Genomic DNA, 57,671 nt, shown 5'->3' with positions numbered 1-57,671 from the left:
CCTCGTCCGGCCCATGCCGCCAGCACGATGCTCAGGCCGGCAAAAACGGGAATCCACCAGCCCCGCTGCAATGAGGAAATACTGACTGTTTCGAGCATCTGGACAAACACCAGCGCGGGAAACGTCAATTGCACCACCAGCACACTCATGGCCTTGGTCAAGGTGGGCGACAAATGCTGACGGCGCGCACTCCACCAGCCCACCACCATCACCAGAAACATGACCGTGATTTTAAGGAAAACTATTTTACTTTGAAGCATGGAAGCTGATAATCCTCATTACCCATCCATTGCCTGGATTACCCGCTCCGCAATTGCAGCGGCGGTCAGTCCGTATTTTTCCAGCAAAATGGCGGGAGCGCCATGCGGAACAAACTCCTGCGGCCACCCGTTCCGGATAATCCGGCCCTGATAACCCAGATTGCCCAGGGTTTCAGCCACCGCAGTTCCAAACCCACCCGCCGCCACTCCGTTTTCAATGGTCACAAAAGCCCGGGCCCTCTTGCTCTGCTCCGCAATCAAGACCTCATCCAGGGGCACCACAAACCGGGCGTTGACCACCCCCACGGAAAACCCTTTGGTTGCCAGATGGTCCGCAGCGGCCATGGCGACGGGAATCATATCGCCCAATGCCCATATCTGGATTTCCCAGCCTTCCCGGAGAATGTGGGCTTTCCCGGGGATCACTTCCTCGAACGTTTCCGGCGGCACATAACCGGAGCACACCCCGCGCGGGTAACGGATGACCACGGGACGCTTCCACTTAATGGCGGAATAGAGCATATGCGCCAGCTCAGTCCCGTCCGCAGGCTGCATGATCGTCAACCCGGGAAATGTCCGCATCAAGGCCAGATCATAGACCCCGTGATGGGTAGGACCATCGTCCCCGACGATTCCGGCACGATCCAGACAAATCACCACCGGCAGGTTCTGGAGACATACATCATGAAGAATATAATCCACGACCCGCTGGGAGAAGGTTGAGTACAGGGGGAGCACCGGAGTCATCCCCTGTGAGGCCAGGCCGGCGGAGAAAATCACCGCATGCTCCTCACAAATCCCCACATCAAAGAACCGGTCAGGATAACGGGTCGCGAAGGTTGACAATCCGGTCCCGGTTCGCATCGCCGCCGTAATGGCCACAATCGCCGGATCGTTGGAAGCCAGCCGTTCAAGGGTATTCCCGAAAACCTGGGAGTACGACGGCGCCGAAGAACAGGTAACCGGTAGTCCCGATTCCACGTCGAAATTTCCGATTCCATGCCAATTCTCTGGACATTTTTCAGCGAACGAATAGCCGCGTCCCTTCTGTGTCACCACATGCAGCAGGATCGGCCGGATGTCATCCCGGGCGATTTCAAGGGCGGAAACCAAACGCGTCAAATCATGGCCGTCAATCGGCCCAATGTAGCGCAACCCGAACTCTTCAAACAGCACACTGTGAAGGAACAAGCTTTTGACCGATTCCTCCACCCGGTAATACAGGCGCCTCAAGGCATTCGACTGCCCCGACATCCGCTTAACCACGCCCTCGATCGAGTGTTTCCATTTGTTGTAGCTGGGATTGGTCAACATCTCACCGAGGTATCGGGATACGGCACCGACATTCGCCGAGATGGACATCTCGTTGTCGTTTAGCACCACAATCAGCCGTCCGGTGGTTCCTTGGATATTATTCAGCGCCTCAAACGAGGAGCCTCCTCCGAGCGCGGCATCCCCCACCACGGCCACCACATGATGGGATTTCTTCTGGCGGTCCCGTGCCACCGCCATGCCCAGGGCGGCCGATAAGGCGGTGCCGGCATGCCCGGCCCCGAAGGCATCACAGGGACTCTCTTTACGATTCATAAAACCGGAGAGCCCGCCATATTGGCGAAGCGTTGAGAACTGATGTTTCCGGCCGGTCAGGATTTTATAAGCGTAGGCCTGATGGCTGACATCCATCAGGATTTTATCATCCGGGGGCTGGAATACCTTCAGCAGGGCCAACGTCAATTCCACCATTCCGAGATTGGAGGCCAGATGGCCACCGGTTTTACTGATGGTTTGAATCATGAGCGTCCGGATTTCAGCGGCCAGCACCGTCATTTCTTCAGGAGTCAATCCCTTCACGTCCGACGGCCCGTCCATTTTATCAAGCACACTACTCATTGTGCACCTAACACGGATAAGGCCGTATTCACCCGCCCCAATGGCGCGGAGACCTGGAATCCGGCCACGGCATTCCCGATCTTTTCGCGGATTTCGCGGGCGATCTCAATTCCCTCTTTAATCGCATCTTCCTTGTCCGTCCGGAGGCTCATCCGGTTCAGGATGGACTCCGGCACCGATACACCGGGCACATGATTATTCATGAACTCGGCATTCTTGAACGACAGGAGCGGATAAATGCCGACAATGATCGGAATGGGCGTGGCATGCGCATTGGCACGCTCCAGAAAGCGCAGCAACGCGTCCACATCGAACACCGGCTGGGTAATGGCATACTCTGCACCCGCATCGATTTTTCCGTAGAACCGTAAAATTTCCCGATCCATCTCCACGGACAGGGGATTGGCCCCCACCCCGATCACCATGGCCGTGGGCTTGCCAATCGATTGCCCGCCGGCATCGAACCCGCGATTCAAGTTGCTGGCCAACTGGGTCAACCCGATGGCGTCCAGATCAAACACGCCGGTGGCATCCGGATAATTGCCCAGCTTGGGCGGATCGCCCGTGATAAAAAGAAAGGTCTTCAGGCCCAGCGCGCAGCCTCCCAGCAAATCCGATTGCATGGCGATCAGATTGCGGTCACGACAGCAATAATGGGGAATCGGCTCAATCTTGACCGACTGCATCATCGAAAACGCCGTCGCCATCACGGACATTCGGGCGCTGGCACGGGGGCCGTCCGGCAGGTTAATGGCATCAATCCCGGCCTCTTCGCAAAGCCGGCATTTTTCAATAAACCCTTTCAGCCCGGCCCCGCTCTGAGGCGGCAGTAACTCGATGGACGTCACTTTTTTCCCAGCGGCCAGTTTTGCCGCAAAGGGGGATTTTTCGGCAAACGGCACGACCACCACGGGCGCAACAGGTTCTTTGCCCAGCGGTGCGACCACAGGGGCGGAGGAAATGTGGATGAACTGCTTGACGCCACTCATGGTACGGATGGCCCGGGCCGCCATACGGATGTGGGCGGGAGTGGTCCCGCAACACCCGCCCACGCCACGCACCCCGAGCTCCACATAGCGTTTGCTGTATTCGGTAAAATATTCAGGACTGTTGAGGTAGAGCATACGCCCCCCCACCTCACGAGGCCCCCCGGCATTGGGCATCACCACCACCGGCTTGGTGGTGGCTCCGACTACCGCTCTGACCGCCGCCAGCAAATCAGCCGGACCGCGACCGCAGTTGAGTCCCACAATGTCCACATTCGGATCAGCCTGCAACTGGCGGGCAAACGCCCCGGCGGCCGCCTCGGTGGCGTCCGTGATCAGGGGATCAATCACATAGGAGGCCAGCACGGTCAGATGATGTTTGCGGGCCAGACGCGCCGCCACCTGCAATTGAGCCAGGTCTGAAAATGTTTCCAGCACCACCAGGTCAATTCCCTCTTCCGCGAGGATGGCAAGCTGTTCATCGAACGCCCCCTCCATGTCGACCAGTTGCTGAGGGGTTGGTTTCTGCTCGGGAGAAAAACAGGGACCCACCGAGGCGGCCACATACACGCTGTCGCCCGCGGCCTCACGGGCCAACCGGACCGCCGCCCGGTTCATGTCCCCGACCCGCTCGGCCAGCCCGTAGGCGGCAAGCTTAATGCGGTTGGCACCGAAGGTGTTGGTCTCAATGACATCTGCCCCGGCTTCGATGTATTCCTTGTGGATGCCCAGAATCAACTGGGGCTGGGTCAGACTCAAGTCGTCATAACACACATTCACAAATACGCCGCGCTGGTAGATCATCGTCCCCATCGCGCCATCGAAAATCAGGACGTTTTCACGGATCCTGTCGAGTAAATTCTGTTTAGGTTTCACGGCGTGTAACTATAGAGAGCCGACCGCCTGACGTCGAGTCTAGGTTGTAAGTTATTGGTTAATGGTTACGTGTTATTGGAAAGTTCCAAATAACCAATCACTCATACCGGATCACCAGGTCGCCGCAGGCGTCCTAATCCAGCGGGTCGAAATTGTCTCTGGTTACGTAACAGATGGGGCAAACCCATTCTTCCGGGAGATCCTCGAAGGCGACTCCGGGGAGAATCTCATTCATCGGGTCGCCTTTGGCCGGATCATAGATATAACCGCAGTGGGTGCAAATATAACGTTGCGTGGGGATGGTCATAATGGCTCCTAGACGGCAAAATATTTTGCCTGGGGATGATGGGCAATGAGCGCAGAAGTGCTGAACTCGGGCGTCATTTGCATATTCTCAGTAAGGCCCAACCCAAGTGCCTCGGGATGCAGCAAGGCGAACACCGGCTTATGCGCCTCCATATCCGGGCAGGCGGGATAGCCGAAGCCGTAGCGGGAGCCCTGATACTCCTGGGTGACAAACCCTGAGGTATCCGTCGGTTCCCGGCCCGCAATCCCGAGTTCACGCCGCATCACCGTATGCCAGTATTCCGCCAGGGCATCCGTCAACTCCACCCCAAAGGCATGAATCATGAGGTAATCGTGATATTGATTGGACTCATAGAGTAGGCGTGTCTTCTCGGCGATCGCGCCCCCCATGGTGACCACAAAAAAGCCGACCAGATCGCCCCCCTCGGCTTCCGTCTTGAAATAATCGGCAATACAGAGGTTGGGCGCCTCGCCCTGCCGGGGAAAGCCAAATAAGAACTCCCGGTTCTCGTCGCGGACAATCAGCTCATTTCCTCGACTGAAGCAGTGGAAATAGCCATAGGCCGCCTGCGGCTTAAGCCATCCCTCCGTCGCACTTTCCCGAACCAGCCGCTCATACAGGGGCTGCACCTTGTCGGCAATCAGCTTGTCATACTCCGCCGCCGAAAGCTTCGCCCGGCGATACCCCCAGCGTCCGCGGAACAGCGCCTGGGTATTGACGTAGGGATATAGCGCCGACAACGGAATATCAGACACATGCTTGAACCCGAAAAAAGGCGGGGTGGGCACCACATTGGACCGGTCCAGGTCCACTGTCTTGACTCCGGGCTTTAACGCGGCAGGCGCCGTGGTATCAAAGGTGGTCCCCTTGAGTTTACCGGCCTCGTGATCGCGCACCGCCTGAAGCCCGGCAAAGGCATCGGCACAGTAAACCACGGGAGCGTCATACGACGGGCCGCATTCTGTGGCAACGAATTTCTTGGTCAACGCCGCACCACCCAGCAGGATCGGAATGCCCAGCCCGGCCTCGCGATACTGCTGCATGCTTTCTTTCATCACCAGCGCGGATTTCACCAACAGTCCACTCAGGCCAATGACTTGAACCTTCTTCTCAATCGCCTGCTGGATAATAGTCTCGGCCGGCACCTTGATACCCAGGTTGAAGACCTGATAGCCGTTATTCGTCAGAATAATATCCACCAGATTTTTACCGATATCATGGACATCCCCCTGCACCGTGGCCAGCAGGATCCGCGTGGCGTGGCCTTCCTGTACCAACGGCATATGGGGTTCCAGAATCGACACCGACCGCTTCATGGCCTCGGCACTTTGCAACACAAACGGCAACAGCAGCTCGCCCCGTCCGAACAATTCGCCCACATGACGCATCGCAGGAATCAGGATGCGGTTAATGATCTCCACGGCGGGCATCCGCAGCAGCAGGATGGCCAGAAGATCCTCCAACCCCTCCTTGGAGCCTTCCACAATGCGCGCTGTCAAGGCCTGGTCGGCGGGACGATGCTCATCCTCAGCCTTTTTATCAGACTTCACTTCACTCCCGGACAGACGTTGGAAGTGATCAATGAAAAGCATCAGCGGGGTGCGCAGCGGATCCTTCTGACGGTTGTAGAGCAGATCCAGGCAGAGCTCACGCTCAATGGCGCCAATCCGGGCCAGTGGCAAAATGTTGCCGGGGTCCACAATCGCCGCATCCAGTCCGGCCAGGACCGCCTCGTGCAAGAAAACCGAGTTAAGGACTTTCCGGCTGGCCGGCGCGAGCCCGAACGAGATGTTGCTCAAGCCCAGCACACAGCCCACCCCCGGCAGCGCGGCCTTGATGCCCCGGATCCCGTCCAGCGTCTGGATGGCCGCATCCCGCAGCGTTTCATCCCCTGCCCCGATGGTGAAGGTCAGCGCATCAAACAATAAATCCTGGGGCCGCAACCCGAATTCACCCACGGCCACATCATGAATCTGCCGCGCGATGATGACCTTGTCGGCAGCCGTCATGGCCATCCCCTTCGGGCCAATCGTAAGGGCCACGGTGGAAGCCCCGTATTTCTTGAGCAGGGCGCACACCTTGCGGATGGCTTTGCCGCCGTCCTCAAGGTTGATGGAATTAACCATGCACCGTCCGGGATAAATGCGCAATGCGGCTTCAATGACATCCGGTGTGGTGGAGTCAATCAGTAACGGCAGTTTAACCGTCCCCCTGAGCCGCCCCACCATTTCGAGCATATCGGCCTTCTCGTCACGCCCCGCATACGCCACGCAAAGGTCCAGAATGTGGGCGCCCCGTTTTTCCTGCTCCAGCCCGACTTCGACACAGCCCTGGAAATCATCGGCCAGCAACAATTCACGGAAACGCTTCGAGCCATTGGTATTCATGCGCTCGCCGATCAGCAACGGGGGGATCTCCTGCCGCAGATCCACCGCCTGATAAAGACTCGCTAACGCCGGCTTCATGAGTCCACCGTCCTTGCTGCCGGATGAACATCCCGCACGGCCTCGGCCAGGGCGCGGATATGCGCCGGCGTCGTTCCACAACAGCCCCCCACAATGCTGACGCCATAATCGGCCACGAACACCCGCATCTGCCGGGCAAACTCAGCGGGTTGAAGGCGATAGGCGGTCTGTCCGTTCACAATTTCAGGAAGGCCCTGGTTCGGCATCACGGAGATGCGACCCGGCCACTGATGTTGAAGGTAATGTATATGCGAAACCATGTCAGCCGGCCCGGTCGCGCAATTGAGCCCGAACGAGAAGAGCGGGAACGGCTCGAGTGTCACCGCCGCCGCGGCAATGTCCGTGCCCACCAGCATGGTTCCGGTTCGTTCCAGCGTCGCCGACACCATGACCGGCACCTCCCGGACCAGATGTTCCAGGGTCTCAAAGCAGGTAATCAGCGCCAGCTTGATCTGGAACAGATCCTGACAGGTTTCGAGTAACAGGAGATCCACACCGGCCTCAACCAGGGCCGTCAACTGTTCGCGATAGGCGGCATTCAAGGCGTCCGGCGAAATATGGCCCAGGGATGGCAACTTGGTGGTGGGGCCCAGCGACCCACAGACATAGCGGCCGGGCCGCCCGGCAATCGCCTTGCGCGCATTGACGACGGCGGCGGCGTTGATTTCAGCGGTACGGTCCCCGATGCCATATTCATCCAGCACGATGCGCGAAGCGCCGAACGTATTCGTTTCGACGACCTGCGCGCCGGCATCCAGGAATTCCTGATGCAGTCCCGTAATGATGTCGGGAGCGGAGAGATTCAGGAACTCGTTACAGCCCTCTTTGCCTTCCCAGGCAGAAGCGGGAATCGTCTTCCCCTGAAGCTGGGTGCCCGTAGCGCCATCAAATATCAACAATTCATGATCAGCCGGTTTCATGGGGTAAAAAAGTAACCAATAAAGTGGACCAATACAATCGCTATATCACAATAATGCCATCGACAACCTAACAGGCATCAGGCATTGTCAAAAATATGGTTAAAGATTCTCCAGCACCTGCCAAGTCCGAGAGGCCTGACGGGGACTTACTGAACCGCCGTATGTTTCTAAAATGCCTGACACTGGGGTGCATTGGTATGACAACTGTAAAGACCTTGGGACAGATACTGAAAAAAGAGGATGGACCCACTCCTAAAATGCCGGTGCTTTTTGCCGGCCATGGCAGTCCCATGAATGCGATCGAGGACAATGAATTCAGCCGCGCGTGGGCGGTTCTGGGATCGGCACCGCCACGGCCCCGCGCGATCCTTTGCATCTCCGCGCACTGGGAAACGGATGGCACCCGGGTGACCGCCATGCCCAAACCTAAAACCATCCACGACTTCGGGGGATTCCCCTCCGAGCTTTATAACAAACAATACCCGGCCGATGGCTCCCCCGCGTGGGCACAGACCACCTGCGAAACGATCCATTCGGTCCATGTCGAGCCGGACCTGACCTGGGGGCTGGATCATGGAACATGGTCCGTACTGTGCCGCATGTTTCCCGCCGCGGACGTGCCGGTCTTCCAGCTCAGCCTTGATCGCAAACTTCCACCCCGCCGGCATTACGAGCTCGGCCGCGAGCTTGCTCCATTACGCGAGAGAGGGCTAATGATCATCGGCAGCGGAAACATAGTCCATAATCTGGGCATGCTGCAGTGGTCGGACAAGCCCTACGACTGGGCGGTGGAATTTGATGCAACCGCGAAGACGCTGATAGAAAAACAGGATCATAACGCGCTGATTCATTATGACCGCCTGGGATCCCAGGCCGCGCTGGCCATCCCCACCAACGAGCATTATCTCCCCATGCTGTATACCTTGGGGCTTCAGGACAAGAATGAGTCACTGACGTTTTTTACAGAAAAAGTCGTCCTCGGCTCCATTTCCATGCGCGGCTTCAAAATCGGATGAGGCCAGCAGCGTATCGGGAGTGAGTGTGGCGGCCTTCTCGTCAGGCAACGCCGCGAGGCGATACAGAACGGCGGGGTCCAAGCCCAAAAAAACCGAAGCGCTTCGGTTTTTTTCCAACGAACCTGGCCCCCTGCATGTAATTCTGAGGGATGAAACCGAAAGGAACCGAAGGGGACAATTAGGAACAAGCGTATAATCACAGCAAACCTGTAAACATTGATTAATACGTGGTTTTAAAGGGATTGCCCGGGGTGGGACTCGAACCCACACACCCTTGCGGATAAGGGATTTTAAGTCCCTTGCGTCTGCCATTTCGCCACCCGGGCGGGTTGCGGCATGTATATGTATCAAACTTTTCATAATACACAAGTGCCTGAATTCTGGCTTCTTTTCAAAGGCGCCCATCGTTGGTAGTGTGCGGGAATGATTTCAGGGATATCCACTCGCTTAAAAAGTGCGTTTGCCGACACGGGCCTTCGGAACTGGCTGACACTACTGGTCCTCTTCGGGGCAGCCTTCCTGCTCTACCTGCCCAGTGCGAATTTTGAATTCATCTACTACGATTCTGCCACAGCCGCGCCCTCGATGCCCGTGCCCCCCGCGCCCGATACGGCTGGTACACCGCGTCGCTGCTCGCCTTAACCCTGGCGCTGTTCTCGAAAATCAGCGCCGTGGTCTTCCCTGGCGTCCTCTTTTTACTTGCCCTCCTCCAGCCGGCCTTAAGGGGTGAGGAACCCTCTGGCAGTCCATTCCCCTGGCACCGCATTCCGAAGGCGCTAGCGGGCATTCTGCCGCATCTGATCGTCAGTCTGATTGTCAGCCACTGGTATTGCGGGGTACTGACTGACTTCGGGGCCTATGACCGGGGTAATGCGGCCGCCCCCCTTCAGCAGATTGCCACCCTGCTGGTGCTCAATCCCCTCGCCTGGCTTCGAGACCTGCAGCTCCTGGTGGCTCCGTGGAATATGCCGGTGATCCCCCTCTGGCCGGGTAATCTGACCCATTTCGCATTTCGCCATGTGGCCGCGGCCTTGGCCATCTGGCTCAGCCTGATCACCTTCATCCCCGTGCTGCTCCATAAAAGGCGTGATCTTGCCTTTTATTTCCTCTCTTTTTTCGTGCTGATGCTCCCGTACATGAATCTCCATTACACCGGGATCTGGGTGGCCGCCCGTTATCTCTATTTCGCCGCAGTCTGCGTGGTGGCCCTACTGGCGACCGTGACTGCGGACTCCTGGCGACAGGGCGCCCGGCCGCTGGCGTGGATAACCGCCAGCCTGCTCCTGCTCTTCTGTTCAGTCAACATATGGTGTCAGACCAAAGCGCTCCCCACGTGGCGCAATGCGGAAACCTTGTGGACCCCCGAACTCCTCCGCCCGGAAACCACGCCCGACACCTTCTACAACCTTGCCTCGTATTATTATACCACCGCCCTCAGTGCGACTAACCCGGTGGAGCGGGAACAACTGTTGCAGAAAACAGAAGCCCTGGTGGCCCGGGCACGACCCCGTCAGGCCGAATTCCTCGGCGACTTCCCACCATTGAAGTCCGATCTTAAAAAATTGAGGTAAAGACGAGGTAGATTTGCTAGCATGAGCGCCAATTTGACACTGCGACAGAATAGACCATGAAAGCTGGATTTTTAGAAAAACTCATTTCGCGACTGGATCGGCTTGACCCGGAAAGTGTTCAGACTCATTTCCTGCGGTTGGCCAAGGAAAAGGGGTTGTTGGAGACGATTTTCCAGTCGATTCAGGAAGGAGTCGTGGTGCTCGACGGCAAAGGGACCATTACCTACACCAATCGGGCTGCTGGGGAATTTATCGGATTTAACCACACCACGGCCATTGGGAAGCCGATGAGCAAGTTCCTGAGGGAAATCGACTGGAACCGGATCCTGAACCTGGATACCGGCGAATGGACCAAGCTCAGCAGCCACCAGATTGAAGTGCGTTACCCCGAACCCCGCGTCCTGAATTTCTATGTAGTCCCCCTTTCCGCCGTCGAGAGTAACGAAAAAGGGGCGGTCATCATCTTGCGTGATGTGACCCGTGACCGTGCCCAGGAAGCCTCTCTGGTGGAATCGGAGCGGCTCAATGCCGTGCGCCTGCTGGCCGCCGGAGTCGCCCATGAGATCGGCAATCCCCTGAATGCGCTGAACATCCATCTCCAGTTGCTTGACCGGGAACTGAAAAAAAACAGTCATGGCAACCGGGCCAATCTGCTTGAACTGGTGGACGTCGCCCGCAATGAGGTCACCCGCCTGGATCTGATCATTACCCAATTCCTCAAGGCCATCCGGCCCTCAAAGCCCAATCTGGTCAAAAATCAGGTATCTACGATCATCAAGGAAACCCTCGCCCTGCTGAAGCAGGAAATTGAAAACCGGGGCGCCCATGTTGAACTGGAGCTCCCGACGGATCTGCCGGCCATCCAGGTGGATAAAGACCAGATCAAGCAGGCCTTCTTCAATATTGTCAAAAATGCCCTGCAGGCGATGCCGGATGGCGGACTCCTCCGGATTACTGCCGCCGCCTCGGACCGCTTCCTGGCATTGGCCTTCCGGGATAATGGGTCCGGGATCTCCCCAGAGGATATCGGCCACATTTTCGAACCTTATTACACCACCAAATCCAAGGGATCCGGGATCGGCCTGATGATCGTTCAACGGATTATCCAGGATCATGGTGGCCGCATGGATGTCCACAGCGAACCGGGTGTAGGGACCACTTTCACCCTGTTCCTGCCGTTGGAGGAACGGCGCGTCCGCCTTCTGAAACCGCATAACCGTTCAAAATCGTCTCATGAGGAATCCCTATGACCCCGCGCCGCACCGTACTGATCGTGGATGACGACAAAAACACGCGGGAGGGCCTGAAGCGGGCCCTGCAGGGGCTTTATGAGGTCGTTCTGGCCGATAGTGCCGAAAAGGCGCTACCGCTGCTTGATGAGCGCACGGTGGACATTGTCCTGAGCGATATCCGCATGTCGGGGATGGACGGCATGACGCTCCTGCCGCGCATCACGGCCCGCAGCAACCCGCCCATCGTCATCATGCTCACCGCCTACGGCAATGTGGAGACGGCCGTTGAGGCCATCAAGCTGGGGGCTTATGATTTCCTGACCAAGCCGGTCAATCTGGATCATCTCGACCTGCTGATCAAGCGCGCCCTGCGCACGCATGAGGTGGAAAGTGAAAACCTGAACCTGCGGGCCCAACTGGACAGCCGGTTCGGTCTTGAAAACATTGTGGGCCAGTCCGCGGCGATCCAGGAAATCTTTGACGTCATCAAGCAGGCCGCCCCTTCACAGGCGACCATTCTGATTCAAGGCGAAAGCGGGACGGGCAAGGAGTTGGTGGCCCATGCCATCCATCAATTGAGCAGCCGGTCCAAAGGGCCCTTTATCCCCGTGCACTGTGCCGCATTGGCCCCCACCCTGATGGAGAGCGAGTTGTTCGGACATGAAAAAGGGGCCTTCACCGGGGCGGCGGAACGGCGGCGCGGACGCTTCGAGATGGCGGATGGCGGGACCTTGTTCCTCGATGAAATTTCAGAAATCCCCACCACTATCCAGGTCAAACTGCTACGCATCCTTGAAGAGCGCCAGTTTGAGCGGGTGGGCGGCCACCAGACCCTGGATGTGGATATCCGCCTGATTGCCGCCACCAACGCCGATCTGGGCGCGATGATAAAGGCCAAAACCTTCCGCGATGACCTGTTTTTCCGGTTGGATGTCGTGTCCATCACCCTCCCCCCCCTGCGGAAACGCGCGGATGATATTCCCCTGCTCTTCGCTCACTTCCTCAAGGAATTCAATTCCAAAAACAATAAGCAGATTGAAGACATCACGCCCGAAGCCATGGATATGCTGACCGCCTATGCCTGGCCGGGGAATGTGCGGGAATTCCGCAACGTGATTGAGCGCATGGTCGTTCTGGCACGGGCACCCCGTCTGACGGTGCGGGATCTCCCCCACTCCATCAAATCCGCAGTCCAGGGGGAGGCGCCGGAGTTGGCGCATGGGCTCAAAGGCGAGCACACCCGTTCCGCCCCGGCCTCCATGGCCGAAGGGGAACGCCTCATGATTTATGCGGCACTGAAGAAAAATAATGGCAACCGGACCCTGGCCTCAGAGCAACTGGGCATCAGCCGGCGCACCCTCCAGCGCAAACTCAAGGAGTACCGGTCTTTGCCCCCGGAGTGACGACATCCGATTTGGAGGCGCGCGTGGTCGTCCGGTTTTTATCCGCACCGAGCTTTTTCTTCATTTTCTGGATAATCATGGCCGTCCGCAACGCATTCTCATAATCCAGGTCCACGGAACAGCCCAGCTCAATGGCGCGCTGGTAATGCTCCTGGGAAAGGGTGATGTCCGGGGGCGCAATGGTGATCAAGATCTGGGCCAGATTATAATGGGCTTCGGCGGAATCCGGCTTGATCGCGAGCACCTTCTCCATGGCGTCACGGGCCTTTCCAATTTCGCCCAGGCCCATATAGGCAGTCCCCAGCGTCAACAGGGCGTCCGCGTTTTTAGCTCTCCAGACATCAAATGGCATCATGAGTTTGACAGCCTGATCAAACCGGCCCGCCCGGCAATCGGCCACCGCGAGCAAAACAACGAGATCCGTTTCGGACGGCATCAGTTCGATCGCCTCCGTCAACAAGGCGATTGCCGGCGCGACATCATTCGTTTTCATCAGGCCGTTAGCCTCGGTTTTCACCGCCGCCGCCACTGCCCGGCACATGGCATTCGTACTGGTCCCGGATTTACCCAGTTTGGCTTCCAGTTTTGCAACCTTGCGTTGCATGAGCTGATTAGCTTTAGCAGCCTCAACGACCTCCTCTTGCAGTCGGTCCCGGTCCGCCTGCAACTGCCGGGCTTTGGATTCAGTCTCAGTGGTATTTATCTGCGCCAATGCCGCCTGAACTTCACGAAGCTCACCCATCAGGACCTGCACCCGATTCGCGGAATTGGTCGCCAGGCCCCCCATCTCTCCCGTTTTGTCATGAGCCGCCTCCGGTTCCTTCGGTAGCTCCAGCTCGGTCAAGGCGGTCTGGCATTCTGCCACCCGCAGACTGATCATGGAGGTCTGCCAGCCGGGATAGGCCGTCGTCAGCCGTGAATAGTATCCGAGCGCCTCCCGATAGGACTTCGCGGCATCCGTATTATAATGGTCCGCCCTCGCCAGCTCGGCCTCCACCACGGCCATATAGGCTTTTTTGAGCCATTCGCCGGCTTGAGGCGCCACATTGGTTACCGGCCCGGCCCCGAAGCCCTGCATCCCACCCCCGACCAGGAGGGTCATCACTAAGAATACTCTGATTATCTGTTTCATAAGGTTCTCACTTTTTTTCGAATTGCACCCGGCGCCGGCCGAGCGGCGCCCTCCATTAATAAGACCTATCCCCGCATTTTTTTCCTCAATGGAGGGTTTTGCACTGTCAAAACCCCGGGCCCGACCAGTCGCTCAAAATGCTCCGGCACTTCGGCTTCAAAGGTCAATCGTTTTCCACTGAAAGGATGGTCAATGGCCAGCGATCTGGCATGCAGGGCCAATACCCGATGGGGATCGTTTTCCTGGCCGTATTTCCGGTCACCCACAATCGGATGCCCCTGCTCGGCGAAATGAACGCGGATCTGATTCTTACGCCCCGTCAGCAGGGTGATGTCCACTAAACTGAAGGTCCGGGTTTCCTGGCGAACCCGATAGGCGGTGTGCGACAGCAGGCCCTGCGACGGATTCTGGGTGGAGTACACGCGAAACGCGGCATTTTCAGCCAGATAGGAGGTAATCATTCCTTCCTTTTTGTCCAGAATTCCATGAACCACGGCCAGATAATGTTTTTCGGTCTTGTCCCATTTTGCCTGAAGGGTGCGTTTGGCTTCCTCCGTTCGGGCAAAGACCAGCACTCCGGAGGTATCGCGATCCAGCCGGTGCACAATAAAAATCCGCTCCCGCGATTTGTTACACCCTTTGCGGACATAGTCGGTCAGCAAGTGATACGCGGTCCGCGTCTGCTCATCATCGGTGGCAATGGTCAGCAACCCTGCAACTTTGTTGACCACGATAATATCGCGGTCTTCATGTAGAATAACAAGCCCTCTGGGCTGGTGCCGTTTCATCGTGTTCCCCTTGAATAATTACCCTCGTACCCGGCCACCCGGTGGCCTTGCCGCAAGGCACGCCACCGCTCGCACACCATGGCGGGCTCATAGCGGCGGTTGATAAAGTCAGCTCTTATATACCGGGCCCCCGCTTTTTGCAATTCCCCCACTCGCCCTGCCAATGAAAAAGGGACTTCATTGATGGCGAGGGTGCGACACCCGTGCTGGATCATCCGGACCGCTTCCCCGCTGCCGGATTCCCATTCCCGCTCCGAAGTCCGGCAATCCGGGCTGGCCGGACAACGCTGGGCCTGGGCCGCCAGGGCGCAGTTTTCAGAAATGAATAAAGGGGTGTCCTGGTAAATAATGACCGTCGCCTGTTCGCCAAATGACTTCAGCAACGAAAGCATATTTTCACTGCTATCGTCCGGCGAGAACGTAAACCGGCTGGCCCCCATGGAGAGGACCTGCCGCGCCGCAGACCGGTTCGTCACATACACTGACCAATCGGCGGTCAGCAGGGTGTCGGGGGACTGGCTCACGGCCGTTGCGCAGGACCGGTTTAACAGCGGCCAGGCAAAGAGTGCGCCCGCCTCCCAGTGGGGCCACCCCTCCGCCTGAAGCACCCTGATCTTCTCTTCGAGGTCCGGGCGTTCCCATTCACGCATCAGCGGCGGCAGGGCTAACCTGACTTTATCAACTCCGACCTGTTCGCGCCACCGCGCCAATCCGGCCATCAATTCAGGAAGTGGATCGCGCTGAATCTCGACCACCACCTCATCCAAATCCTGGTAGTCCGCAGGCTCCAAGGCAGAGAGATGGGCTACCCGATCCGTTTTAATGGACCAACGCAGCCCCCGGCTTTTCCCTGCGAAAGCGCCGGATACAGGCTTCTCTGCCGCCTGGACGGCCTTAACAGCCTGCTGGCGATGGGTCGCCACGGCGTCAGATAATGCGGAGGTCAGCTCACGACGAACCCGATTGAGGACAGACACCGGAATGAACAGGCCCGCGGGGTTGTTAACCTGAAGGTCGGCCAATTCAAACTGCGTGTCACCCAATTTGCTAAAGGCCGCCTGGGCCGTTCTGGTCACCCCCTCCGCATCCCGACTGGGCTCGAAGGGGCCCGCCATGGCGGCCTTGGCCGAGAGGCCCTCGCAGGAACCGAGACTGGCCACAGCTTCAAGTTCCGTCGCCGTGGCATTAAGCACCACGTTCATGCCCATTCGCACCCGGTGCAAGCCGGGCTTCGGGCGTGTAAAGCGGTACTGCTGCTTGACCGTCTGGGAGGAGGAACAATACAGGGGTGCCCCGGCCTTGATCTCGGGATGCTCGCGCGGTAAGCCGACTTCGACCCGGCACTGGGCAGGCACTTCAAATACCTCCTCAAGCGGCTTGCCGCGCTCACTGATCATTCGCAAATGATCAACGGGAAATCCGAAAGGACGGCCCCGGCCGGGAATATCCGTCTGGATCCCGTCATGCCGCTCTAGGCGCCGCTGCGTGGTGAACTGGACCCATTCGCTCCCGCCCCGCCGGACGAGGGCCTCAACCATCCCGATGGGCGCCCCGCGGTGCCCGACCACTTCACTATCCGTCACCTCGCGATTGCGCGGGGAATTAAGGTATAGGTCAGTCCAGGGACGGCTGAAAATGGTTTTGATCTCCTCCTCCGCGGCCCGCTTCTCGAGCAGGGAGAGCCGGCCCTCCAGCAACTTCCGGTAATATTGAGTCACGGCCGCAACATACAAAGCACTTTTCTTGCGCCCCTCAATCTTGAAACTGAACACCCCGGCCTCACGCAACTTCAGGACATCTCCGGTCAGGGCCAGATCTTTCATGGAAAACGGATAGGCCTGGGTCTGGCCAAAAGTGTCGCGACAGGGATAGGCGCACCGCCCCCGGTTACCACTCCGCCCGCGCAGCATCGAGGAATAGAGGCAGAGTCCGCTATAGGAGTAACACAGGGCCCCATGAATGAACACCTCCACATCCAGTCCGCTTTCACGGACAATGGCGGCCATCTCTTTCAGCGTCAACTCACGGGCCAGGGTCACCCGGAGGAAGCCCAGCTCGCGCGCCGCAATGGCCCCGGCCACATTGTGGATCACCAGCTGCGTGCTGGCGTGCAATTCCAGCCGGGGGAAATACGTACGGGCCAGACGGGCGATACCCAGATCCTGGACAATCACCGCATCCACACCGGTGGCATCCAGTAACGCCAGCGTCTCAATGGCTTCATCCAATTCATGATCCTGAACCAGCGTATTGAAGGCCACAAAGACAGAGCGCCGGGGTGAGGCCGCATGGGCAAACCCGACAATCTCACTCAGGTCTTCGGGTGAAAAATTGGCGGCCTCGGCACGGGCGGAAAACCTTTGCAGGCCAAGATACACCGCATCCGCCCCATGATGAAAGGCGGCATAAGCGGCCTCCAGATCACCGGCAGGAGCAAGCAGTTCGGTTCTCATCGCCCCGTACCTCCCCTCACCACCAACCCCGGCGTTTCAGGTAGAAATACAGGATCCCAGTCGTCAGCAGCGTGATAAACCAGACCCAGACCCACCCCAGGGGATTTTCCAGACTGGGCCAATGATTGATGTTCATCCCGTAATAGCTCGTCAAAACGAGGGCGGGCATACAGAGGGTAGCCATCACCGTCAGCACCTTGATCACGTGATTCACCTGCATCTGCTGAATGTTGAGATGAACCTGGAGCACGCCCGTCAGCGAGTCTCTGGCATTTTCCGCTAGCGAACTGATCCGGACCAGCTGATCGAGCAAGTCCCGGTAGTAAGGCAGCATATGACTCCGGACAATCTTGAACTCGGCATGCGCCAGGCGGGCGATGGTTTCCCGTTGCGGCCAGGCGATCTGCCTGAGCCGTTGCACTTCACCCTTCAACTTCATGACATCGGCGAGAATATCCTTGGACGTCTGATTCACCATGATGGATTTCTCGAGATCGGAGATCTCAACGGAGATTTCCTCAAGGGCTGGCGCATAGTCCTCCAACAGAAAATCCAGGATCGTGTACGTCAACCGGTCCGGAGCCCGGGCGACGGTGGGGGCATTTTTAAGAACCCGCTCCACAGTGGCATTCACACACTTCAGCGGGGTCCGGTGATAGGTCACCAGGAAGTTTTTGCCGATGAACATATCCAGCTCATTGGCCTTCAGTTCGCCATTGGTGTAGGTGACGGCATGAACCACTAGGAAAAGGTAGTTTTCGTATTCTTCAACCTTGGCCCGGTCACTGGGCGTGAAACAGTCTTCAATCGCTAGTGGATGAAATTGAAAAACGCCTTCGAGCACGGTTTTGGCGTCCTCATCGGAACACTCGCCGATATCCACCCAGAATTGGACCCCGTCATCCTGCAGCACCACTTTGAGCAGATCAAGGGAGAGGTCCTGGCTGATCAACCGGCCCTGCGTTTGATTAAATACAAATGATTTGATCATGGCTCAACCTTCGATTTCACTTTTCGTCCGCGTTTGTCAAAAAACTCAAGTTGTGGGTCCTTGACGATGTTATACGCCTTGAGGATGCGCAGGATCTGGAGCAGGTCCGATTTTTCGTAATTCCGGTTGACCCGCACGGCCGATACCAGTTCCAGCAACATGGTCCGGAACGAGAGCACGCCATCCACCCCCCGCTCCCGCAAGCCCTGCAGGGTTTTCGCCTGAAGTTCCTCTGAAACGGGCAGTTCCGGGATGCAGAGAATAACGGCCAGCGGCTCCCCGCCCAGCCGTGCCGCGCCCGCCAACCGCGCGGACCGCTCGGCATAGCGCAAAATTTCAGGCGCCTGTTCATAGGTTCCTGAATAAAACCGTTCGGAATGACCACCCCGTACTCCTACCACGGCCCGGCGAATGGTTTTAAGATGGGCGCTGGTCCAGATGATGTCCGTGGGCAACACATGCTCTAACACTTGAGGATGGGTCACAAGCAGGTCGAGTTCCTCTTCAATCCGTTTATTACGCCCCACCGAGACATATTTACAGGGCTGGTTAACCAGGAAGCCCAGATGCTCGAAATATTCGCGGACAATCTGTTCATTTACCGCAGACATTCCAAACCTCCTCGAGGACGGACTCATCCACCTCACACCCCACCACGGCCGCGCCCAGTTTCCGGGATAACACAAAACGGGGCCGTTTTTTCAGCGTCTTTTTATCCGACAACATGGCGTCACGCAAGGTTCCCCAAGCGGGGCTGGCATCCCCTTCAGGGTGGATCGGGAGGCCTAACGACTGAAGCAAGGTAGAGACCCGGGCGGCATCCGTATGCGCAAACCCCTCGACCCTGACAGACAGGTGGGCGGCATAATGCATTCCCATGGCCACCGCCTCACCATGCAGCCAGCGTCCATACCCGCCCGCCTTCTCCAGGGCGTGGCCGAGGGTATGGCCGAAATTCAGGATCGCACGAGGACCGATTTCACGTTCATCCATGGCCACCACCTCCGCCTTGATTTCGCAACACCGCGCGATGACGGATTCCAGCAGACCCGGGTCGCGCCTGAGCAATTCATTGGTGTTTTTTTCGAGCAGATGAAAAAAGGAGGCGTCCCAAATAACCCCATACTTCACCACTTCGGCCAGACCGGACACATATTCCCGTTGCGGAAGAGTCTTCAGCAGGTCCAGATCGGCATCCACCTCAATGGGTTGATAGAAAGCGCCCACCAGATTTTTGCCTTGCGCCAGATTCACCCCGGTCTTGCCGCCCACGGAACTATCGACCAGTGCCAGCAACGAGGTCGGGATTTGGACAAACCGCACCCCTCGCAAATAAGTAGCCGCCACAAAACCGGCCAGATCCCCCACCATCCCGCCGCCGAGGGCCACGATGATGGCATTCCGGTCCAGTCCGGCGGAGGCCGCCTTCTCATATAAAAACTCAACCCACTTCAGGGATTTGGTTTCCTCTCCAGCCGGGACCACCGCGCGCAAGCAGGTCATCCCCCTGCCCTCGAGTTGCGCACAAACCGCCTGGCCGTGAAGCGCATCCACATGGGTATCTGAGATCATCAAGACGCGGGTCCCCGGTTGCTCGCCCAGGGTTGAGACCAAGGACAGCCCCCGGCCAATATGGATGGGATAGGAACGCTCCGCCAGTTTAACCTGAATTGTTGTTGCCATCAGTAGACCTCCAGCCCTCCGCGTGCGGCGGAGACAGGCAGGCACTCTACCTCACCGCAAGACATGAGTCAACGCGGGCGTATCTCTGTGTTTTGGCTCTCGGTGTGGGGCGGATGTCCCCATCCGCCTTGGTGCCAGATGGCTCCGCAGACAGGCGGATGGGGACATCCGCCCCACAACTCAGAGAGGCAGAATAATCACGCATTGGGGAAATCAATCAGGGTCTGCCGGTAGGCCTCGGGAAGGCCGATATCGAATCGGCGCCCCTTGACGACACACCCGACGAACCCGTCGAGCTTACGCAATTCATCCAGGCATGAGGTCAGCTGGAACTCGCCCCGCTCGCGGATATTGTTCCGGATATTCTCCTCAAGCAGATGAAATATCTGGGGCTTGAGAATATAGAGGCCGAACACGGTCAGAAAGGTATCTTCCTCCAGGCCATCCACCTTGAGGTTGGTGCGAGCATATTCGACATCGGGCTTCTCGGCAAACTCCGTGATGTCCAGGATTTCCCCTTCCTTCTGCCACATTCCCGTCACACAGCCGAAATGCTTTACCTGATCAGCCGGCATCGCCTTCAGCCCAACCACGCTCATGCCGGTTTTCTCATACACATCCATCAATTGTCCGGCACAGGACCGGTCGAGTGCGGACGCATAGAGATGATCGCCCAGCATCAGCAGGAAGGGTTCCTCGCCGACAAATTCCCGGGAGCAATGAACGGCATGTCCAAAGCCTTCCTGCGTATCCTGGGACAACAATTTAACGTGTCGCCCCACTTCCAGCAGATACTGACTATATTCCTGATTCTCCTTGGAGAGCTTGTTGAAATTCTCGATGGGAGGAGGGGAGTAAAAGAAGTCCTCAAATACCTCTTTGTCCCGGCTCTGGACGATCAGTCCGATCTCCTCAACCCCGGACTGTACAGCTTCCTCAACGATAATCTGGATGGCGGGCTTCATCCGCCCCTGCCGGTCCATGATGGGGAACAGCTCTTTCTTGAGCGCCTTGGTGGCCGGGAACATCCGGGTACCAAACCCGGCGGCCGGGATGACGGCCTTACGAATCCGCCGCCCGCTCTGGAGCACGAGCCGGAGCCCGCTCATCTTGAGATCCCGCTCAAGGATCTGAATCACTTTTTCCTGCGTCTCCTGGTCCTTGACAATAAACTGGGCCGTACCATCGCCCTGGGACCCCACGCCCTTCCCCCCCAGGACGAGGGACTGCAATGGGCCATAGTTCAGCACTTTGTGAAGGACCGGCGAGGTCAACTGCGAGGGGCAGGCGGGAATACAGTATTTATCAAATTCGGACTGGGCCTCCCTCATGAGTTCCCCGATCAGAGGGGCATCTCCGTTCCGGATGGCCTGCGCGGCACGATGGGTGATCGCGGCACATACGGGGCCAAGGTACTTCTGGACCCCTTTTTGAATCTCATCTTCCGCGAAGGGATAACAATGATTCAAATGATTTAATATTTCGCGGGTATCCTTGCTGGCGTGAAGGTCAACGATCACAAAATACAGATCCTTGGGCGTGGCGAGTTCCGAGACGTCAACCCGGTCGCCATCATAGCTCATCATAATCGGCCGGCTTCCGTAGGCGCACCCCTGATCCATGCGCCCGCACCGGGACGGGGTGGTGATTTCACCCAGATAGGCATACTCCATTTCGCCCCGGACCGTCATCTTGAGATCGTAGATCCGGTTAAAGGCGCGGGCCACCAGCACGCACACGGCGGCGCTGGATGACAGGCCCTTCTTGATCGGCAGATCGGTGAGGTAATTATCAATTTCCAGGCCCCGCACCCGGTAATGAGTCAAGACCTGGTAAGCAACGCCTGCAGCATAACTGAAAAAACTGCCCTTCTGCGCCTCGGCTAGCAACGCCTCACGATCCATCGGAATCTCATACGGGCCGAAGGGCGTCCCATCGCTCAAGGTGGTCTTGAGGACTAGTTTATTCGGGTGGGGTTTAACCGTGGCATACAGCCCCTGATTGGTCCCGGTAATGATTGTGTACCCTTTTTCGAGTTCACCATTGATGCGGCGATAACTGCCCGCCCAGTCAGAGTGTTCACCAAACAGACAAATCCGGCCGGGAACGAATAGTTTCATAAATCTTTACCCCCTGTTTTTCAAAAGTTAATCGACCGGTAAATCCACGTGGAACTTGGTTCCCTGGCCGACAACGCTCTCAAACCACAACAAGCCGCCATGCTCTTTAACGATGGTGTGGCTGATCGACAACCCGAGTCCTGTTCCCTTGCCGTAGGATTTGGTTGTAAAAAAGGGATCGATGATACGGTCGCGCAACGATTCCGGAATGCCCATGCCGTGATCTTCGACCGTCAGCCTCACACAGGACCAAGGCGTGACGCCATCCAATTTCATCAGCTTACTTTCCGTGCTACTGATCGCCCTGGCCGAGATAATAACCTTTTTATTTTCGTCATACCCGGGATATCTCTCATTCAGCACGTCACGTGCATTGGTCAGCAGATTCATGATCACCTGCTGAATCTGTTGGCTACGGCATGACAGTCCGGGCAGATCTTCAGGGACTGCCACCTCCAGCGTGATCTGGTCATGTCTCAACACGGCTTGAATCAATGACAGCGTATCACCGACCACATCGCACATGCGGGCGAGCTGGGACGGCTGCTTGTCAAGCCGGGCGAATGAAAGCAACTTCCGGGTGATGGTGGCCACACGATCAGCCGCATTGACAATCCCATTCGCCTGTTCGGCCGCCGGGCTTCCGGGCTCAACAGTCTCCAGGATCATCTTTGCATACCCCGTGATGCCCATGATCGGGTTGTTAATCTCGTGTGCCACCCCGCTGGCAAGGGTCCCGATCGCCTCCAGCTTCTGAGCTTGAACCAGTTTGCCCTGCATCGCGGCCCGCTCTTCCTCGGCCCGGTTACGCGCCCACACCTCGATACGCAACAGGACATATAACAGGGTTCCCGTGACAAGGACAAACGCCAGTCCTTTGAAAATGGACAACTGGGTGATGAGGGCAGGATCCGTCACCAGCGCCGCGAGCAGGCTATCGGATAAAATTATCCACAAACTGGCAAACAGGACATAGGGCAGAACGACATGGAAAAGCATCCGCCTCATTGATTGTTTCAATTTATTCATAACTGATCCACCACACACCGCTGTGAAAATTACATTGTACTTGGTTATCAGGATTTCCGCAAATCCTGTACGTATGCGGAAAGCCCGAAAATAGTTCAAGCGTTTTCTTGTGCATCACGTGTTCATATGCAAAATTACCCGAAATTTTCAAAGAGGAGTTCAGCCAATGAAAAGCACGAAAAACATTGTTGGATTTGGAGAAGTCATGTTGCGCCTGGCCCCGGAAGGACACCTGCGTCTGCTCCAGTCGTTGCCCGGATCGATCAAGGCCACGTTTGGCGGAGGCGAGGCCAATGTCTGCGCCTCGCTGGCATTACTGGGCGAGACATCGCGCTACGTCACGGCCATTCCGGACAACCCGGTCTCGGAGGCATTTATCTTTCAACTGCGCGGGCTCGGGGTGGACACCTCGAAGATCCTGTTAAAAAAATCCGGCCGGTTCGGAATCTATTATGTCGAGGCCGGAGCCAACCAACGTCCGTCCAATGTGGTGTATGACCGTGAATATTCCGCCATCTCCCAGACCGCGCCCGGGGACTATGACTGGGACAGTATCCTGGAGAATACGAAGTGGCTGCATCTCTCCGGCATCACGCCCGCCCTGAGCGAAAAGGCCTTTCTCAGCACCCTGGCGATTGCGGAGAAAGCCCAGGAAAAGAAAATCACGGTGTCCTGCGATCTTAATTTCCGAAAAAAACTCTGGAAATGGGATCCGTCCAAAACCGCAAATCAGCTGGCCAACGACTGCATGTCCCGGATCGTCAAGTATGTGGATGTCATCGTGGGAAATGAGGAGGACGCCCTGGACGTCTTCGGGATCAACGCCGGTCATTCGTCGGTCGACAAGGGCCTTGTCGATGTCAAATCCTACGAGGAAGTGGCGGAGAAAATGGCCAGGGAATTCCCTCAGGCCAAATACATTGCCATTACCTTACGGGAGAGTGTATCGGCCAGCCACAACAACTGGGGCGCCATGCTGTACGCAACCGGCTCCCGCCGTGCGTTTTTCGCCCCGCTTGATTCAGCTCTGGCGTATGCCCCGTATCAGATCACGGATATTGTGGACCGGGTCGGTGGCGGCGACTCCTTCTCGGCCGGCCTCATTTACGCCTTGAACAGCGCCGACCTGCAGGAACCTGAAAAGGCGATTGCGTTCGCCACCGCGGCCAGTTGCCTCAAGCATTCGATTGCCGGTGATTATAACTTCGTCCAGCTCAAAGAGGTCATGACCCTGATGCAGGGCAATGCCTCAGGGCGGGTCGTGCGGTAAGAGCGACGCCTTGTGCATCACGCGATAGACGGGGCCTTGAGGAAGCAATTCACTGCGCATGAGCAGAACCCCGTCCACGGCGACCTCGCCATATCTGGCTGCGCCGGACCGGCTCAGGGCCTCCTCAATTCCCTCCGCTTCGCGCGCGGATTTGACACGACCAAGGGTTAAATGAGGGTGGAATGGCCGGGATTCGAGCGACAGGTTCAGGCCCCGCAAACCCGTACTGATCCGGGCCGCGAGGGTCACCACCTGATCCGCGCCCTTCCCTACCCCCGCCCAGATCACGCGCGGACAATGGCGGGGCCCAAAGAAACCCAAGCCGGCTATTTCCATGGGGAAGGCCGGACTGGCCCCCGCTGCCGTATCGAGTACACGGACAATCCCCTCCACCTGCTCCGCAAATACATCACCCAGAAAAACCAGGGTGAGATGAATAAGCTCCGGCGGCACCCACTTCACCCCGGCCGTCACCTTTTTCAGCCGGGCCTGCTCGTCCGCAATCGCCTGCCGGACCGCCTCATTCAAGTCCAAGGCCACAAAGAGCCTTACCAGATCCGCCCGCCCATGTCCTGAAGGGGTCATCGTTCCTCCCGGCGTCATTCCACAGACACCACTTTATAAGTATGCTTCGTGCTACCGATCTTCATCACAAAGGTATCACCGGTCTTTTTTCCAAGCACCGCCTGCCCTAGCGGCGAGCGGGAGGTCACAATGGTGATCTCTTCACCGTCGGCCACGATGGTTTCCCCGCCAGCGGCGGCACAGACAAACAGAACGCGGGAACCGCCATCACTGGCCTTAAGGCGGACGAGGGCGCTGAGCTGGATGGGCGTGGTATGGTCCATCTCCTTCATCGGGAGCAACTGCAGGCTTTCCAGCGCGTCAGCCAGCTCCTCGACCCGCTTGGCCTGACCCCGGGCCAGGAAAGACGATTCGAGTTTGAAGGTATCATATTTATGTTCCGCGCGATGCTCGTCACTCGTCGCCGTCGCAAAGGTTTTCCTGGCCACAGCGGTAATGGATTCCAGTTCGGTGGTGAGCCGGGCGATAAAGCGTTGATGAATATCGGTTTTGGTCATGAGGGGTTTACTTTCACGGGAGGGGCGGGATGTTTGCGCCGGAGGGTCTGGATCACTCCGTCGAGTTCCTGAAGAAACCGGGAGCGGTCACATCCCTGCATCGGCGCAGGCCCGCCGGTGATCTCGCCGGCATCCCGGAGTTCCGCCATGAGGGCCCGCGTCGCGATCGCCTGCCCGATACTATTCTCCTTGAACGATTTTCCGGTTGAGCCGATGACGCAGGCCCCCTTTTTCAGGCAGCGGCCTGCCAGCGGGATATCAGAGGTAATTACAATGTCATCGCATTGCACCTGCTCCACAATCCAATTATCGGCCTCATCAAAGCCATCCCCCACTACTTTGAGCACCAGTCCGCGCGCTTTAGGAATCCGCATCCAGGAGTTGGCCACCAGGGTAACATCCAGATGATAGCGCAGGGCCACGCGGGAGACCTCCTGTTTGACGGGACACGCATCAGCATCAACATAAATATGCAGCATTATAAACCCTCTCGACTACTCATTGATCTGAATACCATATCAAACAACTCCCTTGTATGCGGTACTTGAACTCTAAATCACATAAGTTTATAAAGCCATCCCAGTATGTCCTTCATTCAAGATTATCCACCAGCGCCCCATCCCTCCGGTTGGAACCGTCTGCGAACCTTCCTGGGCCAACGGCGCAGCATGGTCGGCCTGTTGGGCGTGATTGTGCTGGTGGGCATGGGCGAGCACATGGCCGAGCGGTTCCTGCCGCTCTATCTCCAGCAACTGGCGCAGGGCTCAACCGCCGTGATGGCCATTGGCCTGCTGGCGGGCATGGATGATCTGCTGTCCGCCCTGTACTCCTTTCCTGGCGGCTACCTGAGCGACCGGCTCGGCACCAAACGGGCACTCCTGTTCTTCAATGCCCTCTCGATGGTCGGCTACCTGTGTGTCATCCTGATCCGATCCTGGTGGGCCGTGCTGCTGGGGGCGGCGTTTTTCATCTCCTGGTCGGCTATTTCACTCCCGGCCACCATGGATCTCCTGGCCAAGATCGTCCCCAAACACCGGCGCACCATGGGCGTCTCGGTGCTGGCGCTGGTAAGGCGGGCCCCCAAGATGCTGGGGCCGGTCGTGGGCGGCACCTGCATTGCGCTCTGGGGCGTTGAGCAGGGCGTTCGGGCGGCGTTCATCCTGGCGCTGGGATTCGCCCTGGCCGCCTCCGTGTTGCAACAACTGATGATTACCGATGACTCCAAGAATACCCAAGCGGCCGAGGCCAATCCCTTGCACTTGTGGCGTGAAATGCCGGTCAGTCTGAGGCATCTGCTCTGGTCGGATATCCTCATCCGCTTCTGCGAACGCATCCCGGACGCGTTCGTAGTCATCTGGGCCACCCGCACCATATTGCATCCCGTCTCGGAACTGACGTTCGGCTGGCTATCCGCCATCGAGAATATCACCGCCGTGCTGGTCTACGTCCCCGTGGCCTATATGGCCGACCGCTTTGGGAAAAAACCGTTCGTGCTGGTGACATTTATGTTTTTCAGCTGCTTCCCATTGGCACTGATGCAGGCGCAATCACTGGGGCCCCTGGTGGCGGCGTTTGTGCTCCGCGGGCTTAAGGAATTCGGCGAACCGACCCGCAAGGCGTTGATCATGGATCTGGCCCCGGAGGGACGCAAGGCGTCGATGTTCGGACTGTACTATCTCATTCGCGACGTGCTGGTCGCGTTTGCCGCCTTTGGCGGGGCGCTCCTGTGGCAAGTGTCACCGGAACTGAACCTCAAGGTCGCTTTCGGCTTCGGCGTCCTCGGCACCCTCTTCTTTGCATGGTTCGGCCGCAACAGCACCCTACCCCCTACGGCGAAAGAGGCGCCTTGATCATCACTACGCGCAATTCATGGCCGGCCAACCGGACCTGTTGCGGATCCCAGGCGCTGGCCTGCCCGGTAACCGGATCAAACACGGTGGCGTCGCCTTTGACCGACAGTTGCACAGACAACTGAAGGGGCGTTTTTTCCTCTAGGCCCCGCAGCACTCATTCCCGTTCCGGCGCCGGCCCAGCAACGAGGGTTCATCGGTAAAAATACCCATCACCGTTTTGCCGAAATAGCCGGAGAACGACTCCGCGAATTTGTCTTAGACCAGCTTCAGGAACATGGCCACGGCTTCCGGATTCAACAGGTCACTGGCGGATCAGTTCGGTCCGGTCCAGCGCGTCATTCCAGAACCAGAACGGCATCACACTAAATTCACGCGGCGGGTTTAAAAAGGCTTGCGATATGGGGTTCATAATTATTTCGACCTTTATTCCAACTCGTCCATGAAGTGTTTAAGCTCAGGCGGGAGCGCTGATTCTCCGGGGGCCAGAAGGAATGAGTAGTACCCTTTTCGCGACTTGACGCTTTTGAGGCGGGCGGGCTCTGGAAATTGAAAATACGATTGTCGACTTCCCTGGCTCTCCTTGAATGTCACGAGCGCGATGTCCCGCAGATCGATTGAAATCTCCGCCCGGCCTTTACGGGGCCAGGGGGCGAGAATGGCCGCCGCAATCAACTTTCCGGGGCTCGGCGGAAGTTGCTTTTCAAAGCGGTCAGTCATACCTCCACATCCGTAGATGCAGAGGAAATCCGCAAAGGGAACAATGGGATCGCACCACTGGCCTTTCGGGATAAACCGCCGGGCATGATAAATGGCCAGGGACAGTCCCGGCACCCCTCTCAACGTGTCATAGGACAGATTACGGTCATACCCCTTGGTCGCCCCCTTTCTCAACTCCTGGGAAGCTAAAAACGGGCTCCAGTCAAATGTGACCGGATCGGGAACCTCATACAGCAGGAAGTCCAGAGGCTGGCATGGAACTGCGGGAAGCATCAGGTTCATGGCATCCGTATCGGTTTTAATGCGAAAGCGAAAGCCCTCCCCCGCTTGCGAAGTCGCGAGTGTCACGCCGACCGCGCTGACCTCCTCAAGGAACACACCGCGGGCATGGAGAAACCGGCCGGCCTCCCGATCGTCCAGGATCCGGATCGCCGCAGGCGGATGGGCACCCGGTTTCGCCGCATTCCATGACCCGTCGAATTCCTTATTACTCTGCCCCACCAGCACGGAAAAGCATTTATCGGCGGCATTGGAGGCAGTAAAATCCGCCAAAATTGCCACGGGTGTCACTTCGCCATCACTAAAAACCGGAAAAGGTTTTGCCAGATCCCGGGCCACCAGTTCGATATCTTTGATCTGGATATCGCCCCCGGACCCTTTGAACGCATAGAGGAAGGTCGGCTCCTGAGCCCAGCGGGCATAGTAGATCCAGGGAGCATTGATACTGTACCCAGCGCGTCGGAAATTCCGGAACAGTCCGTAATGCAATGAGACCTCGACGGTTCGCCATTCCGTTCCATCCCGGGCCGCATCCACAAAAACCGGCCGGAGAAACGCATCACTGTTTCCGAAGTAGGCCGTGGGCCCGCCAAACCCGATGATCATCCTGCCTGAAACCGCCCTGACCTTCAGCCGGATGGCATCCGCCTCGGGGGGGAAGTATTTAACCCCGAGATTCAGGAGCTCAAGATAGGGACGCTTAAACGGGATCAAGGGGGAGAGGTTTAACGTCAACAGCATCGCCCCGGCAGAATCCCGGCTTAACTCCATCCGGCTGAAATGGTCGGCCTGTCGTTTCTCTTCCGGGGTCCATTGCCAGGAAACCACCGGCTTGGCCGGAAAAGCGGTGAGCCCATCCATATCCCGATCGGTGGCCAGAATCCTGACATCGGATCCGTAAGTCAGTGACGCCGCCAGAAGTACGGCGAAAACCAAATAACTAATATTTTTACGCATGGCCATTTTCATTTATTTACACCTAATTATTTAAAACCGATTCAACACGAATTGACAATCGCTACACAAGCGTTATCTTTAATGAGCGTTTGGGTAACAATAGGTAACAGGCAGGGGATAATCGGAAGTAAATTATGGACATCAAGCATCACATTCGTGAAGCCCAGGGAAAAATCATTAGCAATCTGATTGCCTGCGAATCATTGATTGGAGAACTTTACGAGGAGTTCAGTCTAGGTGACAAGGAACTGGCATCCTTCTGGCAAAAGCTCTCATTGGAAGAAAAAGACCATCGCCCTCCGACTTGGACCTGACACACTGAAGCACGTCGACAAAGTGCGAAAAAGATTTCTCGCTTCCCACGGAACGCCACACTGACCCATCCCTCAAAATCTCTTATGCAAAAAATTATCATCGACACCGATCCCGGCCAGGACATTGACGATCTGTTGGCTCTCTTTTTCGCCTTGCGTCGTCCGGAACTGGACATCAAGGCCATCACCACCGTCACGCTACCCTCTGACAAGCGGGCCCGACTGGTTAAACGGCTCCTGCGTTATCTGGACCGGATGGATATTCCTGTTGCCGCAGGTATGCAACTGCCGCTGCGCCAACTCTCGGAGGCGGACCTTCGTAATCAGCATGATTTCGCCTGCACGATGAATCATTATGCCTTTGCGGAACCGGAAGATGTCCGGGATGAGCCGGGAACCGATGATGCCGTCGACCTGATCATTCGCACGGTTGAAGCCTACCCGGGCGAGATTGGGATCGCCTGCATCGCCCCCCTGACAAATATCGCCTGTGCCCTGAGACGGAAGCCGGAGATCGCCGGAAAAATCAAATACATCGCCATGATGGGCGGCGAAGTCGCACTCAACCGCATCGAACATAATGCGGCATTTGATTATATAGCCACCGATGTGGTTCTGACGTCGGGCATCCCTATTTTCATGGGGACCTGGGACGTGACGCGGCGGTTTGTCCTCTCCAAAGAGGACTGCGAGTTATTCAGAACGAATCCATCCCCGCTTTGTCAGGCGCTGGCCAAAGCCATCGAGCTCTGGCATCCGGTCCAGAACTGGAAACCCGGCCCCGTAATGTATGACATCTTCCCGATCGTCTGGTCGTTCGACCGCAGCTATTACACCACCACACCCAAGTCGGTCCGCATTGAGACCAAAGGGGAAATCACCCGCGGCATGACGGTGGTGGGCGGCAACGTCCCGAACATCGAAGTCACCACGGACATCCGGGCCGCCGAACTCCGTGAACTGTATCTCAAGACCGTGTTAGGGTGAATCACCTTATGATGGTACGGCGGACCCCGCCGCACCATCCTTCGCGAACTTAGCGACTTCTGTTCAAACTCTTCATTTTGGGTCTGACCATGCGGCGGCCACCACGCGCTCCATCTCATCCTGCTGGGCTTCCATGCTCTCGACCATCTTGAATTGAGCCCGGCAGCGATCGAGATTCTGTCCCGGCCGCTTGGTCTTGAAGTAAATATCGCCCTGAAGATAATCCGTCAGGAATCGCATCCCGATCATCTGGGTGATCAGCCGTGCGGAAAAAACCAGTTCCTCCCGCTCCGCCGGATTCAGGAAGCCCGCTTCCGACAAGTACCCACCGGCAATCGACTTGAACATTTCAAGCCGCATCCGCACCTTGCTCAAATCCCGTTCATCCTCAGACGCGGCGGCGGTCGCGCTGCGCACCATATCTCCAAAATCGTACAACGCCAGCCCGGGCATCACGGTATCGAGGTCAATCACGCACACGCCCTCGCCCGTGGTGTCGTCCAGCATCACATTGTTGAGCTTGGTATCATTGTGGGTAATCCGCTCGGGGATCTCCCCCTTGGCATGACGGTCCAGCAGACGGCCGCACAGGGCGGCACGCTTTTCAACAAACGCAATTTCGTTATGCGCCTCTACCGCCCGATTGCAGGCATCATTCGCGATCGCCTTCTTCAGCGCTTCCAGGCGGACCGGCGTGTTGTGAAAATTGGGAATGGTCTCGTTCAGGCGCGGCAAAGGGAGATCGGCCAACATGTTCTGGAACCGGGCATAGGCCCGGGCCGCCTCAAAGGCCTGCCGCTCATTCTGAATGGTGTCATAGGTCCGGGCGCCTTCAACAAACAGGTACATCCGCCACCAGTTTCCATCCGCGTCCTGATGACAGGGCTGCGCATCGCGGGTGAACACCACGCACAAAGAGTGCCTGGTCACATCCGCCACCCCCGCCTCGGTCAGCCGGCTGCGTACATGGTTTGTCACCCGCACAATGTTATCCATGACCGCACGGGGATTTTTGAAGATGTTGTGATTGATGCGCTGGAGCAGATAATGCACCGGAGCACCGGCCATACCGAACGTCACTTTGAAGGTGTCGTTAATATGACCCGACCCATACGGCACGGCCTCAACGAAATCCCCCCAGGCCCTAAACCGTTTGACAACCTCATGAAACTTGAAATTCACCGCATTACCTGTGCTCATTCTCTATTTTCCTTTACCAGCCGGCTCAGGCTCACTTCCGCGCCAGATCCGCCAACCATTGTTTCAAATCCGGCCCACCTGTTGGCAGAAACCGTTTAAATCCCGCCGGCGGCTCGCGCCTGGCACCATCACTCCAGACGCCTACGCGATACAAGGTGGCGAACCGGTAGTCCGGAGCCGAGCCCCCCTGGCCACCCACAATCTCCCCGCCCCGCCTCACGTTGTCCTGCATCCAGGCCGGCAGGGTGAGATGATAGGGATTCCGTTGGACTTCGCCAACATGTAATGCAATCGCTGCCACCAGGTCAGCCACCTCCGCGACACTTGACTCCACCATGAGGTTCGGAGTCGACATCGCGCCCCAGAACTCCGTTTCAATCATCCCGCAACGGAATCCCGCCGGCATGGCGGCTAACGCATCCATCACCAGGGCATGCGTGCCCATGTGGGAGGCATTCCAGTCGGCGGCATGGGGAAAAACCACAAATTGAGGCTGGTGCCGCATGAGAACCGCCTGAATGGCTGTCACGGCCTGACGCCAATGATCGGGCTCCTCCAGGCGGGCCTTGGGGGTGATCCGCGCCAAGCCGCCGGGCACCGCGCACTCGGTCGACCAGCCCAAAAAGGAACACGCCTGCTGAAGCTCAGCCCAGCGGGGTGACTGGCGGGCCGCATTACTGCCCAGCGTCACGGCGATATTGACCACCTGAAACCCTCCCGTCCGCGAGAGGCGCAGCGGCAGGGCGCCAATGATACACTCATCGTCCGGATGCGGCGAAAAAAGCAACACCTTGGCCGCTTGAGGATTTATGGCGGGTGGAGGCGGCAGCTCCACACCACCTAACGGCAGGGTTCGTCCGGCGTTCGCCCAGTCATCCAACTGCGTCACCCAGGATAGATAAGGATTGGTTTTGCTCGTCATAATTGCACCTTCGGTAAGCTGGCCGCGGCCACCGCCTGGCCGTGGCGTTTGTTGGTTTCATCCGGCATCACCAGACGCAGGGTGCGCGAGAACTCGGGGGCCTCAGCATCCAGCACGCGCCGCGCCTGGGCAAGAATTCGCTCCCCGCCCGGCCCGCTCGTGACCCGGCCCAGCACCAGGATGTTCCGGACCGGATAGAAATCGGCATAGAGCAGAATGGCATACCCGAACCACACGCCAATCGTGTCATAGATGCGGCGGGCACGGGGATCATCCTTGTCCATTAATTGTTGAACCGCTACTAGTTTCTCCGGGAGAGGCATCTCCTCCGGAAGTTCAATCCCTGCCGCCGCCGCAAGGCGGGGAATCGCCTGCTGGGAGAAATACTGAACCCCGCAACCCCGATCCCCCGACCACTCGTCAGCCGGGGCGTCGAGCCGCGCATCCACTGGCGCGAACGCCAGTTCGTTGAGCCAAGGGGTCAGTGAACCGTCAGGAGTGACAAAGCCCGCCGCCAGACTCGTGCCCATCGAAATACCCAATACCGCGTTGTCACCAAGCGACATGGCACCCGCAAGAGCGGTGACCTCGCCATCATTCATGACCACGAGCGGCACATTGTTCCACTCACGGCGGATCCGCCCGAAAAGGCCACGCACCTGACTGTCGAACAACTCCTGGGGCACCCCGCGAAACAGCGAGCCCAGCCGGGGTTCGCTCGCGACATACACACCGGCGGCACTGCCGCCGATGGCGTCTACGCGTGGCAGGTGTTTGGCTGCACGCCGGAGCGTATCCATGATCCCCTCGTAATGGTAGGCCGGATCCTTCTCGAAATATGGTTGCCAACGGATCTCCTCGGAGAACACCACTTTACCATCAATCACCGCCGCCGCTTTACGGTCGCTCCCGCCCAGGTCGAACCCGATCCGGCAACCATCCAGATTCCCGCCCACTCGCTGGGCGGGGATGTATTCCGCCGGCACGGCATCAGGCGTGACCTCAACCACCTCCAAGGCGCCCTCATAGATTTTATTCCCGATCAGGTCGTTGTCGAAACGCCCTACCGGGGTGTCGATATAGTGGCGACGCAGGGACTCCGCCACGTCTGAAGGGCCGCTGAAATAGATCGTACGCCCCCCCTGCGCCCAGAGGAGAAACTTCACGAGGCGTTCCACATGCCGGGCATTTTCAGTCGCGCGGGGGTGGCCGGCAGGGAACAAATTCCCGCTTCGGCGTTTCACAGCCCCGTCAGGCTGTGCCAAAGCCATCATAAACGGTTGATGACCAGGTGTATTTGACGCTTCCGTCTGAAACTGTCGCCAAGCCCCAACCATTGGCACAAACCCCGGATCCAGATCCGGCTTAATCTGCGCCCCCGCATTCAAAGTGTTTTTCTTACTCATAATTAACTCACATATACGATAATTATTAAAATGAGCAAGAATTATTTCTTTTATATTCGGCTTTTTTTCGGCTTTGGAAACGCTATTGTTAGCCGATGATTTCTGACCAAATCACTAAACGAGACCGCAACCGGTACGAACTGCTCCGTATGCTGCAGCGGCAGGGCCCCCTGCGCCGCTCTGAACTCAGCCGGGAATGCCATGTGCGGATTTCCAGTATTATCAGTCTTACGGATGAACTGATTGCCGAGGGTCTGGTCACCTTAAACGAGCCAGATCGGCCCCGTTCTCCGCTCACCTTCACTTCAGATCGCTGGTTTGTGGTAACAGGGGCGGTCATGGCCGACCGGATCGAGTTCGCGCAGGTCGGGCTGGACGGCCAGGTGTATAACTATACCCGGCAGGCCATCAGCAACCGGGCGTCCGCCCAAACCTTGCAGGCAGCCCTGTTCCAGGGACTCGATGCACAACGGACGTTATGTCCGGGCCGGTTGTTAGGAATGGGCATTGCCTTGACGGGCATCGTCGATCCGGCACCGGGGCTATGGCATTCGGCCATTCACTTCCCCGCCGTCAACAGCGTTTCGCTCGCCCCTGACATGGAAGCGCTGCTGGGTTGTCCGGTCATGGTTGAAAACGATGCCAGGGCGAGTTTATGGGGCGCCTTATGGTTTGAGCCGCGGCTGGCGGCCCTTAGCAACGTGGTGTATTTAAGTCTATGCTCCGGCATTGGATCCGCCCTGCTCATCCAGGGGCACCTCCATACCGGCACCCATTGCTACGCAGGAGAATTGGGCCATATGCGGGCCGGAGAGGAAGGCCGTCTCTGCTGCTGCGGCAAATCGGATTGTCTGGAAACCTATTGCGCCATTCCGGCCCTGGCCGCGGAGTTACGGCGGGTGGAACCCCTTATGAATGATGAGGCCACCCCCGCTGACTTGGCCGAGTTGATCCGCACAAACCCGCAGGCGGCAGAGATAGCCGACCAGGCGATGGCGCGCTTGGGCAGGTTGCTGGGAGCCCTGGCCTCCTATGTGGATCCGGACGCCATATTGCTGGGTGAACAGGAGCCGGCACTCTATGAGGCGCTGCTGCCATCCCTGCGTCATCACATCCAGCAGGAGTTTCAAGGGCGCGGTACCGAAGCGCTCCCCATCGAATTAGTGGCCGCGCCGGAACATGCCCCCCAGCGTGGCATCGCCGCCATGGTCATCAACGAAGCCTTCCGCAATACCCTTTCCCCGCTCTACCGCGAGCGCCCTATCTTTACCGCCAACGCCCCGGCCTGTGCCACATCAACCACCGATCATTTTTAAATTCTAACCTCGATCTCTGTCGCATTCCCAGAAAGCCATTTCTGGACATAGAGAGTCCCTATGATAGGCGGCTGAGGGGCAGGTAATGGATCCCCCTATCACCGATAAGGGAGAAGAACCTTATTCGATCCCAAACCACTTTTGGTGGGAGGGGCGCTATGCGCCGCGACAGGACCTCAACAGGCACCAAAGAGAAAATCGCGGCGCATAGCGCCCCTCCCACAGCGCCTTGATGCGGCCGACATCATCCGCCTTCGGTACTTCCGCATCCGCTGCAACGGCAGACCTGCCGACGGCCGATTAAACGCAGCGATATAGACAAATCGCTCGCGAGGAACGAAGAACGCCACCTTTGATTCGCGCGAAGTTTCACGAGAGAATTTAAACCTAATTCAGCTTTGCGTCATCACCTTGCTAAAACTCTGTTTATAGGTTTTAGCACAAGCTCCGTTCCCCGGAGGGGTACAGGGCCTCGAAATCGCCCGCCCGTCGGGCAAAGGCCGCCACGATGTCAGGGCTCAAGTGCTTGCCGCCGCTTTGAATAATAAAATCAGTGGCCTCGGCATGGGACAGGGCCGACTTATAAGGGCGCTGTGACCGCATGGCATCGTAGACATCCGCCACAGCCACAATGGAAGCGGAAAGCGGTATGGCCCCGCCTTTCAACCCGCAGGGATACCCTGATCCATCGAACTTCTCATGATGAGACTGCGCGATGTCGATTCCCATTTCAATGAAGGAATTACCGGGATATTCGGCCTGAACCGCTTTGAGTGTTTCAGCACCGAACACGGCATGGCGCTTCATCTCGTCAAATTCGGCAGGGGACAGCTTTCCGGGTTTCAAAAGAATGGCGTCCGAAATCCCGACCTTGCCGATGTCATGGAGCGGAGCGGCCTGATAGAGGTTCTCAAGGTAAAGATCCGTGATGATACTGGCATACTGCGGCATTCCCCTCAGTTCGCAGGCCAGAATCCGGCTCAAGGTCTGAACCCGCTCTAGGTGCTGACCGGTATTGCTATCGCGTGATTCCGCCAGTTTCGCCAGCGCAAAGATGGTGGCCATCTGGGAGCGGGAGATCTCCTTGATTTTTTTCTGAACAAGCTCCTCAAGGTGGTTATTATAGGTCTCCACGTCGAGTTGAAGTTTCCGCAGGCGGAGGTGGGTCTCCACACGCGCGCACACCTCGTCGGCCTGAAAGGGCTTGGTCACATAATCCACCGCCCCCATCGAAAATGCCTTCAGTTTATCGGCCGTCTCCATGAGTGCGGTGATGAAGATGACGGGGATACCCTTGAACGCGGCGTCCGCTTTCAGGCGCTCATACACCTCAAACCCGTTCATCTCCGGCATATTGATATCCAGGAGAATGAGGTCTGGCGGATCGGCCTGCGCCGCCAGGATGGCCAGTTTACCGGACAGGACCGGCCGCGGTTCAATCCCCCGTTCCCTGAGAATTCCCGCAAGCAACTCAAGATTAGCGGGTGCATCATCTACAATCAGGACGTTGGGCGGCGGAAGGGTTTTATTCATCATAGTCATCATTTCCGGTTTATAGGTAGTGTTATTGAGACCTGCGCGCCCTGCGTGGAAGACGTCGCCACGTCGAGCGTGCCCCCGATGCAAGCCAGTCGTTCACGTAGAAAAAATAATCCGAGGCCTTCGGAGGTAAAGAGAGCCGCCAACACATCGGGGGAGAACCCCACCCCATGATCGGTGACGACGACGCGGAGTAACGCGGCCGCAGATAGATCCAGATCCACCTCCGCGCTGGTGGTTTTAGCATGCTTAACAATATTACAGAGCAGCTCACGTACAGTCTGAAATATCAAAAGCCTGAGGGATTCCGGAACATTGATGGCTTTATCTCCGGTCACGACCACCAGCAGGCCGTGTTTTTCACACATCCAGTCGGCGAGCCAGCGCAAACCCGGAACAAGTCCAGCGTCGATAATAATGGGGGGGAATAAATCCGTGGTCACAGATCGCGACACAGTGAGCATCGTATCCAACAACTTGCGGACTTCCCGGATGGCCAGCGCGAAGTCCTTTTCCGGTGCCAGACGATCCAGCAAACCGACCTTAATAATGGCCGCCACAAGAATTTGCTGAAGTTGATCATGGAGGATCATCGACATGCGCTTGCGTTCACATTCGTCCGTCTGCGCTACCTTTGCCGTCAGTTTCCGGAGCTGCTCCACATGCTGATCCAAGGTGACATTCGTCGCTTTCAACTCACTCACGGCGTCAGCCAGTTTGACTTGAAGGTTCCGTAGCCGCAAATGGGTCTCACACCTGGCGCACACCTCTTCCGCCCGGAACGGCTTGGTCACGTAATCCACCGCCCCCATGGAAAACGCCTTCACTTTATCCGCTGTTTCATCAGTGGCGGTGATAAAGATCACGGGAATGTCCTTCAGCGCATCCTCCTTTTTCAGGCGCTCATACACCTCAAACCCGTTCATCTCCGGCATATTGATATCCAGGAGAATGAGGTCAGGCGGATCGGCCAGCGCAGCCATGAGGGCCTGTTGACCGGACAAGACCGGCCGCGGCTCAATCCCCCGTTCCCTGAGAATCCCCGCCAGCAGTTCCAGATTAGCCGGAGCATCATCCACAACGAGGACATTGGGAGGGGACGCGGCAAGAGCTCGTTTGGTGGGTGTCATCATTCTAATTCAACAACTGAGATAAGGCGTGATACTCAAATTTCGCAACCAGGTCCTGAAGGGATCTGGCAATTTCCGGGGCCATCCCAGTCAATTGGCGAGTCAGCGTGAGCAACTGGTCCTGCCGGCAACCGAGGGCCGCGGCGCGGAGTTGGGTGCGCATCTCACCGGGCAGGGAGTCCAGCATCTCCCGTGTCAGGACCGGCAGAATATCCGGGTTAACTTCTTCCGGAAAAACGAGTTCAGAGTAGACGTACCGGATCCCGGATAACACTTGAATATGATCGAACAATACCCGCGGCCGAAACGGCTTTGCCATAAAGAGGTCTGTACCGGCGGAAATGGACCGGTGGCGGGTTTCATCGCTGGCGTTGGCGGTCAGCGTGATGATTTTGACCCCAGCCCCACCCGGTTTTTGCCGGATCTGGCGGATGGCTTCGTCACCTCGCATGAAGGGCATCCAGTCATCCATCAAAACCAATTGCGGCTGACACCGGGTGAACGCCTCGACTGCTTCCTTGCCGTTAGCCGCCTCAACGACGTCAAACCCGGCTTCACCAAGCAACTGAACAAGAAACAGTCGACTATCGGTGTCATCCTCTGCGACCAGTATCCGGCAGCGAGGTTGCCCCCCCTCGAGCCCCAGAACATGCCGCCTGTCGGGCTGGTCGATCGCCACCCCCTCTTTAACCGGAAGCTCGAGCCGGAAGACGCTCCCCATCCCCACTTCACTGACGACCGTCACATCGCCGCCCATCAGTCGCGCGAACTGACGGCTGATCGCCAAACCCAACCCGGTCCCGGCATGACTGCTACGCCCTGAAGCGGTCTGCTCAAAGGGGATAAACAGCCGGTTCATCTCTTCCGCCGCAATGCCGGAACCGCTGTCCTCAATGACGATGTTCAACCGCCACTCTTCCGCCCCTCGTGGCTCGGTCGATACCCGCACCCGGATTGCCCCTGTGGCGGTATACTTGACGGCATTGCTGAGCAAATTAATAAGCACCTGCCTTAGTTTCTGTTCATCGGCGAACAGATAGCGTGGCACCTGCTCAAGGCCCTCCATATTGAGTGACAGGTGTTTCGCTTCGGCCCGGATGCGGAAGATCAGGATGAGGTCATTCATCGCGGCATGAAAGTCGAAGGAGATCGGGGACAACTCCAACCGGCCCGCCTCGATCTTGGACAATTCCAGGATATCATTCAGCAAAGCCAGTAAATGTTCGCCACTGCTGTTGATGATCCCCACCCGCTGCTTTTGACTGAGCGCCAGGCCCTGGTCTTGCTGCAGGAGCTGTGAAAACCCAAGGATGGCGTTGAGCGGGGTCCGGATCTCATGGCTCATGTGGGCGAGGAACCGGCTCTTGGCCGTGTTCTCCTGCGTGGCCTGCGTGGCCAGTTCACCGGCTCTCAACGTGGCGGCCTCGAGTTGCTGGTTCGATTGCAGCAAATCACGTTCCGCCTTCGCACGCATCTCCACATTGACCAGCATTTGCGAGAAAAGCGAAAGCATGGAAATTTCCTTATCAGTGTAGGAGTGGTGTTTCCTGACGGAATCAAACCCCACAAACCCGATACACCGCGGTTCTGCCAGCATCGGAACCGCAATCAGGCTTTTGATTCCCTGAGGCTCTAGAATTTGCCGAAGGTCACCCGGCGGCAAGGCACCGGCATCTTCAATATACATGTAGGTGCCACTTTCGTGAGCCCTAACCCAGTCCGGAATCACGTCCAGGGGAATTTCCTGCAATTGATCGATCTGCGGCTCTATATCCGTATTGCACCATTCAAAGGTATTTGAAGTGATCCTCTTTTCAAAGTCATACCGGAACACATACGCCCGGTCCGCGGAAACGAATTTCCCCATCCGTTCCAGGGACAACTGGATCGCGGTGGGCACAAAGGTTAACGGGATATTGATATATTGAGAGGATAACTCCATCAGGAGCTTCTGCATTTGCGCAATATCCGTTAGCGAGGCTTCCGCCTGCTTCAGGGCCGTGAGGTCCTTGGAGACCCCAAAAATACAATCCTGTCCATTCCACTTGCCAAACCACACGCGGGTTTCCACGGGAAGGTGTCTGCCGTTTTTCGCCTGTAACGGAAGCGGGCAAAACGATCTCTCCGCACGGAACATGGCCCCGAAAATGATTTCTGCCTCCTTACGGTATTCCTCAGGATGCAGGTCGAGAACTTGCATCGTTTGCAGTTCGTCGCTGGAGTAGCCCAGCTGGCGGTTGACGGACCCATTGGTAAACAAAATTCGCCCGTCGGGTGTTCCGACCACAATCAGGTCGTCAACCGTCTCAAAGAACATGCGGAAGTTTTGCTCACTGGATTTCAATTTTTCTTCCAGCAGTTTCGACTGGGTCACATCCCAGTTCGTACCGATCATGCGAAGCGGATGGCCCGAGTCGTCGCGTTGCACATGCGCCATGGCTCGGATATTACGGATGGAACCATCCGGCCAAAGGACCCGGAACTCCGTATCAAACTCCTTTTCACCGCGGAGCGCCATCTGGATCTCCAGATCCCCCTGCACCCGGTCATCCGGGTGCAACCCCGCCTGCCAGGCCGGGTAAGCCCCGCTAAATTCAGCCGAAGTGATTCCGTAGAGCCGATACATCTGGTCGTCCCAGACCAGGATATTCCTCACGAGGTCCCAGTCCCAAATCCCCACGTTGCCGGCTCGTGTGGCCAGCGCCAGTCGTTCGGAAATATCACGCAACGCCGTTTCCGCTTTCTTGCGTTCGGTGACATCTGTGATAATTGAATGCAGGACCATGCACCCGCCAAATTGTATCCGGCTTGATGACACCTCCACCTCCCTCAGGGAGTTGTCGGCCAGGCGATGCTGAAACGCGAAGAGCTTACCATGTACCGGGGGGACAGACGCCATCTTCTCCCGGACCTCAGGCATTGCCAGGGAGTTGATGCCGGAGATGTTCATCGCCAGCAACTGCTCTCGCGGGTAGCCATAAAAACTCACGGCAGAGGCATTCGCATCGATGATCGCGCCACTTTCCGGATCTACCAGGAGCATGACCGCTGAATTATTGGCGAATTGATTCCGGTACGAGGTTTCGCTCTCCCTCAGGTTCACGGTCAACTCTCCAGCTAAGCGTTGCGCATTGACACGAATGTTCTGCTGCACTCGAATCAGGATAAACAGCAAAACAGTGATGAGCGTGCCGCCCACCAGGGTAAGCCAGATTTTTATGTACTCCACCGCAAAATACCCGGCCCCGGCCTGAGCGAAACGCAGCGTCCAGCAATGGCCATTCATCTCCACCGGAATCTGGCGTGTAAAACGCACCCCTGTCCTGAAAGGTCCCTCCCCTGTAGCGGGATATTCCTCAAATAGCAGGGTCTGTGGCTGCGTTTGCGCGCCATCAAAAACCTCGAGGTGAAGATCCCGCTCCAGGCCTCTCTCCCGGTCGCCCAGTATGCCCTGCATCAAGTCAGTCATCCGGTAGGGACTATAGACCCACCCATAGATGGCCGCACGGCGCTGCTCGACAGTATTCGCAGGCATCCCTTTACGATAGACCGGGACATACATCAGCGAGCCTGACTGAACGGCCTCGCCCGTTTCCTGGACCAGCACCACTTTCCCGGAGAGCGCCGCCGCATCCGTATCCCTCGCCCGCTCCATGGCGAGCCTTCGCACCGGTTCCGAGAACATGTCATAGCCGAAGGCCCGCAAATTACGACCCGAAAACGGCTCCAGATAGATGATGGAGGAATAGAACTCCCGCGCCCCCTCCGGCTTCACCGTGTACTCCGGAAAGCCCTCGCTTCGGATATCCTGTATGTGCCGGGCCAGATCCGCCCGCGGAATCCATAGTGAGAACCCGATCCCCTGAATGCCCGGGAGTTGTTTTTCGAGTTTCTGGTACTGGCTGAACGTACGCCATCCCTCGCGCGTAACCTTCTCTGTCACATTAAACAATGCCGCGCTGCCCAACAGAATTCGGGCATGATCATCAAGCCGGTTTTCAATGATCGCACGGATTTGGCCACAGTGAGTGTTGAAATTCAATTCCGACACCCTGTCCGAAATCGATTTCATATAAACGGTAGCTATCAAGGTGAGCGCCAAGCCGCTTAACAGGATGATCCATGACAAGGAGGGCCTCGGAATCATGGAGTCTCCAGCACATCACGCACCTTACGGGCAAGGGCGTCGCGAGAAAAAGGTTTCGCCAGGAACGGCATGCCCTCGTCCAGCACACCGTGACGGGCAATGAGATCGGCCGAGTAGCCGGACATGAAGAGGCACTTTAATTGCGGATAAAGTCGCAGCATGTTTTTCGACAGGTCCCGGCCGTTCATCCCGGGCATGACCACGTCTGTCAGCAGTAAATGGATAGTTTCCGGATGCCGGGCCGCCATATCGAGAGCAACCGCAGGGTTCTCCGCCACCAACGTTTTGTACCCCATCCGCTCAAGGTATAACCGGCAGATCTCGCGAAGCGATCTTTCGTCCTCCACCAGCATGACGGTTTCTCCCCGCCCGTGAGGTGCGCCTGCAGGGAGGACACCGGGTGATTGGGTCGGCTCGCAATTGACCCGCGGCAGGTAGATGCTGAAACACGCCCCTCTGCCCGGCCTACTGGTCACGTCAATGTAACCGTTATTCTGTTTGACGATGCCATAGACGGTAGCCAAACCCAGCCCGGTGCCTTCACCGACCGGCTTGGTCGTGAAAAACGGTTCAAAGATTTGTGCCAGCACCTGTTCCTCCATGCCGCAGCCATCATCGCGGACCGTCAGCCGCACATACTCACCCGGCACGGCCCCCGTATGTCCGGCGCAGTAGGCTTGATCGAGTGTGACATTAGCGGTTTCAAGGGTGATTTTGCCGACACCGGCAATCGCGTCCCGGGCATTGACGCACAGGTTCGCCAGAATCTGGTCAATCTGCGAGGGATCAAGTTTCACCGCCCCGAGCTTGGTGCCCGGCAGCCAGGCCAATTGGAGGTCCTCACCCATCATCCGCCGCAACAGGCCGAGCATCCCTTCCACGGCCGCATTCAGGTCCAGAATCCTCGGCGCGATGACTTGTTTACGGGCAAAGGCCAGCAGTTGCCGGGTAAGATCGGCGGAGCGCTGTGATACCTGCATGATCTCATCCAAATGGAGGCGGCCGGGGTGCTCCGCCGGCAGGCTATCCCTGCAAAGTTCGGTGTACCCCATGATGCCCATCAGCAGATTATTAAAGTCGTGCGCCACGCCCCCGGCCAGACGCCCTACCGACTCCATCTTCTGGGCCTGCACGAGTTGAGCCCGCAGCTTCTCCTTGTCCTCTTCCGACCGTTTGCGCTCAGTAATATCGTCCATGACGGTCAGGAAGAAATCCCGCCCCTGACTGCGGATGATTTCACCCGAGAAAATCCCGTCAAGGATCGCCCCATCCTTGCGCCGGACCTGCAATTCAAAGCCGCTGATACGCCCATCCGTTCGCAACTGATCCGCCAGCATCACCTGTTTCTCCGGGTGCAGAAAAAGCCCGATGTCGGCAACCGTTTTGCCAATGATGTCCGCCCAGGAGTAGCCCAGTGTCTTGAGAAAGGCATCATTGACATCTGAAAAACGCTGTTCCGGCAGCGAGGAGAGCGCCATCAGGGCCGGATTGTTCCGAAACAGGCGTTCGAAGCGCTGATGAGCCTCCTGATCGCCGGTCAAATTCTTGGAAATACCGAAGATGCACTCCATCCCGTTCCAGCGTCCGAACCAGGCACGAGTCTCAACCGGGACGAGCCGCCCATCCTTGCAGGCCAGCGGCAGGGGGCAGGTTTTTCGCTCACCCCTGAGCATGGCCGCAAAGATTTCCTCCGCTTCCATGGCGCTGGTCCGCGAATGCAAGTCCAGCAGATGCATCCCCCGGAGTTCATCCGGCGAGTATCCCAGCGTTTGTGTGACAGCCGGGTTGGTGAAAAGCGTCTGACCATCCAGTGTGCCCACCATGAGCATATCGGTCATGGATTCGAAAAACGCATGGAAATTGGCCTCACTCTCCCGTAATGCCACCTCCGCTTTTTTGCGCTCGGTGATGTCGATCACGAATACGGATAACCCCGAGACCGTACCGGCGGCATTGAAAATGGGGCTATAACGGTTTTCATAATAGGCGCGGAGGTGGGCGTGATCCCCGTATTCCTCCATCTCCAGCAGGAACTCCCCGGCTAAGGCGCGGTCGAAATTGCGTTTGGCTTTTTCACGGTCCGGTAAACTGGTGATGACCTCCAGCATGTTCTGGCCGATGGCAATCTCCACGCCCCAGATTCCCCTCATCGTCTCAACATGGGAGCGGGTGAATTCCGTATAACAGTAGGCGCTATCCAGGGAGAAGATGATGACCCCCTGAGGGCTCTCCAAGATGGCCTTGAGCAAGGAGGTCTTTTGTCGTGACACATCCTCAACCTCCGTCGGGGCAACTTCTGGGTGTTTACTAATCATCATCAGGCATTCGCGTCTACTGGGACATCAAACAATCATTTTCTCACAGTAAGCCATGCCTGTCGAGGCTCGAATATAAAGGGCATACTCCTTTTAGCGTAGTCTCGACCCGGTTTCAGGGACCATCAGAAAAAGCCGTTTTTCTTGGCGTGTGACAGAAGCTCCAGCGTGTTGTGAACATCCAGTTTTTTCCGGATGTTGCGCAGGTGTGTGCGAGCCGTGTGGAAGGTGACTCCCATCTGTTTGCCGATTTGCTCCAAATTGTATCCCTTGGTAAGCAATCTCAAAACATCAACCTCCCGTCCGGAGAGGATTTTAAAAAAAGCGACAGGATCACTTCGGAGATGCTGCAACCGGGCGGAATAGCCCGGGGTCTGAAACGTCTCACCGCGGGCCACCGCCAGAATGGCCTCGGTCACCACGTCGGGGGTGCTGGATTTATCAACATAGCCGGGAATCCCCAAACGCTGGATGCGATGGATGCAGTAGGGATCTAAACGGGCGGACAAAATGACAATCTTGATTCCGGGGACTTCCTTCATAAGCGCTTCAGCCAGCGCGATACCGTCCATGTCCGGCATCATCACATCAATGAGCGCCACATCCGGTCTAGTCTGAAGGCAGAGTTGTAACCCTTCCCGGCCATTGTGGGCTGCTCCGGCAAAGGTGAAATGTTCGTTCCGGCTCACCCAGGCTGAAAGCATGCTGGCAACGAGGACCTCATCCTCAACAATCGCAACTCGAATCGGTTTCACTCCTTGCATCACAGCCTATTACCCTAATCCTTGACGGAAAACCAGTAAAAGCAGTGACGTTTAAACCTGTCAAATATGGAAATACAGTTCTATTATGAATCACTTGAGGGCCGGATAAGGAATATCGTCCGAAGCAAAAGGCATAATGAGTAGCGACCTGTTGGCACATCACACGCATCCAGTGGAAACCGCATTGCTTGCCCGTGAGCTGCAATATCAAACCATGCTTGACTCCGCTTTGGATGGTTTTTGGGTCATTGATCTTCAGGGTCGCATCCTTGACTGTAATCAGGCCTGTTGTGAGTTGCTTGGCTATGACAAAACTGAACTGCTCCAGCATACCATTTTCGATGTTGCCGGGGAGGGAGCCAAGGAGAAGTTCCTGGCCCGTGTGCTACGGATTGTAACCCTTGGCCGCGAGCGCTTTGAGACCCTCCACCGCCGCAGTGACGGTCGACTCATTGAATTGGAAGTAAGCGCCCATTACGTTCCGCACCTGGATGGCCGGATTTATGCATTCCTGCACGATATCACCGCGCGCAAACAGGCTGAAGTGGTCCAGAGCCGCTACGCACTGATCCTGCAACACGCCCGGGACGCATTTTTGCTCATCACGCTCGACGGCCGCATCATCGAAGCCAATGAGGCGGCGCAAACATTGTACCACTACACCCGGGAGCAATTACTCGGTTTGAAAATCCGGGATCTGCGACCTGATGAGGCCCCCGAAGTCATCCGGCATCAGATGGAGGAAGCGCTCGCCAGCGGCGTTCTTTTCGAGACCTGGCATAAACGCAAAGATGGCGTCCTGCTTCCCGTCGAAATCAGTTCCAGGGGGGTTCAGATCGCCGGCGAAGAAGTGCTGTTAAGCGTCATCCGCGACATCTCCGCCCGCAAAGAGTCCGAAATGGCATTACGGCAAAGCGAGCAGCAGTTGCGGCAGGCTCAGAAAATGGCAGCCATTGGGACCCTGGCCGGTGGTATTGCCCATGATTTCAACAATATGCTCTTTGCCATCACGGGTTTCGCCGCGATGGCACTGAAGCAGGCGGAAAACAATCAGGTGCTCTGCGGGGATTTGAAGCAAATCATGACGGCCAGCCGCCATTCTTCGGAACTGGTCAGACAACTGCTGATTTTCAGCCGGCAAACTGAACAGGAGCATGTCGCCGTCGCCGTTACGCCAATTATCAAGGAAACATGCGCCCTGCTTCGCGCCACTCTGCCTGTCACCATCCACATCGCGCTGGAGATAAAAACGAAACACGATGTGATCCTGACTGACCCGGTTCAGTTCCAACAGATCATTATGAATCTGGGCACAAATGCCTGCCACGCCATGCGTGACAGAGGCGGCGTCATGACCCTGCGCCTGGAGGAGCCGGGACAGGTCGCGTACCCCGCGGGAGTCGGCGCACCGGAGGGATGGTTACGGTTTTCCGTTCAGGATACCGGGTGTGGCATTCCGTCCGAGCACCTGGAGCGGGTATTTGAACCGTTTTTCTCGACCAAGGCTGTTGGCGACGGAACCGGGCTCGGGCTTTCGGTGGTACATGGGATCGTCACGGCCTCCAATGGCTTCATTGAAGTCGAGAGCACCGTCGGGCACGGCTCAACTTTCAAGGTCTATCTACCACTCCTTGCGGCCACCGCTTCGGCGGCTGAACCGAAACCCTGACCATCGACCGGCCAGTCAGGCGATTACGTATTCAAGCCGTGGATCTTGATCATGATTCCCGCCCCACGGCCAGCCACACCCCTACTCTAATTGAGGTATTTACCACGCTTGTAACCTGCTTAAGTCGCGAGATAGGCTATCGACATCGTAGACAACAAGGGGGGCGTATGTTTTTTTTAAAATCGAGGCTTATGACAAATAAACTCCGTATCATGAAATCCAGTTCACTGGCCCTTATTATAGCCACCGCATGCCTAGCCGCCGCTGAGTGCGCCCAAGGGGCGGTCCCAGTCGTGTATCTGGAGAAAACCAAGGCACTGGGCGAAACCTGGCAGGAGATTCACGCCGGTAATCTGTTGGCCACCCCGGAGGGCGGGCTGATGGACGGCCAGTTTGACAACGCTTTGAATGATAATTCATCGAATGTCACAAGTGTTTTCTATCGACTGCGGATCCAAACAACCGACGCATCCGGCATCCCCACGGGATTCTCCCTGAATGAAGTTTCAAACGCCGTTTCCAAGGAGGCGTTGGCCATAGCGCAGGAGCATTTGAGCAGCTGCCAGGAGGAGGATTGGGAAAATGCGGAACTAGGCCCGGTGGTTTACCCGGTGTACAACCCCGCCATCAATGGCGGCAATAGCCCCGCCTACCTGGAATTCAAGGTGATCCGGAAGGCGGTGGAAGCAGGGTCAACGGCCCCGTTCAACAGCCCTCCTTTGGCCCAGAAAGCCGATCGGGGATTTATCCTGGTTTCCCTGACCCACCAGGATGTGCCGATCCCGGAGTTCAGCACCGATGGCCTGACCCAGGTGGAAAAGCTGCGCAACCTGGCGAAAACGTCCCAGGTCAAAGCGGTGCGCTACTGCCAGTCGATCCTGGTGGCGGAAAATGCGAAGGGCGAAGCGGTGGCCAACCTGGGTGGCACGCCCGTTCAGTATCCGGAGGAAATCCTGGATTTCTCCACAAACCGGACGGTAAGTATGGTGGAGAATGGGCAAATATTTCTGGTACCTGACAGGCCAAATTTTACCGGGACGGCCTACACCAATTATGCCCAGTTCAAAGACGACTACCTGAATGGGCCTCTATACCCGAAATTGCGAGCTTTCCAGGCGCTGTCCGTCAAAATGGACTGGATGTTTCAGGACGACATCTTGCCGGATCTGATCGAGGTGGGCGAAAATATCATGACCAACATCCTGGCCTCAAAATCCATCGCCCGGTTCGCCGTGGAAGAGCCGGAGATCGTGGACCTGCAACTTGTGCCCGGCAAACCGGGGTTGAACGCGACCGGCCTGACACCCGGTGGCACAATACTGCATATCTTCTACGCTGGAGGCGGTGGGGATAGTTTCCTGATTCGGGTTGGGCCGCCAGCCCAGCAGGCCCTGGGTTTGGGCCATTGGGGTAATTGGAGCACCTATAACGCCGGGGACTGGTGGCAACAGAAACTCTATACCCAGATAAGGGCGCTCCCAGGCTGTTGCCCGGACGGTTATAGCGGCTGCGGGGCCACGGCGTGGGCGATGTTCTATGGATACTGGGATGCCGGGGTCGCCAATCTGATCAACGGTTTCGGTATTACACCAGTTTACAATAACAGCGATGTGAATTCCTGCATCCAATACCTTTTTAACCAGATCGGAACCTATTGCTCCGGATCCGCAGGCGCCACTAACCCGTGGGATATGGACGAGGGATACAAGTGGGCCCTCCATCAGCAGTTACTCCTCGGAGGCGTAAACATGACCATTACCACCGACTGGTGCGTGCCCTATCTCGGCTATGGACCGCGTAACCAGGCCATCAGATCCATCAAGGAATACGGGCATCCGGCCATCGTGGGCACGGGTTACTATGCGCATTATCCCCTGGCCTACGCCTATAAGTGCCGTAATTACTATATTTGCGGAGTCAACCTGAATACCGAGCGCTACTGGAAAGTCAATAATGGCTGGGGCGAAACCAGGGGGACCTGGGTGAACGTCACGGGTTGCTGGTTTGGCTCCAATGGCTATTGCTACTAACTTTAGTTCGCGTTCAAATTGAGGCCAACAATCGCAGGCCAATCGCAGATGCTCCAGAGCAAACAGACCCTGACGAGACGTATGGGCGTCAGCCAGAAGACCATCGGCACCTACAAAGCCCGGCTCATGGAAAAATGTGGAGTCCGGACAACCCCGGAACTGCTGGCCCGCATGCAAGTGCCCACGGTCGAAGCGGCAGTTGCTGCCGTGGCTTGAATAAATGGGTCCAATTACCACCAGTGCTTTGGGTATTGACGATGATTGACGATGTTGTTGGCGAAAACCGCAATCGTCACCAGGATCACCGCACCCGCCGCAACCGGTAACAGCAGAAACATCCATTTCGCATGATCATGGACGGCAATGAGCGCCGTGGCACCGCCAGGCGGATGCGTCGTATGTGTCAGATACATCGCCACAATGGCAAGCCCCACCGCACCGGCCAGAGCGAGCGGGCCGAAACCGACAAACCTAGCCATAACACAACCGACCAGCGCAGAAAGGATATGTCCACCGAGCACATTGCGAGGTTGTGCTAAAGGGCTATCAGGTGTCCCATAGAGAAGCACCGCCGAAGCGCCAAATGAACCGATCAACAATTCATGGCCGGAAAGAGCCGCCACGCCGGTAATAGCCAGGATACCGAATGCGGCGGCTACAAACCCCCAGATCGCATGCTTCCAGTTCCGCACTGGACGTGACACCGGGGCCAGTGGCACACGGAGTTTTCCTGAAAAACTAAGTAACCTTTTTTTCATTGATCCGACCCACCGTCGCGGCGGTTCAACTTAAACAATCGCCCAGTTGGTCATTGCAAAAAGAAACAATTGCGAAGCGACCATACCCATTATACGTTTGCGAATCAGATTCATCGGTCATTATCCTTTCCCATCAATATCCCGAAAGTTCTTTATAATCTGGCCACTCTACTGTCAACGGATCAACACACTAGGCAATCCCGCAATCAAAGCATAATCATGTAAATCGCCTGTCAACAGGGCGTCAACTCGAGATTTACTATTTTCAATTTCCTTGACCTGCATCAAGAATTACCCGGGCCCAAATTCTCATTAAGACTGGCGGGGACAGGTTCGTAATAGGGAGAAATGAAGATAGCAGCCTGTGTACCAGCCTGGCTCGTATCTCCAGTGGGCGCCGTTATCTTCGCCGCAAATGATCGTGGCGAGTCAGTCTCCATTCCAGTTAAGCCTGTAGAAACCACAAGGCCACGGCGGATCGAGGTCGATGTACTGGAACCGTCCGCTGGGCGGGGCGTTCGTCGTTTCCAGTGTCGTCCAACTGACCAGATCGGTCGAGACCTGCACCTGGTAAAGCAACACAGGGACGCCGCAGAATGAAATCGTGGCAACGCCGCCGTCAACGCCCAGTTGGTTGACGATACCGCCCGGCAGTTGCGCGGAAACGGCCTTCAGGGTAATCACTCCCGTGGCGTTACCTCCGAGGCAGTTGGTCACCGTGTAGGTGAACAGATCATCCACCAGATTGGGATTGGAGTATTGAAGGTAGCCGCCGGACACCGCGGGAACAATGCCGTTGGTGCTCGTGCCGATGGAGGCGAGGTCGAAGGACAAACTCGCGCTGTTGCCCACATTCGCGAACAGATCACTGACCCGGAGTTGCCAGGCGATCTGGTAGTTGCGGTAGAAGGTCAGGTTGGTCGCCGTCAGTTCATTGGGGAGGTTCACCACATAGAAGGCGCCACTATCGTTGATGCCGCCTTGCTCGGTCACGCCATAGATTTGGTTGCTCACCAATAACAAGTCGGAATTCGGATAGTCGCCGTCTGGAGTTCCGGCAAAATGGTAGATCTCTGTGTACCCCGTGCCGTTGGTCCGAATGGAATACAACAGCCCCTTGCCACAAAAACCGCTATCGACCTGGGCGGCGTACAAGGCAGATCCCACCACGGCCAAGGCGCCCTTCTGGCCGCTGAAACCACCCAGCGAGGAGGGATATTGGTACAAGGTGGTGAAGCCGGTGACATTGGTCTTCACGGCAAAGACCTTGCCGCTGCTGTTGCCCTGGCAAACTCCGTACAGGGTATCGCCGTCCAGGGTCAGCGCGCTCTCGCTGGTAATCCCATCCCCGGGGATGTTGGCCAGCACCGTGAAGGCCGCGCCATTGGTCTTCATGGAAAACACCGTACCGGACCCGTTCGTGCCGCCACCGGTCGTCGTTCCGTAGATCGTATCGCGGTCCACAATCACCGCCGCCCTGGGGCTGTCGCCATCGCTGCCGCGGAAGGCATGTAACCGGGCAAATCCACTGCCATCAGTCTGCACACTGAACACCGTGCCGGGCCCCACCCCACCCGCCGGATCGCCATCATCCGTCACCCCGTACAAGGTGTCGCCCGAAACCGCCAGCCCGGCCGCCCCTTGTAGACCGGTCAACAGTGTCGCATACCCGCTCCCATCGGTATTGATGGCAAATACCTTGCTCCCGGTTGAACCGTAGAGCCGACTGCCGTCACTGACCACCCCCCACACCGCTGGATCGATGGCATTACTGTTCACCTGGCCAAACCCCGTCCCATCCACATTGATGGAATAGAGGTAATTTCCCGCCATGCCGTAGATCTTGCCGTCCAATTGCTCCAAGTGCCCTTTAGGGGACTCCATGACACCGCCAAAGTTGCGGATCACCGGGCTCACCACAAACAGGGTCTGGATGGTATTCGTGGCTTCATTGTTACCCAAAGTGTCCTTTACATACGCGGAGAGGGTGTTGATTCCCGGACTCAGGACGGGCGCCACGGGGGAATACCAATCATACCAGCCGTTCGTGGTTGCGGCCAGGTTCCACTCCCCTCCATTCAGGGAATAATACACCCCGGCAACCGGAACATTGGTCTCTGCGGTACCTCCGATAACATAGCCGCTAGCGAAAATGGACGCCTGCGCCATCGGTCTCATGAAATGCGTGTGATAGAAGGGATATGTGGCAATCGGAGATTGGTGCCCAAGGTCATCCGCCGCGTACAACGCCAGGGTGTTTGTCACGAAAATAAAGCCCGTCGCGATCGTCCAGTCGCTCCACCCGTTGGTAGTGCCCGCCACAGCCCATGTGCCGCCGTTCAAGGAGTAATAGACTCTCGCCACCGAAGCATTCGTGTTCAACAGATTGGTGATCTGGCTGCCGCTGATGAATCCGCTGGCGTGGAAGACCAATTCGTTGGCCGCCGGGCTTGTCATCATTGGACTGTAGACCGCACTGTCCAGCATGAACAACACCCCCTGGCCGCCCGCACCGCCCCATGTGGTCGTCCCGTAAAGGGTCGAGCCTGACAGAACCAATCCGGCCTCCGGGTTCGCCGCCGTATTATTGAAATCCCATAGCCGGCCATAAAACGTCCCTTCTGTGTCGATCACAAAGATCGTCCCCGCACCGCCCGCACCGCCGAACGAGGTAATTCCAAACAACAGGCCTCCCTTCAGCAGCAGATCCCCTTGTGGAATACTCCCGTCAGGATTGCCCTTGAAGCGATAGAGCACGGAATATCCCGATCCATCCAAGTTCACGGCGTACACCGTGCCATTATCGTCCACCCCTCCGTAAAAAGTCGTACCGTAGAGCCGTGCCTCCGAGATCAGCAGGCCGCCTTGAGGGCGATTCCCGTCCGGATTCCCCTGGAAGTGGTGCAACACAGCGAATCCACTCCCATCCGTTTGAAGGCTGAAGACGGTACCGCAGCCGGCAGTTCCTCCGGACGAGGTGGTGCCGTATAGCCCATTCGATGACAACGTCAGGCCGCTCAACGGATTGCGCCCATCAGGACCCCCCGTAAACTTGTGAAGCGTGTTGAACGTCAGATTGGTCACATTCAGGGCGAACACCGTGCCGCGCTCGTTCTGACCGCCATTCGACGTTGTGCCATAGAGGACATCATTGGAAATGATCACGCCTGCCTGCGGATAGGCGCCGTCGCTGTCTGCAAAAACGCGGAGGATCGTATAGTGCGAGCCGTCATCGTGAAGGGAGAACACCGTGCCGCAGTAATTCGAGCCCCCGTATAGGGTCGTTCCATACAGCGTATTGCCGCTCACCGCCAACTTCCCCTGAGGAGCACTGCCGTCCGCGTCTCCGGAAAAACTATGAAGTTCAGCATATCCGGAACCATCCGTGTTGACGCTGAAGACCGTCCCCAGTCCAGAACTCCCTCCAAACCTGCATATGCCGTAGAATTTCCCTCCCAGTTCCAACAAGCCTGTACTGGGACCGCCCCCATCGTCCCCGGAACCAAACACATGGAGAGGATACAGGACGCCGAACGACACCCGGATGCTGTTCGTGAGGGAGATGGGACCGTTAGTCCCCATGGCATAAGCGGATAGGATGTTGGTGCCCGTGGTATAGGTCACCGATGCCGACCAGTTACTCCACCCGTCCGTCGTGGACGCAAGCGTCCAACTGCCTCCATTGAACGAATAGTACACGCCGGTCACCGGCGAGATTGCCGTGACTATGCCCTGGACGGTCCCCCCGGCATCAAGGGCCAGGCTGTCGGTTGCGGGCGTCGTGATGATCACATCGGCCAGCGGCAATACGGGGATCGCCAACGAGTAAACCGATCCATTGCCATGGGTACCCCCGGAAAAAGTGGTGCCATACAGCAACCCCTCTGCCGACAGACTCAGCGCACCTTGCGGACTGCCCCCGTTATCCCCCCCTGTAAACTGATACAGATCCCTGAAGTCGGAGCCATCCAGGTTGACCTGAAAAATAACCCCTTGTCCTGCCCCTCCCCCGGAACTGGCGGTGCCAAAGGCGACGGCGTGCAATGCATTGGTATAGACCGCCAGTCTGCCTGCCGGACTCTGTCCATCCCCCCAGGTAAAGTCATGCAGATCCACGTATCCGGTCCCGTCCACATTGACCGAGAACACTACCCCGCACCCGTTCGCTCCGCCGGATGAGGTGGTACCACTCAACGTTCCGCCTGACAATACCACCCCCCCAAGAGGATTCGCACCATCCGTACCGTTGAAACTGTGAAGATTGGTACAACCGCTTCCGTCCGTTCCGATCGCGAATAGATTACCACTTGAGTTATCCCCGCCGTTTTGTGTGACGCCATAGAGCGTGCTTCCATCCAACACCATTTCCCCTATCGGATTCTGCCCGTCAACGCCGGAAAAATCATGCAGATCCACGTATCCGGTCCCATCCACATTGACCGAGAACACCACCCCGTACCAGTTCGCACCGCCGGATGAGGCGGTGCCATACAACACTCCGCCCGATAACACCAATCCACCAAGAGGATTCGCGCCATCCGAGCCGCTGAAACTGAAAAGATTGGTGTAGCCGGTTCCGTCCGTGCCAATCGCGAACACGGTGCCGTTGTAGCTATCCCCACCGTTTTGTGTAACACCATAGAGCGTGCTGCCAGACACCAGCAGTTGCCCTGCAGGTTGGGCGCCATCGGCACCGCTGAACGCGTGCAGGACGGTGAATCCTGACCCATCCGGATTTACCGAGAAGATTGTTCCGCAGGTGTAATCGCCACCTTGACTGGTTGTCCCGTACAACTTGGTGCCCGCTAGCGTCAAGCCGGCCACAGGATACTGTCCCGCAGCATCACTGAAACTATAGAGATTTGTTAAGTCCTGCCCCTGAACCCCTTGAATCGCGCACAACAGGACGAACAACATCAGTCGTTGAAGTGGATTCATTTGCCGGGGCTCCTGTGGGGTTAATTTCGAAAATAACGCCTCCGTCTCATCAATGTCAAGAAATTCAAATGTGAATTGGTATGCCCTGCTATTGAATATCGGTCAATGAGGTGCCGTATCCACGACCCTCTGAATCCCGGAGCATTACGAGCCAGATGCGATCGACGCTAAACAATCGACGAACGGCGGCAAGCAGGGACATTATCTACACCTGTTCCAACCTTCCATTCTTGATCCAGATCAAGAAAACAGAAAATACCCAAAACCGCGTTACATGCCAACAGGATGAGCTCTTGCTGCCTTTTACCGGCACATACAACCGCGCCAACCCGGAAAACATGTGGACAACCCAAGTCTACAATCATATACGCCTTGGCAACTACTGCGCCGCGGGTAAACGCTACAACATCGGGGCAAGGATAAATAAACGGGCATGTTCACGTAGTGCCAGAAAAGAGACAAGGTATATGGCGAGGAAAGTTGATGGAACAAAAACGGGGAATGTGGCTATGAAATCTATTTTTTTTCAATCGCTTACCGCGCAGCGTGAAACCCCGCCGATCCACCTCCGCGCCGCCCGCGTGACGACGCCTGCCCGCATTTTCTGCGCCGTCCTCGTGGCCTTGTGCGGCATGGCGTCCACTCTGTCGGCGGCGACGTTCGGACTTTTCGATTATATCGACAACGGGACTAGTATCACCATCGTCGGCTATCCAACTTATGCCACTGGCGCGGTTGATATTCCAGCGACCATTGATGGCAAGCCGGTCACCATGATCGGCGGGTTTGGGTTCCTTAACTGCAGCAAACTGACCAGCATCACTATCCCCAATAGCGTCACCAGCATCGGGATTAACGGGTATGGGTTCCAATACTGCACCGGCCTGACGAACGTGACGATCTCCACCAGCCTCACCTCCATCAGTGAAGCAACGTTTGAGGGTTGCAGCAGCCTGACGAGCGTGACGATCCCCTCCAGCGTCAAGGCCATCGAGGCCTATGCGTTCGATGGTTGCAGCAACCTGACGAGCGTGACGATCCCCTCCAGCGTCACCCGCATCGACAACGATGCGTTCGATGGTTGCCTCAGCCTGACGAGCGTGACGATCCCCTCTAGCGTCACCTCCATCGGCAAGAGAGCGTTCAAGTATTGCACCAGCCTGACGAGCGTGACGATCCCCTCCAGCGTCCTTATTATCTCGGATGAAACGTTCTATTATTGCCTCAGCCTGACGAGCGTGACGATCCCCTCCAGCATCACCTCCATCGGCAATAGTGCGTTCACGTATTGCACCAGCCTGACGAGCGTGACGATCCCATCCAGCGTCACCTCCATCGGCAAGAGTGCGTTCGCGTATTGCAGCAGCCTGACGAGCGTGACGATCCCGACCAGCGTCCTTATTATCTGGGATCAAACGTTCGCGTATTGCACCAGCCTGACGAGCGTGACGATCCCTTCCGACATCGGCTACAGAGCGTTCTATGGATGCGGCATGCTTGAGAGCGTGACGATCTTTCCCGGCACCACCACCGCCAGCCCCCCCACCGGTCTGGAGCAGTTCGGTAATTGCAGGAACCTGAAGAGCGTGGTGTTCGCTTTCGGCATCACCAGCATCGGAGATGCGTTTCAATACTGCTCGAGCCTGACCAGCGTCACGATCCCGACCAGCGTCACCTCCATCGGGGCCAGTGCGTTCGCGTATTGCAGCAGCCTGGCGAGCGTGACGATCCCGGGCAGCGTCACCAACATCGGAAGCTTTGCGTTTAACTCCTGCACTCGCCTGACGAGCGTCACGATCCGAGAAGGCGTCACCAGCATCGGTGCAAATGCGTTCGGAAATTGCACTGGCCTGACCAGCGTCACGATCCCTTCCAGCGTCAACAGCATCGGCCTGGGTGCGTTCTATCTTTGCAACCTGACCAGCGTCACGATCCCAGAAGGCGTCACCAACATCGGCATGGGTGCGTTCTATTATTCCGGCCTGACCAGCGTCACGATCCCCTCCAGCGTCAAGGCCATCGAGGCCTATGCGTTCTATTTTTGCAACCTGACCAACGTCACGATCCCAGAAGGCGTCACCAGCATCGGGACAAATGCGTTCGCTGGTTGCCCTGGCCTGCAGGTCGCAAGATTCATGGGCAGTGCGCCAGCGATGGGCGTAGGCGTCTTTAGCAACACGGCTCCTAATTTCACCGTGTATTACTTCAACTTCAATGCAGGAACCGGCTTCACCTCGCCGACGTGGCAGGGATATAGGAGCGTCAGTGTGTCCCCGGCCGATTTGGCTAATTTGACGCTGAGTTCCGGAACGCTGAACCCGGCCTTTGATCCGGCGATTACCAATTATACCGCCAGTGTGCCCAATGCAGTGTCATCTGGCACCGTGACTCCGACGACCTTGACCGACGTGGCAAGCGTCAGCGTCAATGGAACACCCGTAACCTCGGGCAGCGCCAGCCAGTCCATCCCCTTGTCGGTTGGGTCCAACACGATCAGCACCGTGGTGACCGCGCAGGATGGAGTGTCCACTAAGACCTACAGTGTCACGGTGACGAGAACTTCAACGGTTTCCACCCTCTCGGGCCTTGCACTGAGCGCGGGAACACTGAGCCCGACGTTTGCAGCGGCGAGCACCAACTACACGGCCAGCGTCCCGAATACCAACTCCGCCATCACGGTGACGCCCACGCTGGCTGATGCCACGGCCACGGTGACGGTCAACGGGACGAACGTCGCGTCGGGGGCCGCCAGCGGACCGATCCTGCTGGCCGTAGGAACCAACACGATCACCACCGTGGTCACCGCGCAGGACGGCACCAGCACCACACGCTACACGGTGAAAGTGACGCGGATTTCCAATATCTGCACACTCTCGGGTCTGACCTTAAGCTCCGGAACCTTGAGCCCGACGTTTGCAGCGGCGAGCACCAACTACACGGCCAGCGTCCCGAATAC

42 protein-coding genes and 1 tRNA gene (1 of these 43 running past the window's edge) are annotated in these 57,671 nt (G+C 57.1%); 13 read left to right on the top strand and 30 right to left on the bottom strand.

What is annotated here, in order from left to right; genetic code table 11:
* From WCS52_11650 to WCS52_11625, 6 genes are all read right to left on the bottom strand, one after another.
* Positions 1-260: the beginning of an AEC family transporter gene (locus tag WCS52_11650; GenBank protein ID MEI6167840.1), read on the bottom strand. It extends 733 nt beyond the left edge of the window; the window shows 260 of its 993 coding nt (coding positions 1-260); the start codon lies at positions 258-260; the stop codon falls past the left edge of the window.
* Between the two features lie 18 nt (positions 261-278).
* Positions 279-2,150, bottom strand: coding sequence for a 1-deoxy-D-xylulose-5-phosphate synthase (gene dxs, locus WCS52_11645; GenBank protein MEI6167839.1), 1,872 nt, complete (start codon positions 2,148-2,150; stop codon positions 279-281).
* Positions 2,147-4,012 carry a bifunctional homocysteine S-methyltransferase/methylenetetrahydrofolate reductase gene (locus tag WCS52_11640; GenBank protein MEI6167838.1) on the bottom strand — a complete coding sequence of 622 codons (1,866 nt, stop codon included), beginning with the start codon at positions 4,010-4,012 and terminating at the stop codon, positions 2,147-2,149. The genes dxs and WCS52_11640 overlap by 4 nt, the downstream gene beginning before the upstream one ends.
* Positions 4,013-4,145: 133 nt before the next feature.
* Positions 4,146-4,319 carry a rubredoxin gene (locus WCS52_11635; protein ID MEI6167837.1) on the bottom strand — a complete coding sequence of 58 codons (174 nt, stop codon included), beginning with the start codon at positions 4,317-4,319 and terminating at the stop codon, positions 4,146-4,148.
* An 8-nt stretch (positions 4,320-4,327) separates the two neighbouring features.
* Positions 4,328-6,784, bottom strand: a complete 2,457-nt coding sequence (locus WCS52_11630) for a vitamin B12 dependent-methionine synthase activation domain-containing protein (protein MEI6167836.1) — start codon at positions 6,782-6,784, stop codon at positions 4,328-4,330.
* Entirely contained in the window at positions 6,781-7,704 is a 924-nt protein-coding gene (locus tag WCS52_11625; protein MEI6167835.1) for a homocysteine S-methyltransferase family protein, read from the bottom strand. The genes WCS52_11630 and WCS52_11625 overlap by 4 nt, the downstream gene beginning before the upstream one ends.
* Before the next feature lie 197 nt (positions 7,705-7,901).
* Here WCS52_11625 and ygiD point away from each other — a divergent pair, with 197 nt between their 5' ends.
* Positions 7,902-8,720, top strand: coding sequence for a 4,5-DOPA dioxygenase extradiol (ygiD, locus tag WCS52_11620; protein ID MEI6167834.1), 819 nt, complete (start codon positions 7,902-7,904; stop codon positions 8,718-8,720).
* Between the two features lie 243 nt (positions 8,721-8,963).
* Here the strand turns inward: ygiD and WCS52_11615 are convergent.
* Positions 8,964-9,046 (bottom strand) — tRNA-Leu (locus tag WCS52_11615).
* A gap of 345 nt (positions 9,047-9,391) precedes the next feature.
* Between WCS52_11615 and WCS52_11610 the strand changes: the two genes are divergently transcribed.
* From WCS52_11610 to WCS52_11600, 3 genes are read left to right on the top strand one after another with little or no spacing between them, the layout of a single operon-like run.
* Positions 9,392-10,291: a hypothetical protein gene (locus WCS52_11610; GenBank protein ID MEI6167833.1), complete on the top strand. Its 900-nt coding sequence runs from the start codon at positions 9,392-9,394 to the stop codon at positions 10,289-10,291.
* 56 nt (positions 10,292-10,347) lie between these two features.
* Positions 10,348-11,541 (top strand): ATP-binding protein, encoded by a 1,194-nt coding sequence (locus WCS52_11605; GenBank protein MEI6167832.1) that lies wholly within the window; start codon positions 10,348-10,350, stop codon positions 11,539-11,541.
* Positions 11,538-12,926, top strand: coding sequence for a sigma-54 dependent transcriptional regulator (locus WCS52_11600; GenBank protein ID MEI6167831.1), 1,389 nt, complete (start codon positions 11,538-11,540; stop codon positions 12,924-12,926). Before WCS52_11605 ends, WCS52_11600 begins: the two co-directional genes overlap by 4 nt.
* On the opposite strand, the gene WCS52_11595 is transcribed toward WCS52_11600, so the two are convergent.
* From WCS52_11595 to WCS52_11560, 8 genes are all read right to left on the bottom strand, one after another.
* Positions 12,895-14,058 carry a tetratricopeptide repeat protein gene (locus WCS52_11595; protein ID MEI6167830.1) on the bottom strand — a complete coding sequence of 388 codons (1,164 nt, stop codon included), beginning with the start codon at positions 14,056-14,058 and terminating at the stop codon, positions 12,895-12,897. The genes WCS52_11600 and WCS52_11595 overlap by 32 nt on opposite strands.
* 65 nt (positions 14,059-14,123) lie before the next feature.
* Positions 14,124-14,846 carry an RluA family pseudouridine synthase gene (locus tag WCS52_11590; protein ID MEI6167829.1) on the bottom strand — a complete coding sequence of 241 codons (723 nt, stop codon included), beginning with the start codon at positions 14,844-14,846 and terminating at the stop codon, positions 14,124-14,126.
* Complete coding sequence (locus tag WCS52_11585) at positions 14,843-17,299, bottom strand: U32 family peptidase (GenBank protein ID MEI6167828.1); 2,457 nt, start codon at positions 17,297-17,299, stop codon at positions 14,843-14,845. Before WCS52_11585 ends, WCS52_11590 begins: the two co-directional genes overlap by 4 nt.
* Positions 17,300-17,315: 16 nt before the next feature.
* On the bottom strand, positions 17,316-18,290 hold the full coding sequence (corA, locus tag WCS52_11580; protein ID MEI6167827.1) for a magnesium/cobalt transporter CorA: 975 nt from the start codon (positions 18,288-18,290) through the stop codon (positions 17,316-17,318).
* Positions 18,287-18,901 (bottom strand): hypothetical protein, encoded by a 615-nt coding sequence (locus WCS52_11575; GenBank protein ID MEI6167826.1) that lies wholly within the window; start codon positions 18,899-18,901, stop codon positions 18,287-18,289. Before WCS52_11575 ends, corA begins: the two co-directional genes overlap by 4 nt.
* Positions 18,885-19,973, bottom strand: a complete 1,089-nt coding sequence (aroB, locus tag WCS52_11570; protein ID MEI6167825.1) for a 3-dehydroquinate synthase — start codon at positions 19,971-19,973, stop codon at positions 18,885-18,887. Before aroB ends, WCS52_11575 begins: the two co-directional genes overlap by 17 nt.
* Before the next feature lie 197 nt (positions 19,974-20,170).
* The gene (locus tag WCS52_11565) at positions 20,171-22,093 is read right to left on the bottom strand and encodes a sugar phosphate nucleotidyltransferase (protein MEI6167824.1); all 1,923 of its coding nucleotides are present in this window, start codon (positions 22,091-22,093) and stop codon (positions 20,171-20,173) included.
* A 27-nt stretch (positions 22,094-22,120) separates the two neighbouring features.
* Positions 22,121-23,122 carry an ATP-binding protein gene (locus WCS52_11560; protein ID MEI6167823.1) on the bottom strand — a complete coding sequence of 334 codons (1,002 nt, stop codon included), beginning with the start codon at positions 23,120-23,122 and terminating at the stop codon, positions 22,121-22,123.
* 166 nt (positions 23,123-23,288) lie between these two features.
* Here WCS52_11560 and WCS52_11555 point away from each other — a divergent pair, with 166 nt between their 5' ends.
* Positions 23,289-24,392, top strand: a complete 1,104-nt coding sequence (locus tag WCS52_11555; protein MEI6167822.1) for a sugar kinase — start codon at positions 23,289-23,291, stop codon at positions 24,390-24,392.
* On the opposite strand, the gene thpR is transcribed toward WCS52_11555, so the two are convergent.
* The 3 genes from thpR to WCS52_11540 are packed head-to-tail and all read right to left on the bottom strand — an operon-like array spanning position 24,372 to position 25,953.
* On the bottom strand, positions 24,372-24,977 hold the full coding sequence (gene thpR / locus WCS52_11550) for an RNA 2',3'-cyclic phosphodiesterase (GenBank protein MEI6167821.1): 606 nt from the start codon (positions 24,975-24,977) through the stop codon (positions 24,372-24,374). The two genes, WCS52_11555 and thpR, sit on opposite strands and share 21 nt — an antisense overlap.
* 14 nt (positions 24,978-24,991) lie before the next feature.
* Complete coding sequence (locus tag WCS52_11545) at positions 24,992-25,474, bottom strand: GreA/GreB family elongation factor (protein MEI6167820.1); 483 nt, start codon at positions 25,472-25,474, stop codon at positions 24,992-24,994.
* Positions 25,471-25,953 (bottom strand): YaiI/YqxD family protein, encoded by a 483-nt coding sequence (locus WCS52_11540; GenBank protein ID MEI6167819.1) that lies wholly within the window; start codon positions 25,951-25,953, stop codon positions 25,471-25,473. Before WCS52_11540 ends, WCS52_11545 begins: the two co-directional genes overlap by 4 nt.
* 105 nt (positions 25,954-26,058) lie before the next feature.
* On the opposite strand from WCS52_11540, the gene WCS52_11535 reads away from it, so the two are divergent.
* Positions 26,059-27,324 (top strand): MFS transporter, encoded by a 1,266-nt coding sequence (locus tag WCS52_11535; GenBank protein MEI6167818.1) that lies wholly within the window; start codon positions 26,059-26,061, stop codon positions 27,322-27,324.
* On the opposite strand, the gene WCS52_11530 is transcribed toward WCS52_11535, so the two are convergent.
* Positions 27,302-27,481 (bottom strand): hypothetical protein, encoded by a 180-nt coding sequence (locus WCS52_11530; GenBank protein ID MEI6167817.1) that lies wholly within the window; start codon positions 27,479-27,481, stop codon positions 27,302-27,304. The two genes, WCS52_11535 and WCS52_11530, sit on opposite strands and share 23 nt — an antisense overlap.
* Before the next feature lie 269 nt (positions 27,482-27,750).
* Positions 27,751-29,280 (bottom strand): hypothetical protein, encoded by a 1,530-nt coding sequence (locus tag WCS52_11525; GenBank protein ID MEI6167816.1) that lies wholly within the window; start codon positions 29,278-29,280, stop codon positions 27,751-27,753.
* 134 nt (positions 29,281-29,414) lie between these two features.
* Here WCS52_11525 and WCS52_11520 point away from each other — a divergent pair, with 134 nt between their 5' ends.
* Positions 29,415-29,594 (top strand): hypothetical protein, encoded by a 180-nt coding sequence (locus WCS52_11520; GenBank protein ID MEI6167815.1) that lies wholly within the window; start codon positions 29,415-29,417, stop codon positions 29,592-29,594.
* Positions 29,595-29,678: 84 nt separating this feature from the next.
* Complete coding sequence (locus WCS52_11515) at positions 29,679-30,581, top strand: nucleoside hydrolase (protein MEI6167814.1); 903 nt, start codon at positions 29,679-29,681, stop codon at positions 30,579-30,581.
* Between the two features lie 72 nt (positions 30,582-30,653).
* Here the strand turns inward: WCS52_11515 and WCS52_11510 are convergent, their stop codons facing one another.
* Genes WCS52_11510 through WCS52_11500 form a run of 3 tightly spaced genes read right to left on the bottom strand, consistent with a single transcriptional unit; the run spans position 30,654 to position 34,109 of the window.
* On the bottom strand, positions 30,654-31,781 hold the full coding sequence (locus tag WCS52_11510; GenBank protein MEI6167813.1) for an aminoglycoside phosphotransferase family protein: 1,128 nt from the start codon (positions 31,779-31,781) through the stop codon (positions 30,654-30,656).
* A 31-nt stretch (positions 31,782-31,812) separates the two neighbouring features.
* Complete coding sequence (locus WCS52_11505; GenBank protein MEI6167812.1) at positions 31,813-32,703, bottom strand: PIG-L family deacetylase; 891 nt, start codon at positions 32,701-32,703, stop codon at positions 31,813-31,815.
* The gene (locus tag WCS52_11500; protein ID MEI6167811.1) at positions 32,700-34,109 is read right to left on the bottom strand and encodes an ROK family protein; all 1,410 of its coding nucleotides are present in this window, start codon (positions 34,107-34,109) and stop codon (positions 32,700-32,702) included. Before WCS52_11500 ends, WCS52_11505 begins: the two co-directional genes overlap by 4 nt.
* 95 nt (positions 34,110-34,204) lie before the next feature.
* Here WCS52_11500 and WCS52_11495 point away from each other — a divergent pair, with 95 nt between their 5' ends.
* Positions 34,205-35,425: an ROK family transcriptional regulator gene (locus WCS52_11495; protein MEI6167810.1), complete on the top strand. Its 1,221-nt coding sequence runs from the start codon at positions 34,205-34,207 to the stop codon at positions 35,423-35,425.
* A 435-nt stretch (positions 35,426-35,860) separates the two neighbouring features.
* On the opposite strand, the gene WCS52_11490 is transcribed toward WCS52_11495, so the two are convergent.
* From WCS52_11490 to WCS52_11470, 5 genes are all read right to left on the bottom strand, one after another.
* Positions 35,861-36,961: a response regulator gene (locus WCS52_11490; protein ID MEI6167809.1), complete on the bottom strand. Its 1,101-nt coding sequence runs from the start codon at positions 36,959-36,961 to the stop codon at positions 35,861-35,863.
* 5 nt (positions 36,962-36,966) lie between these two features.
* Positions 36,967-38,097: a response regulator gene (locus WCS52_11485; protein MEI6167808.1), complete on the bottom strand. Its 1,131-nt coding sequence runs from the start codon at positions 38,095-38,097 to the stop codon at positions 36,967-36,969.
* Position 38,098: 1 nt separating this feature from the next.
* The gene (locus WCS52_11480) at positions 38,099-42,241 is read right to left on the bottom strand and encodes a CHASE domain-containing protein (protein ID MEI6167807.1); all 4,143 of its coding nucleotides are present in this window, start codon (positions 42,239-42,241) and stop codon (positions 38,099-38,101) included.
* Positions 42,238-44,511: a PAS domain S-box protein gene (locus WCS52_11475; GenBank protein ID MEI6167806.1), complete on the bottom strand. Its 2,274-nt coding sequence runs from the start codon at positions 44,509-44,511 to the stop codon at positions 42,238-42,240. Before WCS52_11475 ends, WCS52_11480 begins: the two co-directional genes overlap by 4 nt.
* Before the next feature lie 170 nt (positions 44,512-44,681).
* A complete protein-coding gene (locus WCS52_11470) occupies positions 44,682-45,311 on the bottom strand; it encodes a response regulator transcription factor (protein MEI6167805.1) in 630 nt (209 codons plus the stop codon).
* A gap of 145 nt (positions 45,312-45,456) precedes the next feature.
* On the opposite strand from WCS52_11470, the gene WCS52_11465 reads away from it, so the two are divergent.
* The 3 genes from WCS52_11465 (at position 45,457) to WCS52_11455 (ending at position 49,235) form a co-directional block, all read left to right on the top strand.
* Entirely contained in the window at positions 45,457-46,989 is a 1,533-nt protein-coding gene (locus WCS52_11465; GenBank protein MEI6167804.1) for a PAS domain S-box protein, read from the top strand.
* A 191-nt stretch (positions 46,990-47,180) separates the two neighbouring features.
* Entirely contained in the window at positions 47,181-49,019 is a 1,839-nt protein-coding gene (locus WCS52_11460; GenBank protein ID MEI6167803.1) for a hypothetical protein, read from the top strand.
* A gap of 48 nt (positions 49,020-49,067) precedes the next feature.
* The gene (locus WCS52_11455) at positions 49,068-49,235 is read left to right on the top strand and encodes a hypothetical protein (GenBank protein MEI6167802.1); all 168 of its coding nucleotides are present in this window, start codon (positions 49,068-49,070) and stop codon (positions 49,233-49,235) included.
* Between the two features lie 14 nt (positions 49,236-49,249).
* On the opposite strand, the gene WCS52_11450 is transcribed toward WCS52_11455, so the two are convergent.
* Both WCS52_11450 and WCS52_11445 read right to left on the bottom strand, forming a co-directional pair.
* Positions 49,250-49,777, bottom strand: a complete 528-nt coding sequence (locus tag WCS52_11450) for an HPP family protein (protein ID MEI6167801.1) — start codon at positions 49,775-49,777, stop codon at positions 49,250-49,252.
* 429 nt (positions 49,778-50,206) lie between these two features.
* Entirely contained in the window at positions 50,207-54,715 is a 4,509-nt protein-coding gene (locus WCS52_11445) for a choice-of-anchor tandem repeat GloVer-containing protein (protein ID MEI6167800.1), read from the bottom strand.
* Between the two features lie 509 nt (positions 54,716-55,224).
* Here WCS52_11445 and WCS52_11440 point away from each other — a divergent pair.
* Positions 55,225-57,671: leucine-rich repeat protein (locus WCS52_11440; GenBank protein MEI6167799.1), on the top strand; the 2,447-nt coding region annotated here is incomplete at its 3' end.

It is taken from the genome of bacterium (assembly GCA_037128595.1).
In the GTDB taxonomy this organism is placed as follows: Bacteria; Verrucomicrobiota; Kiritimatiellia; order CAIKKV01; family CAITUY01; genus JAABPW01.
This window is presented reverse-complemented; position numbering and strand designations above follow the sequence as displayed.

Bases quoted from the DNA above. Each gene is read 5' to 3' on its own strand.
- dxs (MEI6167839.1), bottom strand. From the start codon at position 2,150: ATGAGTAGTGTGCTTGATAAAATGGACGGGCCGTCGGACGTGAAGGGA.
- WCS52_11635 (MEI6167837.1), bottom strand. From the start codon at position 4,319: ATGACCATCCCCACGCAACGTTATATTTGCACCCACTGCGGTTATATC.
- WCS52_11630 (MEI6167836.1), bottom strand. From the start codon at position 6,784: ATGAAGCCGGCGTTAGCGAGTCTTTATCAGGCGGTGGATCTGCGGCAG.
- WCS52_11625 (MEI6167835.1), bottom strand. From the start codon at position 7,704: ATGAAACCGGCTGATCATGAATTGTTGATATTTGATGGCGCTACGGGC.
- ygiD (MEI6167834.1), top strand. From the start codon at position 7,902: ATGACAACTGTAAAGACCTTGGGACAGATACTGAAAAAAGAGGATGGA.
- WCS52_11605 (MEI6167832.1), top strand. From the start codon at position 10,348: ATGAAAGCTGGATTTTTAGAAAAACTCATTTCGCGACTGGATCGGCTT.
- WCS52_11600 (MEI6167831.1), top strand. From the start codon at position 11,538: ATGACCCCGCGCCGCACCGTACTGATCGTGGATGACGACAAAAACACG.
- WCS52_11595 (MEI6167830.1), bottom strand. From the start codon at position 14,058: ATGAAACAGATAATCAGAGTATTCTTAGTGATGACCCTCCTGGTCGGG.
- WCS52_11590 (MEI6167829.1), bottom strand. From the start codon at position 14,846: ATGAAACGGCACCAGCCCAGAGGGCTTGTTATTCTACATGAAGACCGC.
- WCS52_11585 (MEI6167828.1), bottom strand. From the start codon at position 17,299: ATGAGAACCGAACTGCTTGCTCCTGCCGGTGATCTGGAGGCCGCTTAT.
- corA (MEI6167827.1), bottom strand. From the start codon at position 18,290: ATGATCAAATCATTTGTATTTAATCAAACGCAGGGCCGGTTGATCAGC.
- WCS52_11575 (MEI6167826.1), bottom strand. From the start codon at position 18,901: ATGTCTGCGGTAAATGAACAGATTGTCCGCGAATATTTCGAGCATCTG.
- aroB (MEI6167825.1), bottom strand. From the start codon at position 19,973: ATGGCAACAACAATTCAGGTTAAACTGGCGGAGCGTTCCTATCCCATC.
- WCS52_11565 (MEI6167824.1), bottom strand. From the start codon at position 22,093: ATGAAACTATTCGTTCCCGGCCGGATTTGTCTGTTTGGTGAACACTCT.
- WCS52_11560 (MEI6167823.1), bottom strand. From the start codon at position 23,122: ATGAATAAATTGAAACAATCAATGAGGCGGATGCTTTTCCATGTCGTT.
- WCS52_11555 (MEI6167822.1), top strand. From the start codon at position 23,289: ATGAAAAGCACGAAAAACATTGTTGGATTTGGAGAAGTCATGTTGCGC.
- thpR (MEI6167821.1), bottom strand. From the start codon at position 24,977: ATGACCCCTTCAGGACATGGGCGGGCGGATCTGGTAAGGCTCTTTGTG.
- WCS52_11545 (MEI6167820.1), bottom strand. From the start codon at position 25,474: ATGACCAAAACCGATATTCATCAACGCTTTATCGCCCGGCTCACCACC.
- WCS52_11540 (MEI6167819.1), bottom strand. From the start codon at position 25,953: ATGCTGCATATTTATGTTGATGCTGATGCGTGTCCCGTCAAACAGGAG.
- WCS52_11535 (MEI6167818.1), top strand. From the start codon at position 26,059: ATGTCCTTCATTCAAGATTATCCACCAGCGCCCCATCCCTCCGGTTGG.
- WCS52_11525 (MEI6167816.1), bottom strand. From the start codon at position 29,280: ATGCGTAAAAATATTAGTTATTTGGTTTTCGCCGTACTTCTGGCGGCG.
- WCS52_11520 (MEI6167815.1), top strand. From the start codon at position 29,415: ATGGACATCAAGCATCACATTCGTGAAGCCCAGGGAAAAATCATTAGC.
- WCS52_11515 (MEI6167814.1), top strand. From the start codon at position 29,679: ATGCAAAAAATTATCATCGACACCGATCCCGGCCAGGACATTGACGAT.
- WCS52_11510 (MEI6167813.1), bottom strand. From the start codon at position 31,781: ATGAGCACAGGTAATGCGGTGAATTTCAAGTTTCATGAGGTTGTCAAA.
- WCS52_11505 (MEI6167812.1), bottom strand. From the start codon at position 32,703: ATGACGAGCAAAACCAATCCTTATCTATCCTGGGTGACGCAGTTGGAT.
- WCS52_11500 (MEI6167811.1), bottom strand. From the start codon at position 34,109: ATGAGTAAGAAAAACACTTTGAATGCGGGGGCGCAGATTAAGCCGGAT.
- WCS52_11495 (MEI6167810.1), top strand. From the start codon at position 34,205: ATGATTTCTGACCAAATCACTAAACGAGACCGCAACCGGTACGAACTG.
- WCS52_11490 (MEI6167809.1), bottom strand. From the start codon at position 36,961: ATGATGAATAAAACCCTTCCGCCGCCCAACGTCCTGATTGTAGATGAT.
- WCS52_11485 (MEI6167808.1), bottom strand. From the start codon at position 38,097: ATGATGACACCCACCAAACGAGCTCTTGCCGCGTCCCCTCCCAATGTC.
- WCS52_11480 (MEI6167807.1), bottom strand. From the start codon at position 42,241: ATGATTCCGAGGCCCTCCTTGTCATGGATCATCCTGTTAAGCGGCTTG.
- WCS52_11465 (MEI6167804.1), top strand. From the start codon at position 45,457: ATGAGTAGCGACCTGTTGGCACATCACACGCATCCAGTGGAAACCGCA.
- WCS52_11460 (MEI6167803.1), top strand. From the start codon at position 47,181: ATGACAAATAAACTCCGTATCATGAAATCCAGTTCACTGGCCCTTATT.
- WCS52_11455 (MEI6167802.1), top strand. From the start codon at position 49,068: ATGCTCCAGAGCAAACAGACCCTGACGAGACGTATGGGCGTCAGCCAG.
- WCS52_11450 (MEI6167801.1), bottom strand. From the start codon at position 49,777: ATGAAAAAAAGGTTACTTAGTTTTTCAGGAAAACTCCGTGTGCCACTG.
- WCS52_11445 (MEI6167800.1), bottom strand. From the start codon at position 54,715: ATGAATCCACTTCAACGACTGATGTTGTTCGTCCTGTTGTGCGCGATT.